Genomic DNA, 57,671 nt, shown 5'->3' on the forward strand with positions numbered 1-57,671 from the left:
AGCCCGGAGGACAGGCCCTGATGGACATGCTGCGCCAGCTACTGGGCATGGACAACGATTCCCAGTCTGCGGAACAGCAGGACGGGGAGGGAGAAGGCGAAGGAGAAGGACAGAACGGCTCCCAGAAAGGCAAGGGAAACAATCCCGGACACGGAGCGGACGGAAAATCCAACATGGCCTCCACCCAGGAGAAGGGTGTTTCCAATCCGGACATGGCTACGGAAACGCGCTCCGTTCCCAAATCCACCGGCATGTCCGCGGACGACATGCCCTCCGAATTCCGCAAGGCGCTGGACGCCTACAACAAAACCCTTCAGAAGTAAACATGCACGCCCGCCGGGCGGCTCCCGCCCGTGAATGAACAATAACTCCCTTTCCCCCATGAAAAAGGCCCCCATCCTCCTTACCGTTCTTCTCGCCTGCTGCATGGCGGCCGCGCCGCAGAACGCCGCTGCCCAATCCTCCATGAGAACGTCTTCCCCCGTGCCGCCCCAGGTGGAGCTGATGTACGTGAAGGGACTCCGTTACCTCCAGAACGCCCAGAAGACGGACGGCACCTATGATGGCACCTACGGGCAGGAGCCCGGCATCATCGGCTTCTGCCTCATGTCCGTGCTGGCCCACGGGGACGACCCGAACACGGGGCCGTACGCCACCATGGTGCGCCGCTGCGTGAATTACATCCTTTCCAAGCAGAACAGGGGATCCGGCTACATTGGGGATTCCATGTACAACCACGGTTTCGCCACGCTGGCGCTGGCGGAGGCCTACGGCATGGTGAGGGACGACCGCATAGGCCCCGCCCTCCGGAAGGCCGTGGCCCTGACGCTGACCGCCCAGAAGAAGAACAAGACAGGAGGCTGGCGCTATTCCCCGGAGTCCACGGATGCGGACAGCACGGTGACCGGCTGCCAGATCGTCTCCCTGTTCGCGGCGCGCAACGCGGGCATTCCCGTGCCGGACGAGGCCTTTGAACGCGGCCTCAAGTATATGGCTTCCTGCCGTGACAAGAAGGGCGCCTACGGCTATACCGGCCCGGCGGGTCCCCGCGTCACCCTCACCGCCATCGGCTCCCTGACGCTGTCCCTAGCACGCCTCAAGACGGACCCGTCCTTCAAGGATTCCCTGGCCTACCTGAAAAAGAACCTGAATTACCGGGATTCCTCCTACCCGTTTTATTTTGAGTATTACATGTCCCAGGCCCTGTTCCATGCGGACCAGGAGGTATGGAAGGAATGGAATTACAAGAACATGCGCTACCTGGGCGCCTCCCAGGCACCCAACGGTTCCTGGCTCTCAGACCATTCCGCAGCGTATTCCACCTCCGCGGCCCTGCTTTCCCTGGCGCTCAATTACAGATTTTTACCCATCTATGAACAATAGAATCCGCCTTTCCCTTCTGCTGGCTCCGGCCTGCCTGCTGACCGCCTGGGCCAATTCCGTCGTAGACGTGGTCACGGACAGCAATTACCGCCTCCGCGGGGAAATCGTCTCCTACGGCAAACAGGGCATCGTCATCAAGCACCCGGCCATGCGCCAGAACGCGGTCATCCTCCCGTCGGAAATCCGCGCGCTTTATTTCACAGGCACCTCCTCCCCGGACCTGCGAGCCAGGGACAAGATTTTCATGGCCACGGGGCATCGGGACATCATCCCGTGCAACATCATCTCCATCACGCAGGACAAGGTGCAGTACCGGGACATGCTGGGCAACGAGCGTTCCATCCCCCGCGACCAGGTGGCCGGCTTCCGGCTGGATACGCTCCAGGAAAAGGGCTTCTGGCAGGAACCCCTGATTTTCGACAACAGCTGGGTTTATTCCGGCAACCGGGAGGACGATTACCGCACCCAGTCCGGAAGAAAACTGATGAACGCCCTGAAACCGAAAATCCAGGGAGACAAGTACCAGTACCGGCTGGGCAACAGCGACTACCCCACCTGGATTCCCCTGTACAAGAACATCGGCCTGGATCCTTCCTCCTTCACCTTCCGCACCACCATGACGATGGACGGCAACAACGATCGCGCCGGCATTGTCTTCTGCTTCGGAGGGAACGAGAACATTCCCTTCCGGTCCAATTCCGGCAGCAGCCTGAACAGGCTCATGCTCAGCATCGCTCCCGGCAAATGCATCCTTCTCCGGGAACAGAAGTCCGGCATCATCGTGCTGGGGGAAGTGGACATCCCCACCCCTACCCTGACGGAAGGCGTGGATATCAGGCTGACGGCCTCCCGGCAGGGAGAGAACGAGCAGGTTTACGAGCTACTGGTGGGAGACCTGCCGCCCAAGCTGATGACGGACCCCAGCCCCCCGGAACAACCGTTGCAGGGGGACGCCTTCGGCCTCCAGATGGAAGGGCACGTCTCCCTGACCATCAGCAGGCTGGCCCTTTCCTCCATTACCCTGAGCGCCAAATCCGTGACCAAGAATGGAAATGCCGCAACGGACCTTGTCCTGACGAAGGAGGAGGACGCCATTCCCGGTTCCATCAGCAGCTACAACAGCAGGAATAAGACGCTGACTCTTTCCACGGACAAGGAATATCCGGGCATTCCCCGGGAGCTTTCCATCCCCGCCAAGTATCTGGATACCGTCTTTTTCGCGGAGCAGAACAAGAAGGACGATTCCCGCTCTGCGGCATGCCACAGCATTCTGATGAAGGACGGCTCCCGCCTGCACGGCAACATCCTGAGCATGGATTCCCTGAGAATCATCCTGCGGCATCCGCAGCTCGGGCAGATTTCCCTGCCCCTGAAAAACATCACCCGCGTGGAGTTTCTGAATTCCGCACAGCCATCCCGCTCCACCCCCTGATATATCCGCCATGAAACAAGCAATAACGCTTTTCCTGGGCGCCTGCGCCCTGCTGGCCGCCGTCCTTCCGCCCGGCTCACGGGCGGAAGGGGTCATTACGCTTAAATCCGGGGAAAAACTGCCGGGCAGCCTGGACACGCTGGACAGCCCGTACCTGAAAGTCCGCTCCAGCATTCTTTCCAAACCCGTGGATGTCAACCTAGAGGAGCTGGACGAGCTGGTTTCTTCCCGTCCGCTGGAGATACCGGAGCAGTTTTCCGTCATCAGGCTCGCCAACGGGGACGAGTTTTACGGCACCCTGAAGGCGCTGGATACGGAGAGCCTTCAACTGCAAACCGCGTGGGGCGGCCTGCTTCCCGTCAACAGGAAGTACGTGCGGCACATCGGGTTCGACTCCCAGAAAGCCTACCTGCGCAACGCGACGGAATCCCTCCAGGGCTGGAAGTCCTCCGCCAACAGCATGCTCCCGGAATGCCGCAACGGGTACTGGATCATGCGCGGCTCCAACAATACGGAACTGCAAACCTCCTTCCCCATGCCGTCCCGCCTCCATGTACAGTTTTCCCTTTACCATACCAATACGTTCCGGATCAATCTCTCCCTCTGGCAGGACTCCAACTCCGGAAGCAGCATTGACCTGGGCCTCTCCCTGGAAAAGGCGGAGCTCTCCAAGAATAGTTCTGGCCAGTACCGGACGCTGGGGAGGGTCAAAAGGAACACGGAGCGGAACTGGTATGCCGACAAGAGCGTCAAGCGTTCCGACGTTCATTTTTACGCCGACCCGGAAAAAGGCAATTACTACCTATACGTCAACGGAGAACAGGTTGGCCGGTGGGAGGAGGTCAAGGACATGGACAATATCTTTGAGAATGAAAGCGGGGACGATGAGGAAGAAGACGGGGAAGCCTCCAAAAAGCATGAATTCAAACCGGGCAATACTCTTGCCGTGAGCGGTTACGACGGCTTGAACATGGCCGTGTTCAACCTGAACGTGTTTGACTGGAACGGCGCCCTCCCCTACCTGGCGGAGGAACAGGACATCATTTCCAAGTACGACACGGACGCCTCCAGGGACAAGGCCCTGCTGGTGAACGGAGACGTGCTCCGGGGAGCCATTTCCCTCCAGGAAAACGGCTCCATCCGCATCAAGTCGGACCACTATGACGTAACCATCCCCACCGCCAAGGTGCGCGCCTTGGACCAGAAAAGCCAGGAGGAGAAGAAACTGCCGGAGGACGGCGCGGACACCCGCGTTTTCCTGACGGACCAGAGCATCCTTTCACTGAACCTGGAGACCCTCAGGAACGGCTTCATGGAAGGGCGTTCCGCAGCGCTGGGAAAAGTCAGAATCCCGCTGAAATCCATCCGGAAAGTCCAGTTCAACCTGCAAAGCCCGGAGCTCCGGAAGCAGAGGGAAACGCCGTTCCGGAACAGGTAAAGGCGCGCCGCACGCGTTTTAGCCAATCCGGTTCCCGGGAGCGTTTAAGAGCGCATGCGTCAATGCTCCTCCATTTCCTCCGCCCGCCGCACGGCGCTTTCCACCGCCTGAATCCAGGCATTGCGGAATCCGCATTCGTCCAACGCGTTCAGGGCGGCAATCGTGGTGCCTCCGGGGGAAGTCACCTCATCCCGGAGCGCCATGGGATGCTTCCCGGTCTGTTCCAGCATGAGGGCGGAGCCCCGCATGGTTTCCACGGCCATTTCCAGGGCGGTTTTCCTGGGCAGTCCCATGGCTACGCCGGCGTCCGAAAGAGCGTCCAGCACCGTAAACATGTAGGCGGGCCCGCTGCCGGAAATGGCGGAAACAGCGTTCATCCTGGCTTCCTCCACCTTGTAGACGGAGCCGCAGCCGGAGAGCAGCCGCCGGGCCGCCTCCTCATCTTCATCCGTCACGGCGGCTCCCGTGCTGTAGGCGATGACCCCGGCCAGCACCATGCACGGGGTATTGGGCATGGCGCGCACGATGCGCGTTCCGTCGCTGGCGCAGGCTTCCATGTCATCCAGGGAGATGGCGGCAGCGATGGAGATCAACAGCGGCAGCTCCTCCCCCCGTTCGGAAAGGGAGGAAATGAGGGAAAGTACGCCGTGCGGCTTAACGGCCAGAATCAGGGCCTCCACAGCGTCCGCCGCATCCGCCTCCGTGGCCGCTTCATGCACGCCGGGGTATTCCTGCTGAAGGGCCTGCACGTTTTCATGGTGGTGGTCGTACACCCAGACTTCCTCCGGGGACACCGCTCCGGCTTTCAGCATGCCGCGCAGGAGGGCGCCGCCCATTTTTCCCAGTCCAATGATACCTGTTTTCATGGTTGATGATTTTCTTGCGGTCAAAAATATAAACGGTTTATAGAAAATAAAGATATTAATTACAACCTGTGAAAGTGAAAGATAAACTTTTGCACCTGTTTCCTCCAGCTTTCAGTGGCAAATTATTCGTAAAAATTGTAAACGGTTACGCTCCAGTCTATTCCGCCTGATTTACTTTGCAGAAGCAGCCTTCCACATGGTCGTTCACAAAGCCGGCCGCCTGGAAAAAAGCGTAGCACATCGTTGAACCGAAGAATTTGAAGCCTCTCTTTTTCATGTCTTTGCTCATGGCGTCAGATTCGGGAGATGTGGCGGGGATTTGGCTTAGGGTCTTGAAATTGTTAACAACAGGCTGACGGCCGGGGAAGAATGAAAGGGCATACTGGTAGAAACTGCCGAATTCTTTCTGAACAACCATAAACAGTTTCGCGTTATTGACTGTGCTATTGATTTTCAAACGGTTTTTGACGATTCCATCAAATTGCATCAACCGGTCGATGTCTTCCGGCGTCATTTGCGCTACTTTCTCCACATCAAAGCCATGGAAGGCTTCCCGGTATCCTTCGCGTTTCCGGAGGATAGTAATCCAGGCTAAGCCTGCCTGGGCGCTTTCAAGCACCAGAAATTCAAACAAGGTTTTGTCGTCGGTAACGGGTTTGCCCCATTCTTCGTCATGGTATTTTATATATAGTTCGTCTGTTCCGGCCCAACCGCAACGTGCATTGATGATGTCTTCCATACTTTTCCAGGTTAAAATTCCTTTTTCCTGAACAGCCATGCGGCCAGCGTCATGTGAAAGACGAAGTACCCCAGCGTAATCAGGGCCAGACTGCCGAACAGGGAAAGGGGAATGGTCTGCCCGTTCAGGGCGGAATCCGTTACGGAATAAATCTGGAAATTCGGAAAGATGAGGGCAAACAGCCTGCTGCCCGCCATTTCCCACCAGGAGATGCCTCCCGTTCCGGAGCCCACCCACAGGGAGAGCGCCTGCGTCTGGAACAGCCCCGCCAGATAGACCATGAACGTCAGCAGCGCGCTGATGATGGTTCCGTTCGTCATGCAGGACATCAGCAGCGTGAGGGAGGAGAGGACCACGAATTCGCACATCATGACGCCCAGGCCCGTCTGCACGTTCCAGGTAGCGCCCTGGAGGCGGATTCTGTCCAGGTACGGCTGCATTTCCTCCACCGTATAGCGGCCTTTCAGGGAGGCGATCTGCTCCGCCACCACCGTATCCGTCCGCAGCCACAGCACCAGCGTCATCACGGCGTCCATCAGCAGCACGGCGATCAGGGTGAGGGCCAGCACCCCCAGCACCTTCCCCATCAGGTAGTCGATGCGAGGAACCGGCTTGCACAGGATGGTGTACAGGATGCGGTCTTCCGCGTCCTTGGGGATAATCAGGGCCGTGGCCGCCACGCAGAAAAAGAGGCCGAACACCCGCATGGCGCCGTAAGCGGAGTTTTTCAGCAGAACGAGTTCATTGATTCCCCCGGTTTCCGGCCCCAGCACCGCGCTCAGGCGGAAGGAGCTCAGGGCCAGCAGAGCCACGGCAAAGAGGCCCAGAAAGAGAAACACCTTCATCCGCACGAGCTGCGTGAAGGTGGTACCGGCGATTACGGCCATGCGCCTGGGCGAAGGTATATAACCGGAGGTAATCCATGCCATGCGGACCATCTTGCCGTATTCCGGAACAAATAAAAGAGCTTTTTATTTCATGTGCTGAACTCCTTCCGCCTTGAAGAAGCTTCCCTCCCGTGTTCTCATGGGGCGCGTATGAGTCTACGATCCCAGTTGGAAGAATTGCTTCCGGAACTTTTGCCTTCCGACCCGGCCCAGGCCATCAAGGGGACCGAACTCATCCGCCTGGTGCGCCTGAGGCTGGGTGAGGAGTATTCAGACGCCTCCCTGCGCTACCATTTCTCCTTCATGGCCTCCGAGCCGGACTCGGAAATCGCCAAGGTGGAGCGCGGCCAGGGCTATTACAGGCGCGTTCGGGACCGGGACGGCAAACCGGCGGCCAGGGGGCTGCTGCCCCTGTTTCTGGGGGAAAACGAACCGGACGCGCTGAACTGCCGCGCCAAGGCGCTGGCCCTGGCCGTGCGCCAGTATGATACCACGGGCCGCGGGGTTTTCGTGTTCAGCACCAGTGAAACGGGAACCTCATGGGTGAAGCCGGACCTGGCCGTCGTGGAATGGCCGGATGGGGAATGGGAGGGGAACGCGCTGGTCTTCGACCAAAGCGCGCTCCAGCGCCGCCGCATGATCGGAGCGCCCATGATGGGCATCCGCAGCGTCTGCGTGGCCCGCATGCCCGGAGGAGAAGACGGCAGGAGGGAGTTTTTCAGGACCCTGGCCACGTCCCGCTGGGCGCAGTGCGGGGAACTGGTCATCGTGGGGGAACTTCCGGATGATTCCGAATGCGCCGCCCTGCGCGGACTGGCCGCCGAATTCGGCGTAGGCGTCGTGTGCCTGGAAATTGCAGACGAACGCCTGTGCGAACTGCCGGGGGCGGAAGAGATTTTCAAGGCAGGGGACGAGGAATGCGCCGCCCTGCTGGCGGAGCTGACGCCCGTGCGCCTGGCTTCCAGCCGCCTGAAGGCGCTGGAGGCCGATACCGGGGAAACCCTGGGCGGGGAATTCGGCGCCCTGTTCGACTGGCTGGCCGCCTGCCTGGAACGCGGCAGCGTGGAGGAATACGAATTCCGGGTTTCCTGTTATTGAATACGGCAGAGAGATTCTTGACAGAACTTGCGTATTGAATTAAAGATTTTCCCGGCCCCAACCCGCCCTCCCCCCTGACATGGAACAAGAAACCCTGGTTTACCCGCTTGCGAACAATACCGTTCTGCAAGACAAGTATACGATATTGAATGTGCTGAACGCCGGAGGCTTCGGCATTACGTACCTGGCGCTGGACAATCCCCATTCCCGGTACGTCGTCATCAAGGAATGCATGCCGGACGCCTACGCCTTCCGGGACATGGAAACCGGCTTCGTCCACCCGCGGGACGAACAGGCCGCCGTCAACTTCGCCCAGAGCATTTCCAACTCCCGGCAGGAGGCTTCCGTCCTGGCCCAGCTCAACCACCCCGGCATCGTGCAGGTGTTCGACATGTTTGATGCCAACGGCACCTGCTATTACGTTATGGAAAACATCCAGGGGCAGACCCTGTTCGACCTGATGACCACCATGCACGCCACCGGACAGAGCATGGAGCCGGCACGGGCCACGGACCTTCTGTTCCGCCTGCTGGACATCCTGCACTACCTTCACGCCATGGGAGTTTACCATTGCGACATCAAGCCGGGAAACATCTTCATCCAGCCGGACGGCACGCCCAAGCTGATCGACTTCGGCGCCGTGCGCACCAAGACCCTCCAGCACCAGGGCCTCGTCCAGATCACTCCCGGCTACACGCCGCCGGAATTCTACCCCGGACGCCGGAGCGAAATCGGCCCCTGGTGCGACATGTACGAGCTGGGCGCCACGTTCTACGAATTGCTTACGGGCCAGGTTCCCCACCCGGCGGACCAGCGTTCCGTGGTGGACCGCAACCCGAAGGTGACCAGTTACGCGGCCCTGCGGAAGACATACCCCATGAACTTCCTTTCCGGGATTGACAAGGCCCTGTCTCCGGATGAACGCAGCCGCTTCCATTCCGCCAAAGCATGGAACGATTACATCAACGCCATGGCGGCCGCAGGAACCCTGCAAGCCGGAGGAGTGGCGCGGAAAGCCCTGCCCAAGGCCAGAAAGAAATCTTCCGCAGGCACCGCCTTCGTCATCATCCTTCTCATCGCGGCGGCGGCCGTCTGGATATGCTGGAAGCAGGGCCTGCTTCAATTTTAAATCCTATCCTGACTTTTTATTGTCAAAAACAATAAAAATCGCCTCTGTTATTACAGAAAAAGGGTGATTCCTTCGCCGGGGCAAATGTTATACATTCACTATTGATGAAATTTTATATTGATCAATGCATCATTTTTTCTTAGCCTTTGCCTTCTCATAATGACTATGTTTTCTCGTCCAATATGTTACACCAATAGTAATCGAATTACTATACAATATGTCTGCAAGATTCTCATTCTATTTGTTCTATGGTCGACAGCTGGGGCAGAAGATGCTGAAAACGAAGAAATAGAAGGTCTTAAAATTGTATCGAAGACGGAACTTCATTCCGCAAAATTCAATATGGGAATCAGCAAGGATTCCAAAGAAGATGACCTAAAACGCCAAACCATTGGAGTAGGAGAAACAATCACCATTAGTTTGGAAGCGAAACCAGCCTTGATGGGAGACCCTAAAAAACTGGAATGGATCGTCACGGATGAAGAAGGTGTATTGATTCTTCCTGAAAAAATGAAAGGAATCACATCTTTTGATGCTCAAGCTAAACCAACAGCAGAAAAAAACGGACAGGTTACGGTTACAGTAAAAACAGAAGGGGGATTAGTATCCAAACCATATTCTCTTAAGATTGTCATCCCTGAGGGAGCAAAGGTACAAAAACTCAAGGAAGGCCAGGATACTCCTCCTCAAATTCAGGAACAAATGCCGGGAGTTCCCTTTGCTTCAGCCTGGATGATTATCCAATTAACCATTCATCCTCTTGACGTAAATTTCTCAAAAATGAAAATCAAGGAAATAGACGAAGGATATGTCAATCCCCAGCATAATAAAAACAATCGTCCACCACATAACCCCAATCCCAAGCCCGTGGAAATTCAGCAGACTAACCAGTTTAAGGACGAAATAGCTCTTGATTTGCCGATCACCAAAGATCAATTAAACATTCTGGATAAGGAAAACCCGATGACATGGGGACACAAATGCTGGTTCAGGTTAGTGTCGGCACAATCAAACGGTAATGATCCAGAGTTATGTGCGGGCGTCGCACGTGGTATTATGAATTGCAGTATTTCCAAAACAAATAAGGATATTACAATAGAAATTGATAAATTCCACTCTGAGAAAAATCCGGTTAAGGTACAAAAAACAACCCCTATTCCGAATAATTTAAATAACTGATCATGAAAAGTATTTTTTTCATTTTGCTTGCTCTGGGTATGACCGAACCGATAAACGCCAATCTCGTCAAGATCAAGACCGTTCATCCTGTTCCCGTTAATCCAGAGCCTGCCAAGCTCAATCCTGTCAAGCTTGATCCATCCCTGAAGCCACCGTCATCCTTAAAAAATCTTCCTCCGCGCCCTGAAGAATTCAAAGAATTTGAAAAATTACTCAGCCAGGGCGATATGAAGAGTTTCTATAATACGGCTGAGAAATTATACAGAAAAATCGGTTGTATAAATGAGACTTCCGCCAGTAAAGAAATGATTTCATATCAATTATGGCTCTTCTACTATTTGGGAGCAGCTCCTATTGGTTATCAAGACCTGAGCCATCCTTCTAAGGAAAATATTTCTCCTTTCATCGGTTCCAAAAACGATATTCTACTAAAGCATTGGGTATTTGATTCTATGCTTTTCCTAGATCATTCAAAGATCGCATCAAAACTTGATATTCGAGAAAGGGAGATAAATCTTCTTACTGCATCCTATGCTTCAGCTTATATTAAGCAGTTCCGTTCCGTAGCCAATAACGGATTCAGCGATACATTCCCAACGGAAGACGAGATATTCGGGAAAGAATATATCCGAGGACAGTTTGAAGCACGCAGACGTTACAGTGACATGTATGTCACTGCCCAAAACCGCCAGTTAAGTGCAAAATCTAATCTGGAACGCATGGAAAAACTCTGGATGACAATTCTTATAAAGCATTTTTCCAACAGCAAAGCGGATATTCTTAAATTCATCCGCATGGCAGGGTACCGGGACGGGGAAATGGTAGATCTGTTTGACAGGACGGTGGGCCGCGGCCCAAAGACAGACTTCATCTACAAGGGATTCCGTAAAAACGACTTGCGCTAACACTTCTTTTATCAAAAAACGGAAAATATTTTTTAAATTATTTTTCTTTAGAAAAACAAGGCCGGACGCGTGGATCCGGCCTTGTTTTTTATTCCAGTAGATCGTGAGATTTTTTTACAGGCTTTCCCCGAAGTCCTGGCGGTACTTGGCCGCCAGTTTTTCAGGCCAGTCGCTCTTGGCGCGGAGCTTGCCCATGAAGAAGCGCAGCACGGGCGGTTCCTCCACGAATTCCAGGCCGCCGATCAGGTCGCGGTTGTCGTAGAGCCATTTCATGCGGTCCGCCACGTATTTGACCTGGGACAGCGTGAAGACGCGGCGCGGGAAGGCCAGGCGGAGCAGTTCCACATCCGCCAGAATGTCGTCGCCGTTTTCGTCACGGACGCTGGAGAGCGTGCCGCGTTCCATCCCGCGCACGCCGGAGGCGATGAAGAAGGCCGCCGCCAGGGCCCCGGCAGGATAGTCCTCCTGCGGAATATGGGGCAGGAAGCGCCCGGCGTCAATATGGGCGCCCAGGCCGCCCGCGGGGGTCACGCAGGGAATGCCCATGTCCACCATCTGGCCGATGAAGTATTCAATGAAGGAGGGGCTCTGGGAAATCACGGTCAGGTCCGTGGTTTCATACAGGCCCACGGCCATGGCTTCAATTTCACGCACGGAGATGCCGCCGTAGGTCAGGAAGCCTTCAAACAGGGGAACCAGGTGCTCCATTTTCTTGGCGATGGAGCGGTCGTTCGTGCAGATGCCGCCGCCGCGGGAGGAGGAAACCTTGCGGGCGGAGAAGTATACCAAGTCCGCCAGGCCGCACATGGTTTTCAGGATGTCAGCGCAGGAGGAGTCCTTGAACTCGTCTTCACGCATCTTGATGAAGTAGGCGTTTTCCCCGATCAGGGAGGCGTCCAGCACCAGCATGATGCCGAATTCGTCGCAAATGCCGCGGATTTCACGCATGTTGGCAATGGAGAAAGGCTGGCCGCCGATTAAATTGGTGGAGGCTTCCATGCGCACGAAGGGAATTTTGTCCGCCCCGTGACGGGCGATGCAGTCCCGCAGCTTGCCGGGGTCCAGATTGCCCTTGAAGGGATTGGTGCTGACCGGATTGACGGCTTCATCAGCCACCAGTTCCTCAATCTTGCCGCCGTTCAGGTCAATATGGGCGTGCGTGGTGGTGAAATGGTAGTTCATGGGAACCACGTCCCCGGGCTTCACGAAGGTGCGGGCGATGATGTTTTCACAGGCGCGGCCCTGGTGGGCGGGAAGCAGGTATTCCTTGCCGAAGACGTCCCATACGGCCTGCTTCAGGCGGTCAAAGCTCTGGGAACCGGCATAGGCGTCGTCCGCACGGAACATGGCGGCGATCTGGTTGTCGCTCATGGCGTTGACGCCGGAATCCGTCAGCATGTCCAGGTAAACGTCGTTCGTGCTGAGCTGGAAGGTATTGAACCCGGCTTCCTGCGCGGCTTCCAGACGGCGTTCCACGGGGACAAGATGCAGCTTCTGCACCACGCGGACTTTATGCAGTTCCAGGGGAATTTGTTCCCCATTGTAAAATTTGACAACGTTGGATGGTTCTGAATTCATAAAATAAAAGGTGAATAAAAGTGTAGCAGAATGAGTCCTTTCCGCAACATAAAAGACACCCCGCTTCTTTTTCTCCCCTTCCGGAAAGGCAGGAATGCCGCTGGCAGGAAAAATGTGGAACTTACGGGAGGAAACCCCTAGCGTGAACTCCTATGAAAGAACACTGGAAATTGATTCAACAGCATCTGGGACTAGATGCGGACGGCATCCCCGGTCCCCGGACGGCGCAGGCCCTGATGGAAAAACTGGGCATCCGCCAGCCGGAACATTCCTGGCCCAGCCAGGAGGAAGTGCGCTCCGGGAAGTCCGTCTTCGGCCGCGCGGGGGATGAAAGCAACATGACCAGCATCCGGCTGCCATATATCATGCGGCTGGCATGGGAGAGGAACACGACCGTTTCCACCATGCGCTGCCACAAGCTGGTGGCGGAACCGCTCCTCCGCATTTTCCGGGCCACCCTGGACCATTACGGCATGGAGAAGATACGGGAACTGGGGCTGGACCTGTACGGAGGCTGCTTCAACAACCGCTCCATCATCGGCGGGAAGGCCACGTCCATGCATGCCTGGGGCATCGCCGTGGACATGGACCCGGACAGGAACGGCCTGAACATCCCTGCACCGAAAGCGGTACTGTCCGGACCGGAGTACGCGGCCTTCTGGCAGTTCGTGGAGGCGGAGGGGGCCGTATCCCTGGGACGCGCACGCGATTACGACTGGATGCACTTCCAGTTCGCTACTCTTTGACCGGAGCGGACGGGTCCGTGCGCCAGCCCTCCTCCCAGCGGCGGCGGAGGGCTGCCCAGTCCAGCCCTTCCCCGCCATGCCCCAGGAAGGAGCGTTTTTTCAGTTCACGGAAGTTTTCTCCGGGCAGATGGAGCAGCTCCCCCCGGTCATAGGCGTCCTGGTCGCACATGCCGTTGAAGAGGGGCGTCCACTGCCAGCGGCGCACGCCCAGGTAGTTCTTGAACGTATCCACCAGCTCCGTCGTGCAGTTGGCGGTGACGGTGTTGTAGTAACGCGGGCGTTCGTGGAGGCTATTGATTTTTTCCGCAAAGCCCAGGAAGGCTTTTTTCAGGTTTTCCCTGCCGATGTTGATGCGGTACAGGTACATGTCCTCCTTCCGGTAGCTGGTGCGCAGGCCGAACAGGTCTTCCTCGTCCGCCAGAATGTAAATCACGTTAAATTGCTTGTAGAGGCCCGGAATGGTCCCCTGCTCCACCCCTTCCGGCAGGCGCGTTTCCACGGAGAGGGCCAGATGCCTTCCGTCCTCAAAGCCGAAGGAGAGCATGGTATGGGCCACAAATCCCATGCCGTCCCAGTGGCTCACGGCGAAGTCCAGCGTGGACAGCTTGTCCAGGTCAAAGCGGCGCGTCACGTAGCGCGCGTCGAAGTCCCGCTCCGTCCGGTAGACGAAGCTGCGCACGTCTTTCACCACGATTTCATTCCCGTTGATTTCCACGGCGGGCAGGCGGCTCCAGGACGGCTGCCACTCCTTACCGTTCGTCGCAGGAATGCACAGGTAGTACGCCAGCAGCAGGGCCAGCACACCCCAGGAGGCGCGCCAGAATACGGGCCGCTTCCTGCGGAAAACAAAAGCGCAGGCCATGGCGGCTACGTAAAGCCATACCAGAACGGCGCCGCCCCATACATTGTAAAATACCACGCCCGCCGCCCATACGGAGAGGCCGAACCACGCCGCAAACATCAGGACGCGGGCGGCTATCAGGCCCGCATGGCGCAGGGAAGGCAGGTGCATGGAAGATGAAAAAAGAGGCCGCGCGCTCCGGTTCATGAAACGCGCGGCCCGTGATGGGGGTTATCTGAAGGAAAGGCCCTTTACCTTGTCCGTCAGGGCTTTCAGCACGCGCTGGTGCGCGGCGTCCACTTCCGCAGCCGTGAGGGTCTTGGCCGGATCCCTGTACAGGAAGGTGTAGGCAATGGATTTGCGGTCCGCCGGGAGCTTTTCACCGGAGGGGTCCGTGAATACGTCAAAGCAGGAGTAGCTGACAAGCAGTTTTTCCCGTGCGGCTTCAATGGCCTTCACGATGTCCGCATTGGACGTAGAAAGGGGCAGTTCCATGGCCGCATCACGGGAGGAGCCGGGGAACTGGGGCAGTTCCGCGGCCTTCACGGAAGCGGTGAGAATTTCCTGCATCTTGCGGAGGTCCAGTTCCGCCACGTACACGGGCTGGTCCAGGCCCAGCTCCCGGCAACGCGCCAGGGACAGGCGGGCGAAGTAGCCGCAGGCCTTCCCGTCAAGCTGCACGTCCGCCCCTAGGGCGGCCTGTTCGCGCGGTTTGGCGGGGGTCAGCGTAAAGCGGTGGCCCGGAGCCAGCGCTTCCATGACGGCCAGCAGGTCTTCAAAGGAGGCCTGTTCCGGCCTGGGGTCCGCCCAGGAGCGCGCCGTGCGGTCCCCGGAAAGCAGGATGCCCAGCGTATCCGTTTCAATGTCCCTGCCCTTGCCGCCGCCCGTATTGCGGAAGACGCGGCCAAGTTCAAAGAAGCGCAGGCCGGAGACGCCCTGGTTGCTGTTGCGCACGGCGGCGGCAATCAGGCCGGGCGTGTGCGCGGGGCGCAGCACGGAGTGGTCCTCGCTGAGCGGCAGGGACACGCGGATGAGGTCGCCGTCCTGCAGGGGGCGCAGGGGCAGCGCGTCCTTCACCTGGGCGACGGCGCCGTCAGCGGCTTCAGAGGCGATGAGCTTGATGGTCTGGGTTTCATAGAACCCCAGGGCCGCCAGCTTGCGGCGCAGGCCCATCTGGAAGTTGTAGGCCACGTCTACGGGGGATTCCGTGACGAAGGGGCCGGAGAAGCGGGACGGGATGCCGTCCAGCCCGAAGACGCGGACAATTTCCTCCAGCAAGTCGCAGGGGCGCGTAAGGTCCAGGCGGTGGGGGGGGATCAGCCAGCATTCCGGGGCGTCCGGAACCTGCATCAGGCCCAGCGCCGCCAGGATGCGCGCGCCTTCCTCGTGGGAAATGGAACCGCCGGACATCTGGTCCAGAGCCTTCCAGGGAAGCTTCACGAAGCCCAGTTCATTGGTCACCGTGGCGCCCTTCCCCTGCTTCAGGGAAGCGAACGCGGAAACGGGGCCGTCCGGCTCCCCGCAGGAAGGCATGCAGGCATGGGCCGGATTGGGAACGGGAGCCCCCGCCACATACGTTTGGGAGGCCGTGCCGCCCGCCAGCTGGAGAATCAGTTCCACGGCCCGCACGGAACCGCGCAACACGTTCCAGGCGGAGGTGCCGCGTTCAAAGCGGTAGGAGGAGTCGGAAGACAGGGCCAGCCTGCGGGACGTGGCGCGCACGGAGGAGGGCTTGAACCAGGCGGATTCCAGAATAATGTCCGTAGTGGCTTCCGTCACGCCGCTTTCCTCCCCGCCCATCACGCCGCCGATGGCGAGCGCCTTGCCGGACTGGTCCGCAACGACCAGGTCCGTGCAGTTGAGGGTATATTCCTGCCCGTCCAGGGCCTTGAAGGTTTCCCCTTCGTAGGCGGTGCGGGTGACGATGCCGCCCTGCACCTTCGCCGCGTCAAACGCGTGGAGGGGCGTGCCCAGTTCATGCAGGACGTAGTTGGTGACGTCCACGATGTTGTTGATGGGGCGCAGACCGATGGCCACCAGGCGTTCCTTCAGCCATTCTGGGCTTTCCTGCACCTTCACGCCGCTGATTTTCACGGCGGTGTAGTACGGGTTCAGGTCCGGCTGGTCCAGCCGCACGAAGTCCCCGGCGGGTTCCAGCTCCACCCCGGCGTCATCAATGGAAACGGGCCTGTACTCCCGGCCGGAGATGGCGGCCAGTTCATACGCCATGCCGTTGTGGGAAAGCAGGTCCGGACGGTTGGGCGTCACTTCCACTTCCACCATCGTATCCGCCTTGACGACCTGGGAGATCGGCGTGCCGGTTTCCAGCTCCTGCGGAAGAATCCAGAGGCCGTGCTCCTTGTCGGGCAGCCCCAGTTCGGAAGCGGAGCAGAGCATGCCGCGGGATTCCACCCCGCGCAGCTTGCCCACCTTGATTTCAAAGTTGCCGGGCAGCACCGCTCCCGGCAGGGCGCAGGGAACCTTGTCCCCCACCTTGTAGTTCTGCGCGCCGCACACAATCTGGTGCAGCGTGCCGTCGCCCACGTCCACCTGGCAGACTTTCAGGCGGTCCGCCTGGGGATGCTGTTCCGCGGCAGCCACGCGGGCCACCACCACGTACGGGGAGTCCACGCCCTGCTGGCGGATGTCTTCCACTTCAATGCCGGCAAAGGTCAGCATGTCCGACATTTCGTCCACGCTCAGGCCGGCCAGGTCGATATACTGGGAAAGCCAGTTAAGGGAAATTTTCATATCTGGGTAAGGTAAAAATTATTGGAATTGGGCAAGGAAGCGCACGTCGTTCTCAATCAGGGCGCGGATGTCCCGGATGCCCCAGCGGATCATGGCCAGGCGGTCCAGGCCGATGCCGAAGGCAAATCCGGTCAGCCCCGTGTAGCGGGCCTGCACGCCGGGTTCCAGCCCCAGTTCGCGGTCCACGGCTTCAAAGACGTTCGGGTCCACCATGCCGCAGCCGGCGATCTCCACCCAGCGCGGTTCCTGGCCGTCCACCTTCAGCTTCACGTCAATTTCAAAGCTGGGTTCCGTGAACGGGAAGAAATGGGGGCGGAAGCGCACTTCCGTATCGGAGCCGAAGAGGGCGCGCAGGAAGTATTCCAGCGTCCCTTTCAGGTCGCCCACGGAAACGTCCGTGTCCACATACAGGCCTTCCAGCTGGTTGAAGGCGGAAAGGTGCGTGGCGTCAATCTCGTCACGGCGGTAGGCGGAGCCGGGGGAAATCACGCGCACGGGGGGCGTCTGCTTCTCCATGGAGCGTATTTGCACGGTGGAGGTGTGCGTACGCAGCAGCTTGCCGGAATCAAAGTAAAACGTATCCTTCTCATTGCGGGCCGGATGGTCCTCCGGCGTATTCAGCGCGTCAAAGCAGTGGAACTCGTCCTCAATCTCCGGGCCGTCCGCCAGGGCAAAACCCATGTGGCGCAGAATGCGGATGGCTTCATCCCGCACGATCGTGAGGGGATGCAGGCCGCCCTGCGGCAGGGAGCGGGCCGGAAGCGTCAGGTCAACGCCGGCCACGGCGGCCTTGTCCGCCTGGGCTTGCACTTCCTCCAGCTTGGCGTCCAGCGCTTCCGTAATAGCCTTGCGGGCCTCGTTAAGCAACTGGCCGACGGCGGGCTTTTCCTCCCTGGGAACGTCCTTCATGCCCGTCTGGGCCATGGTCAGTTCCCCTTTTTTGCCGAGGATGGCTACGCGCGCGTCTTCCACGCCGCGCCTGTCAGACACCTGGGCGATGCGCGCCAGGGCATCCCGTTGAATGCGTACAATCTCTTCCTTCATAAAATTTGACGGGCAAGAGCTTACCCGTCCCCCCCGCCAGCGTCAAGCCCTTCGGGCGGCGGCCCTTCTCCAAAAAACAAAAGGCAGGAAGCGGAAAGAAGAAGGGGAAAACCACCGTTTCCCTCCATCTAACCGCTAATTCTTAACATCTAACATCTCCCTGAACATATCAAACATACCCCGGCTGGGCGGACATGCGGCCGGAAATCATGCCGAGCACGCAGAAAAAGGTATAAACCAGGCAGAACGGCAGGAAGGAACCGCCCTGGTGGAGGAAGGAGGTGAACAGCAGGCTCAGGGCGGCGCCCATGGTGAAGCCGATGCCCTGGGACATGCCGGAAAGCCTGATCGCCTCCGACGGGGTTCTGGCCCGTTCCACCATCAGCGCCATTCCGCGGCTGAAAACGGTTCCCGTCGCCAGGCCGAACAGAATGGCCATCCAGACAGCCCAGTCCAGCGGAAGATACAGGATGCCCCAGCAGGAAAGAGCCGCCAGGGCCATGGCCATCACGATGAGAAGGCCCCGGCCCCCCGTGGCTTTTTCCAGAGCGTGCGCGGAGAGCGTGGCGGGAAGCTGGGCAAACATGGCTACGGAAAGGATGAACCCTGCGTCCACGTAGCTCATGCCGCGCTGCCTCAGGAAGATGGGAATCCAGGTGTAAAAGAAATAGGCTGCCCCCACCCGGCTCAAATAAAAGATGGTGACCTGCCATGCCTTGCTGCTGCGCAGCAGGTTGCGGCCGGAAGAATCCGGATCGCGCTGGAACACTCCTACCGGATGCTTGAGGAAGTACGCGCCCCACACCAGCATTCCCAGCAGGATGGGAATAATCCATATTCCCAGCCCAAAGCGCCAGCCGCCCAGCATGTTGGAGATGGGAACGGACAGGCCGGAGGCCACCGCGCTCCCCACGCCGATCATGGCGCTGTAAATGCCCATCATGGCGGAGGCGTGGTCCGGGAACTGGTGCTTGATCAGTCCGGGAATGGCCGCTCCGGCAATCCCCATGCCCAGCCCCATCAGGACCATGCCGCCGTACAGGCCCGCCACGCCGTCCCAGCTGCGCCAGAAAATACCGGCCACGGCCAGAAGCTGGAACCAGAAAATGATCTTCCACGGCGTCAGCCAGCGCGCCACGCGCGGAGAAATGGGCGCGGCCACGCCCAGCACAAACACGGGCAGCAGGGCAAACAGCCCTGAATTTTCAAGGGAAAGGCCCATATCCTTTTCAATCGTTCCCAACAGCGGGTCCGGAGAGTCAAATCCGGTCCGCAGATTGAAACAAATGATCAAAAAGGCCACAAGCAGCAGCATCTTTCCCTTCATGCTTCCGGAAGTTCCTGCCTTATCCATCCCATGTTATACAGCCGTTCCCCCGCCCCCGTTCAAAAGTAAAAAACTTTTCCGGCTGTACGCGGCAGGGGGCCCGGGAAACGGTTTGCGCGGCTGGACGGAATGCGAAGCATGAACCCCGCAGAATGAGGGAAGCCGAACGTGGAACAAATCACCCTCTTGACCCCGGAACCGCAGCCATCAAGAAAGGCAGAAGAAGACATGTTCCCGCAGCTTGAACGAAACAGGCCGCCTGGGAATGAAGGCCTCCCGGCCTTCGGGAATCCATCCTGGGAGCGCAGCAAGCCAAGCTCTGGAAAGGCAGCCATTTATATCTCTCCTTTTCCAGTTTTTCCACTCACATCTAAAAAAACACCATCATATTAAAAAAGAATGTCTTACGGCTTGTCTGCATTTTATATTCCTATAGGAATATTTGGAATTAAACTAAATTCCCTTGACGATGAATATTTTCAGTATTACAAGCGGATATGCCTACTACATGCCCGTCCCCTGAAAAATGCCTCCGATACGCCGAGACCGTCCAACGGTTCGGCATCAATTTTCTGAGAGTGGCCGTCTTCATCGTCTTTGCCTGGATTGGCGGCCTCAAGGCCTTCCAGTATGAAGCGGACGGCATTGTTCCCTTCGTAGCCAACAGCCCGATGATGAGTTTCTTCTACGACAAGAAGGCTCCCGAATACAAGCAGCACATGAATAAGGAGGGAGCCGTGGTGCCGCCCAATATCGCATGGCACAAGGAAAACAACACCTACGGCTTTGCCTACGGGCTGGGAATCCTGATCGTCTCCATCGGCACGCTCGTACTGCTGGGCCTCTTTTTCCCGAAGGTGGGCCTCATCGGCGACTGCCTGCTCATCATCATGACCGCCGGAACCTTGTCCTTCCTGATAACCACCCCGGAAACGTGGGTGCCCGACCTGGGCGGCCCCAACCACGGCTTCCCCTATCTGTCCGGGGCGGGACGCCTCGTCATCAAGGATATCGCCATGATGGCCGGAGGCTTCATCCTGCTGGGCACGGATTTCAAGCGCATCCTGAAGGCGCGCCTCGGTTGCCCAAGGAGCGGGGAATCCTGCTGCAAGAACTGATTCTTTCCGTCACCGCCTCTGCCGAACGGCAGAGGCTTTTTTATGCGTTAATGTTCCATATGCAGCCGTCTGGAGCGGCTTAACCTCTTGCGTCAATTGAAAGAAAATCAAGCGTCAGCGAAGGAATAATAAAAAAGGGCGCAGTCCCTGGCCGCATTCCGTTCAGAAACCGCAGAGGCCTGCGGCGCCCCGGGAACCGTTCCTCCTGCATTCAGAGCGGGAGCACGGAACAGCCGCCTGTTCCGCTAAATTTCTCCCGGCAGGGAATGGAGGTACATGTACAGGGCGTCCGTGCTGTTTTCCAGCACGTCCATGGTGAGCTGCAAGGGTTCCGCGTAAATTTCAGGATAATCCGCTTCCCCTATTTCCGGCCTCACGCGGAACGCGAGCCGTTCCTTCTCCAAATCCATCTCCGCCCGGATGCCCTCTTTATTGCCCCTGGCGTCAAGTCTGATCCACCTGCCCGGATCTTGCAGAAAAACCGCATTCAGGGCATGGATGCAGTACCCGCTTCCCGGCGTATCTTCCAGCGTCAGCCGCTGGTAGCATATCCCCGCCGGGATGCCGCAGGCTCTGAGCAGGGCCGCAAGCAGATTCGCCTTAGCCCAGCAGATGCCCGTTTTCTCCCGCAGCACGTCTGACGCCGAAACCGTCACTCTTTTATCCTGCGCATCCCATGAATGGCTTATTTCATCCCTCACGAAGCGGTAGGCGCCTGCTATCCATTCCAGCTCTCCTTTACCTGCGGCGCGGAGCCGGGCGGCCCTGTCCAGCACCAGCTCATGCTTCCAGTCAATATAAGGACTGGTTTTCAAATATTCACTGAGGTCGTTGACGATGGCGGCCATGCTTGCTTCTTCACCTCTTACTGGAAAACCGGAAGGAAGTACAGGCGGAAAAGGCCACGCAGGTTCCGGGGGCAAGATGGAGCTTCACGATGAAGAAATCAGCCACGGTGTCCTGGGCATGCAGCAGGCCTGATAAGAGCGAAAGCATTCCGGTTTTCGTACCTGAACTTATCCCAAGCGCGGCAAAGGGAAATTTCTGCGTTTGCCGTTCATGGTTTTGCAAGGGGCGGGAGCCCTTGTTCCCGGGACGCGGCCATAAAAATACACCGGAGAAGACGTATGGGGCGATTATTCACCTGGCCGCTTTCCTGTGGCCGGAGGGCCGTCATGGAGCGAGAACACCCCCATGAAAAAGCGCCGCCGTTCCGGAGAACGGCGGCGCCCGAACACGCTAACCTCTTAAGCTTTTATTTGGCGGGACGCTTGCCGTACGCCAGCGTACGCTTGCCATCCCAGGAAACGGCCTCAATCCGGGTGGAGCCCTCCGGATAGGGAACCGTGGTGGAGGAGTTGTCCTTGGAATCCGTCCCCACCATGGTGATGCGGACCATTTCCTTATCCTTGTAGGTTTCAAAGACGGCGGCGTTTTTCCACACGTCATGGGAGATGATGCGCCGGTTGCCCTGTTCCGTGATGCCCTGGTTGCAGGCGCCCCGGACGGGCAGGCGGTTCTTGTACGCCTCCACGCTGTTGACGGAAAGGTAGTAAATGACGGGGCTTTCCGGCTTCTTGTACTTTCTGGCGTACGCAATCAGGTTTTTGCAATCGGACTCCGTGATGGTCATGCGGGCGCAGGTGTAGTCGTCCAGTTCCTGGTCAATGGGCTTGAGCATGCCGGTCTTCTGGAAGAAATCCGTCAGGTCCTGTTTGGAGACGTCGCAGGCGTTCTTCATGAACGCAAGCTGAAGCTCGCCGTCCTTCTTCCCCTTGGTGTCCATCTTGATGGCCTTGTAGAAGATGTCCGGATAGAAGTCGGGATTGCCCTTCCCGGCCACCTTGAAATACAGCTCCAACTGCCACAGGGGAGCCAGCTTGACAAAGTGGTCGTGCACCATCGGGCGGTTGTCCCCTCCGGAACGCTTGTCCGGGCCAGTCTGGATGAGCCAGTTTTCCCCCTTCAGGATGCCGTTGTTCAGGTAGGCGTTAAAGCGGCCGCCGATCATGTTGCCGTCCCCGCCGTTGATGCGTTCATGCTCCAGGCGCATGCTGGAGGGATTCAGCATGTAGTTCACGTAGGCGGAGTAAATGTTGTTGGTCACTTCCCCGGTGGATACCCATTTCATGGCGGGGCGCACCTGGTTGACATGGCCGAATTCATGGGCGATGCCCCAGGCGCTGCCGGGAATCTTGTCCGGATTGCCCACTTCCCCCATCGTGCCGTTGTGGAAGGCGGCGCCCGTGCCGTCCGCGTGCATGAAGCCATTCCAGATCACGCGGCCGAACATCCGGTTTTTAGGCAGCATCTTGTACTTGTACAGGCCCATGATCTGCTGCTCCATGCCGATGATCTTGTCATACAGGGCGATCAGTTCCTCCCCCTTGTCCGGGCAGAATTTCTTGAGTTCCTCCACCGGATAAACCAGGTGCACGCGGCTGCCAACGATGTCCACCACCTCCGTGGGGGAATTTTCCAGCATCTTCTTCCAGTCGCTGTTCTTGCTCACGCCTCCCACGAACACGCCGTTCACCTTGCCGGACGGGATGGAGAGCCGTACCTTGGGAGCTTTCTTGTAGTTGGGCGTGAAGTATTCAATGTAGCCCAGCCCCTTGTTTTTCGCCTTGATGATGTTGATTCCCGCCTTGAGGGGGTAGGAGCTGCGGCCTCCGTCACGCCCGAAGTTGTGGATGACCAGGTTCAGTTTTTCCCCTTTGGGGTCTTCCATGACCAGCAGCACGTCCTCCCCTTCCTCAAAAAAGATGCCGGTGGGGTTTTCAAACTTGCTGTACTGGCTGGTGCGCAGGCGGTCCGCCAGGTCCTTGACCGGTTCGTACGGTTCCGCCGTGATGGCGCGCGCCTTGCGGTCATATTTTTTCTCCGCCATCTGGCGGGCGAGCCCGCGCACGAAGGGATCCTTGATTTTGGCGATGCGGTCACGCGTGACATTGGGTTTCAGCGCCAGCATAAAGTCATTGGTGAAGACGTTGGAATCCAGCGCCTTCAGGCCCGCTTCCGTAATCGGAACGGACCCGGTCTCCTGGGCGGAAAGCACGCCGCCGCCCAGCATGCCGCAGAGAGCGAGCAAAATGGCTCCCTTTTTCAAGAATGGTAAGAGGATCATGTTTATAAAACTATACTGATCAGTTTCCTGAATTGTTTCAAGGAAAAATCCTCCGGCAGGAACATGGACGGAAAAAGGCCGTTTTTGTGACATGGGGCGTTCCTGCCACCGCTTAAAAACTGTCCATCCCCTTGACGAGGTCCCTATAATGGCACCCGTAACACATTTTTCCATATGAATACAGAAACGCATCAATTCCAGGCGGAAGTCCGGCAGCTGCTGGACATTGTCATCAACGCCCTTTACAGCGACCGGGAAATCTTTGTGCGGGAGCTCGTTTCCAACGCCTCCGACGCCCTGGAGAAGCTGCGCTTGAAACAACTGACGGATTCCAACATCTACCAGCCGGAAAAGCCTCTGGAAATCAGCATCACCACGGACAAGGAGAACAAGACCATCACCATCGCGGACACCGGCATAGGGATGACGGAAGCGGACCTGGTGGAAAACCTGGGGACCATCGCCCATTCCGGCACCAAGAAGTTCATGGAGGCCCTCAAGCAGAAGCAGGAAGGCGGCGCGGACCTGATCGGCCAGTTCGGCGTGGGCTTTTACAGCTCCTTCATGGTGGCGGACCAGGTGGAGGTCTTTACCCATTCCTGGGAGCCGGAGGCGGCCTCCCTGCGCTGGACTTCCAACGGACGGGAGGGCTACAGCATTGAAACCCTTGACGAACCGCTGGACCGCGGCACCCGCATCGTCATCCACCTGAAGGATGAGTATGAGGAGTTTTCCCAGGAATACCGCGTGAAGGAGCTCCTGCGCCGTTATTCCAACTTCGTGGGCTTCCCCATCAACTTCAACGGAGAGCACATCAACACCGTCCAGGCCATCTGGTCCAAGTCCAAATCAGACGTGAAGCCGGAGGAATACGACGAGTTTTACCAGTTTATCTCCCACACGGATGAAAAGCCCCTGTCCTACATGCATTTCAGCGCGGACGCCCCCATCATGCTGAATGCCCTGCTTTTCATCCCCAAGCGTAATCCGGAAATGTTCGGCTTCGGCCGCGTGGACGCCAACGTCTCCCTGTACTGCAAGCGCGTGCTGATTGACGCCAAGCCGGAAGGCCTGCTTCCGGAATGGCTGCGCTTCCTGAACGGCGTGGTGGACAGCGAGGACCTGCCCCTGAACATTTCCCGCGAAATGCTCCAGGACAATTCCCTGGTGCGCAAGATCAGCGACATTATCACCAAGCGCTTCATCAAGCACCTGGACAAACTTGCCAGGGACGAAAAAGAAACCTATAAGGAATTCTACGGACAGTTTTCCCGCTACCTGAAAGAAGGGGTGGTCACCTCCTGGCCGAACAAGGAATCCCTGGGCAAGCTGCTCCGTTTTGAATCCACGGCCACGGAGCCGGGGGAAACGACCTCTTTCGAGGAATACATCACCCGCATGAAGGAAGGGCAGACGGCTATTTACGCGCTCACCGGCCCCTCCCGCTCCCACCTGGAAAACAGCCCGTACCTGGAAGCCTTCAAGGCCCGCGGATACGAAGTTGCCTTCTTCACGGACCACGGGGACGAGTTCGTGCTGGACTCCCTGTCCAGCGTGGACGGCAAGCCCGTCACGATGATCGACCGCGCCGACGTGGAGCTTCCCGAGCTGGAAGAGGAACAGAAGGACGCCCTGCCCCAGGAGGAAGCCACCGCCCTGGAAGAATGGCTGAAAGAACTGTACCCGGACAAATTCTCCAAGGTCACCCTGGGCAAGCGCCTAGTCAGCGGAGCCGCCGTGGCCCTGCAAAGCGGCAATGACATGGGCCCGGAAATGAGGGCGTATATGAAAGCCATGGGGCAGGAAATCCCCGAAAGCCATCCCCAGCTGGAGCTGAACCCCTCCAACCCGCTGGTGAAGAAGCTCTCCGCCCTGAGGACGGAAAATCCGGAACTGGCCCAGATGGTAGCGGACCAGATTGCGAATACCGCCCTGCTCCGCGCCGGCATGCTGGACGATCCCGCCGTGCTGGCCCAGTCCTCCCAGGCCCTGATGGAGCAGCTCCTGCTTAAATAAAGCCTCCGGCGGAAACGGCCTCTTTCACAAGCCGCTCCCTGCCCCGGGGAGCGGCTTTTTCCTTTCATTCCCCGTCATGAACGCGTTCCACCACATGCCCCGGCACTTCCTGTTCCTGAAGCTGGCCTATCAAACGGGCATGTGCCTGCTGGCCCTGGTCGCCGTGACGCTGGCGGCCATTGACCTGACTTCCGAGGCGGCGGAATGGGAAGTGACGGCGGACCGAATCATTTACTGGATTTTCGTGCTGGATTACGTGGTCCGCTTCTCCATCAGCAGGTCCAAATGGCTCTTCGTCAAGGACCATGTCTGGGACCTGCTGGCCATCATTCCCTTTGACGTGCTGTTCCGTCTGTTCAGGTTCGCCTCCCTCGGCGAGATTCTGCGGCTCGCCAGGTACCTGGACCTGTTCTCCTACGCCATGAGGTTCACCACGCGCATCAGGCGTTTCTTCAACACGAACGGATTCAAGTACATCTGCATTGCCGCCCTGGTCATCATCCTGCTGGGGGCCGTGGGCATCCATCTGGCGGAAGGCATGAGCCTTCCCAACGGCATCTGGTGGTCCTTTGTCACCGCCACTACCGTGGGCTACGGGGACACCTACCCGGTCACCACTCCCGGAAAGTTCCTGGCCGTTTTCCTGATGCTCACGGGCATCGGCTTCGTGGGAACGCTGACCAGCACCATCACCTCCTTCTTCCTGCATCCCCATGCGGGAGAACCCATGCCGTACCGGGAGGAGGAAATTGAAGCCATCAAGAAGAAGCTGGACGGTCTCTCCTCCATGACGGACGAGGACATAGACACCATGGCGGCCCTGCTGAAAACCCTGCGGGACGCCCCGCACGCATCTTCCCCTTCAGAGCTGGAAACTCCTGCCTCCGGCCCCGGCACTTTACCGCAAAAGCCGGAATGACCCGAATGCCGGATGCGTCTCTGCACCCCTCCTGCCGTCCTCCCTTCTTTTTGCACCAAGACTGACAAAAATCCGTCTGGCATTGCACGGGCAAAGGCGGACAATCCCTCCGTACCGGGGCAGCGTGCCGCCTCTCTCCTTTTTCCAACCTCTCCGCCTTTCTCCATCATGCCAGTGACCAGCCCCCCCCGCGCCTGGGCCGAAATCGACCTCGGGGCCATCCGCCATAACCTGAACGTCGTCAAGCAGGCGGCCAAGGGTGAATATTACATGCCCGTGGTAAAGGCGGCAGCCTACGGTCACGGGCTGGAACAGGTCTGCCGCACCCTGGATTCGGAAGGCATCGCCTTCTTCGGAGTCGCCAACGTGGGGGAAGCGCGGCGCATCAGCCAGGCGGGGTGCCGCACCCGGCCCTATATCCTCGGTCCCGCCTTTCCGGAGGAACGGGAGGAAATCGTGCTGAACGGCTGGCGTTCCTTCATCTCCACCATGGAGGAAGCCGTGCACTACAATTCCCTGGCGCGTCTGTACGGGAAGACGCTTCCCATCCATATCTCCGTGGATACGGGCATGGGCCGCGGCGGATTCCTGCCGGACCAGCTTGAAGAATTGCTCTCCCGCCTGGGGGAACTGGACAGCCTGTACATGGAAGGGCTGGGCGCACACCTGCCCTGTGCGGATGAGTACCGGGCGCTGACGCTGAAGCAGATTGCCCGCTTTGAGCAGATGGCCGCCCGCATCCGGGAAAAACTGCCCCTGAAGTACTGCCACCTGGCCAACAGCGCCGCTTCCCTGGATTATGAGATTCCCTCCAACAACATGTGCCGTCCCGGCCTGGTGCTGTACGGCTTTTCCCCCATTCCCTCCCCATGGGCCGCGCAGTTGAAGCCGGCCATGGCCCTGTTCTCCCGCCTGACGGTGGCGCGCACGCTGCCGGAAGGGCACGGCATTTCCTACGGAGGCACCTTTGTAACGGACCATCCCACCCGGGTGGCAACCGTGGGCATAGGCTATGCGGACGGCTACCTGCGCTCCCTGGCCCACAAGGGCGCCCGCGTGATGGTGGACGGCGTCTCCTGCCCGCTGCTGGGGCGCGTGACGATGGACCAGATCATGGTGGACGTGAGCGGCGTTCCCCATCCGGAACCGGGCATGGCCGTGGAGATCATGGGACCAAACATTCCCGTGACGGAACTGGCGGAAAAAGCCGGCACCATTTCCTGGGAAATCTTTACCGGAATAGGCCCCCGCGTGCCACGCCATTACAGCTACTGAGGCCCCTGACGGAGAACCGGTCCGCCCGTGTTCCCTTATTCCGCGCGGTGCCTTCATTCCCGATTGACGGGCAGCCTGAAATATCGTTTATTGATCCGGTATGATGAAGGTTTCCACCAGAGGACGCTATGCACTGCGCCTGATGATTGATCTTGCCCAGCACAATGACGACGGCTACATCTCCCTGAAGGAGATTTCCGCCAGGCAGGACATCACCGTACGGTATCTGGAACAAATTATCGCCATCCTGCTGAAAGCGGGCTTCGTTCAGAGTTTCCGGGGGAAGTCCGGCGGCTACCGCCTGTCCCGGCATCCCCGGGAATACACCACGGAAGACATCCTGAAACTGACGGAAGGCTCCCTGCTGCCCCTTTCCTGCACGGCCTCCCAGAACAGCCCGTGCCCGCGGGCGTCAAGCTGCGCCACGCTGCCTTTCTGGCGGGGGCTGCAAAAGGTCATTGAGGATTACCTGGGCCGCGTCACGCTGGAGGACCTGTCCGAGCAGCAGAAGGAAATCGGCTGCGACTACGGAGCAGGCATTTAACCGGAGCACCCGGCCTGAACATTTTTTCGCCCCTTTTTTGTTTTGGCCTTATGTCCCACTTTTTTTACCCGGCACTTGACATCCCGTCCCGCTTTAACTATCTATTCCCTACTTTTCCGATAGGAATATAAAAAATATGAATAAGAACCATCGTTTTGAAACGCGCCAGATCCACGTGGGCCAGGAAAATCCGGACCCGGCCACGGATGCCCGCGCCGTGCCGATTTACGCCACCACTTCCTATGTCTTCAAGGACTCCGAACAGGCGGCCGCCCGTTTTGCCCTGGCGGAGCCGGGCAACATCTACAACCGCCTGATGAACCCCACGGCAGACGTTTTCGAAAAGCGCATCGCCGCCCTGGAAGGGGGAGCGGGCGCGCTGGCGGTAGCCACCGGAGCGGCGGCCATCGCCTATGCCGTCCAGAATATTGCGCGCGCTGGGGACCACATCGTTTCCGCCGCCAACGTGTACGGCGGCACTTACAACCTGTTTGCCCATACATTTGCCGAATCCGGCATTGAAACCACCTTCGTGGACGGCAGCAATCCGGACAATTTCGCCAAGGCCATCCGGGAAAATACGAAGGCCCTGTACGTGGAAAGCCTGGACAACCCGAACTGCAACGTTGCGGACATAGACGCGCTGGCGGAGGTGGCGCACGCCCGCGGAATTCCGCTCATTGTGGACAATACCTTCGCCTCCCCCTTTCTGTTCCGCCCTCTGGAGCACGGCGCGGACGTGGTGGTGCATTCCGCCACCAAATTCATCGGCGGCCACGGAACGGCGATGGGCGGCGTGATTGTGGACGGCGGCAAGTTCGACTGGACGCAGAATGATAAATTCCCCGGCATCAGCCAGCCCAACCCGAACTGCCACGGCGCCGTGCTGGCGGAAATCTGCGGCCCTCTGGCCTACATCATGAAGATCCGGACCACCCTGCTGCGGGATACGGGAGCCACCATCAGCCCGTTCAATTCCTTCCTGCTGCTCCAGGGGCTGGAAACCCTTTCCCTGCGGGTGGAGCGCCATGTGCAGAACGCCCTGCGCGTGGTGGATTACCTGGCGGCTCATCCCCAGGTGCAGAAGGTGAACCATCCCTCCCTGCTGGACCATCCGGACCACGAACTTTACCGGAAATATTATCCGAACGGCGGCGGCTCCATCTTCACCTTTGAAATCAAGGGTGGCGCGGAAAAAGCTCGCAAGTTCTGCGAAAGCCTGGAACTATTTTCCCTGCTCGCGAATGTGGCCGACGTCAAGTCCCTGGTGATTCATCCGGCCTCCACCACCCACTCCCAGATGACGGAGGAGGAACTGAAGGCGGCAGGCATCTCGCCCTCCACGGTGCGGCTTTCCATAGGCACGGAACATATCGACGACATTCTCGAAGACCTGGAACAGGGCTTCCGCGCCATTCTCTAACGATTTAACGGCTACAACGCTCTTTTCCTACAAGCCATGAGAATTTACAGAAACATTACAGAACTGATCGGCGGCACTCCTTTGCTGGAGCTGACCAATTACGAACGCAAAAACGGCCTGAACGCCGCCATCCTGGCCAAGCTGGAATACCTCAACCCCGCCGGCAGCGTGAAGGACCGCATCGCCCGGGCCATGATTGACGCCGCGGAAGCCTCCGGAGAGCTGAATCCGGATTCCGTCATCATTGAACCCACCAGCGGGAACACGGGCATCGGCCTGGCGGCGGTGGCCGCCTCCCGCGGGTACAGGATCATCCTGACCATGCCTGAAACGATGAGCGTGGAACGCCGCAACCTGCTGAAGGCCTACGGCGCGGAACTGGTGCTGACGGACGGCGCGCTGGGCATGAAGGGAGCCATTGCCAAGGCGGAGGAACTGGCCGCAGGACTCCCCAACAGCTTCATTCCCGGCCAGTTCGTCAACCCGGCCAACCCGGAAGTCCATTTCCGGACCACCGGACCGGAAATCTGGAACGACACGGACGGCAAGGTGGACATCTTCGTAGCAGGCATCGGCACCGGAGGCACGATTACGGGCGTAGGCAAGTACCTCAAATCACGCAATCCGGAAATCCGGATCGTGGCCGTGGAGCCGTCCGCTTCCCCTGTGCTGACCCAGGGGACCGCCGGCCCCCACAAGATTCAGGGCATTGGCGCGGGTTTCGTGCCGGAAACGCTGGATACCTCCGTGTATGACGAAGTCATCACCGTCACCAATGAAGACGCCTTCGCCACCGGCAAGGAGCTGGCGCGCACGGACGGCGTGCTGACGGGCATTTCCTCCGGCGCAGCGCTCTGGGCCGCCACGCAGGTGGCACAGCGCCCGGAAAACGCAGGCAAGACCATCGTGGTCCTGCTGCCGGACACAGGGGACCGCTACCTCTCCACCCCCCTGTTCACGGACTAATCCTTCCCATCCTCCAGCCATGAAAGAATTCAGCCTCCATCTCTACCTGGTCACTGATGAAGCGGCCAAATGCCGCCACAGCCTTCTGGAAACCGTCCAGAGGGCGGTGGACGGCGGCGTCACCATCGTGCAGTACCGCTCCACCAATCCGGACGCGGGCACCTGCTACCGGGAAGCGCTGCCCATCCGGGACTTCCTGGCGGCCCGCGGCGTTCCCTTCATCGTCAACAACCGCATTGACCTGGCCCTGGCGCTGGACGCGGACGGCGTCCACATCGGCCAGCGTGACCTGCCGGTTCCTGCCGTCAGGGCCATGATCGGCCCGGACAGGATTCTGGGGCTTTCCGTCTCCAACGCGGACCAGCTCCGCGCCGTAGACGCCGCCCTGGTGGACTACCTTGGGATGGGGCCTGTCTTTCCCACCATCTCCAAGCTGAACGCCCCGCCCGTGCTGGGCGTGGACGGCTTCGCCGCCCTGGCCTCACAGTCTCCCCTGCCCGTCGTCGCCATCGGCGGGCTGGATGCGGAGCGCGCCCGGCTGGTGCGCGCTACGGGAGCGGCCAGCGGCATTGCCGTCGTCTCCGCCATTTGCGGAGCGGAGGATCCGGAAGCCGCCGCACGGGCGCTGGCCTGACCGGCTGCATTCCGGAAACAAGCGGGCAGCAAAACATTCTTTCAAACGCCATGCCTTCATCAACTGACCTCGTCCATGCCGTCTCCGCCGATCTGGAAAAAATCCGGGAGACGGCTCCGTTGATTCTCTCTCTGACCAACTCCGTCGTCCAGCCCCTGACGGCCAACCTGCTGCTGGCCGCAGGAGCCGTTCCCGCCATGCTCAACGATGCGGAGGAAGCCGTGGAAATGCTCCGCGGCGGAACAGACGCCCTGCTGGTCAACCTGGGCACCGTGACGCGCGAACAGGGAGCCGTCATGCAGACGGCGGTGCAGGAAGCCAACCGGCTGGACATCCCCTGGGTTCTGGACCCGGTGGCCGTTGGAGCTCTCTCCCTGCGTACGCGGCTGGCGGAACAGTTGAAGGAACGGAAGCCCCGCATCATCCGCGGGAACGCCTCTGAAATCATGGCTCTGGCCGGGTACTCCTCCGTCACGAAGGGACCGGAAAGCACCAGCTCCAGCGCAGACGCCCTGCAGGCGGCCAGGGAACTGGCTCTGCACACGGGAGCGGCTGTCCTCGTCACGGGCCGCACGGACTATTCCACGGACGGCCGCCAGGTGATTTCCACGGAAAACGGACATGCCATGATGTCCCGCGTCACGGGCGTGGGCTGTTCCATGGGCGCGCTGGCCGCCGCCTGCGCCTCCGTCTCTTCCTTCCCCTTGCAAGCGGCCGTCTCCACGGCCGTATTAATGGGCATCGCGGGGGAAATGGCCTTTGAACAGAGTCCCGTTCCGGGTTCCTTTGCCGTCTCCCTGCTGGACAGCCTGTACTCCCTTTCTCCGGAAGAAGTAGCGCGGAGAGCGCGCATTCTTCCTCTTTAAAGCATCCCGTATCCTTCCCGGAACCGCGGAAAAGCAGCGCGCCGCACTCCCTCCGGAATGCGGCGCGTTGAATTTACAGGCCTTTTTTATTCGTTCCGCGGAACGGAACGGCGCAGGAACACCGCTCCCAGCGCAGCCATCAGCAGCATGCATGAGGACGGTTCAGGAACAGGAGCAGGCGCCGTAGCCGTAAACGCCGATGCCATGGCTGAAGAAGCTTCCGGAGCCGCATTCGGCGTCCACACCATGCTCACTTCCTTGGAATCCTCGTTCTTCTGGAGGCTCCACTGGCCGTACGCCGCGTAATCTCCGGCGGAAGACGCATCCAGCGTGAAATTACCCGTCAGGGTCGCGTTCGCTCCCCCCTCAATGAAGTTCAGGATGTGGGAGGTTCCCCAGAAGTCGGTGGAATAGTCGAGGCTCAACGCCGCCAGCTTCAGCTTGGCCCCCGCGTCAATCTGGAAGACGCCGGACTGGAGCATCAGGCTGTTGCACGCCAGCTCGCCCCCTGCGGAACCGCCCATGGTCAAGGTCAGTTCAAACACAGCCCCGGCTTCCATGACCGTGTTTCCGGACAAGGTGGCGGAACCGGAAAGGATGCCTCCGTTCTTCACCAGAATATTATTCCCCAGGCTGACCGTGCCCGCATCCGTCCCCAAGCCTCCCAGTACCAGGCAACCACCGGAATTGACCGTCGCCATCCCCGTCCCGAGAGCCTGGTTGGAGGCCGCTGCCAGCGTTCCCCCATTGACGGACGTTCCGCCGGAATAGGTATTCTTTCCGGATAAAACCATGATCCCCTCTCCTGTCTTGGCAACGGAGCCCTTTGCTCCGGAGTAATTGACGATGTTGGCTGATACTTTTAAATCCGCCTCCGCCGTGCCGCGCTCCACCGCAAAGACAGCAGGACTGCCTCCCCTCAGCTTGACATTAACCGTCCTGATTTCCGAGGCCCTGTCCGCCGCCCTTACCTGGAAAACGGTATCCGTCCAGACCTCCATGCTTCCCTTCGCCACGCCGTCCAGCGTCCCTCCTGCCAGGGTGACGGTCATGTTCCGGAAGGTCTGGTTCCTGGTATCATTCTGGAACAGGGTTCCTCCGTTAATTTCCACATGGCTGACGCAGGCCTCATTTCCCGAATTGCCGAAACAGTCCACCCCGCGCAGGGAAACCGTTGCGCCCCGGTTGATAACCAGCCCTCCGCGGATGATACCTTCCTCACCTCCTGAAATAAGCATCAGCGTTCCTTCATTGACCGTAGTTCCTCCGGTATAAGCCTGGTGTTTCTGTACGGCGAGCATTCCGGAACCGTTTTTCACGAGGCGGCCCGTCCCGGATATTTGCAAATTAACGGAGCCGGCGTGGAGCGAATTGAAAGCGAGAGTTCCATTGTTGACAATCGTTCCCGTACCCAGGGAACCGTCTTTTTCCCCGTCACCCACGGCGAGCGTCCCCGCATCAATGACGGTACCGCCGGAATAGGAATTGGCCCCGGTCAGCACCAGCGTTCCTTCTCCGGTTTTCACAAGAGAGCCGGTTCCTGAAATAACGCCGGATTCCGTCGCGGAACCGGAGTCCACTTCCGCCCTCATGACGGCCCCGGAACCGGATAGAGCCACGTTCCCGCTGTGACTGCCGCCGGAAAGAATGGCATACGTCCCTCCGTCCGCCACGTTCACGGAAGAGCCAACTTCCGCATGGCCTCCCGCCGTGAACCGCGCACCGCTCTCCACATTCACCGTTCCGGTGGCAAAGAGGGCCGTCTCCCAGTCGTTCTCATCCACATAGCCGCCCGCGTGCAGGGCATGCACCCCGGCTACCTTCACCTCACCTCCCTGCACCGTCCACGTCCCGGTATTGAAAATATGCCCGGACAGGTTCCAGACGGAACCTTCTCCCGTGCCGGGCGCGTACACCACATGAAGCTGGCCGTCCTTCAAGGCCCCTCCGTCCATGAAGCTTCCAAGATAGTCCTGCGCCCCGTGCCCCGTAAACGTGAATGTCACGGCGGTATTCGCACGGAAATTGCCGAAGCAGGCTCCGGAATCCAGATGCGTGATGGCATTCAGCGTCAAATTATGCCCGTACATGTCCACCACGCCCCCGCGGTGGCCGAAGATGAACTCCCCGGACACTTGGTTTTCCCCGGCAAGGCGCACCATTACTCCGCCCCCGTTCAGCTTCACGTTACGGGCCGCGTAGCCGTCCCTGTCCAAAATCAGATTTCCGCCGCCGCCCACGTTGATGTCCGCCGCATTGTTCCCGTGGCCGCTGACGATCAAATCGCCTTCCCCAATCTTCCTCCACTCGTCTCCGGAGGCTCCGGTCAGCAAGGTGGTGACCGCAGCTCCCTTGTTCACCACAAAGCCCGCCGTATTCAGGCGGCGGGAAGAATAGCCTCCGTCGCTCAGCACATAATCGCGGTTGAAGGTGAGGGACCCCGCTCCGGTATCCACGGACCCCTGGAGCACGATTGTGCCGCCGGAGCCGTCAAAAATCAGATTATTGCAGGCGTTCAACTGCTCATTTGTAGCTTGTGTACCTTTCGTGGAGGTGTCCCCGCGTAATCCGGCCGCCAATCCGGTGTAATCCGTAGTCACACCTCCCTGCACAAAGGTCCCGTTGCCGTCCGCATCCGTCACGTTCCACAGTACGTCACCGCTCGCCGCAACGCTTATGGTACGGTTGAAGCTGTCCACGTAATCGCTGGCCCACTGGTTGCCGGAACGCATCTGGGTAAACTGTCCATACCCGCTTCCACTGGCAGACTGTGCCGCACCTACCCACTCCCACTTGCCGGAATTCTCATTGTACACATAGCACGGGCTTCCACTATCCCCTGACAATCCACCGGAAGGCAATGGATTGGACTCCGAAGGCTTCTTGAAATTGTACCAGAACCGGTAAGCCGGATAGGTCTTGGCATTTTCCGGATCCGGCTCTCCTGTTCCCGGAGCGCTGGCCTGCCCCTCAAAAACAAGGGTTCCTCCGGTCAAATAGCCATAAGAGGCATCAATCTTTTCCTGTTTGCCGTTTCCTGTGGCGACAGCCTGAACTCCGGAACCAGCTCTCATGACCAGCCTCCCTTTCATGTTGTCCAGGTATTCCGGGTCAGTCAGGTAAGGTGCGTATTCCGCCTCCGTCACGATCTTGCTCAATCGCTGCACACGGTAGTCGTATGTCAAATCGGACTTATCACCCCATGCATCCTTTCTCGTAACGCTGCGGTAGGAATCGTAAAAAGGAGTTCCTTGCTTGGCACCGAAACGAACCGTAAAGGAAACGAAATGGTTATAATAATCATGTGATACGGTGGCGATGAAGCCGGGACCGCCCACCAGCGCGGCCTCCCCGATATGGGCATCCGCCACGCCGTCAAAATTCATCATTTTGGGGATAGTCCCCACGTAATTGCCATTCTTGTCGTAGATAGCGACGTCTTTGGCATTCACATCAAAAATGCCCCGGTTTTCCGCGAAATCACGGTAGGTCTGAACATCAAACGAGTCAGACATCAACCCGCCATAGGCGGGAGTGAGGAGGCAGGCCGCCCCCAGCAGCCCGGAATAATGATGAACATTCATAAGAAATTGAAATTAAGTTATGATTAAACAAGGAACAGGCAAGTCTGCCGCACTTCCCATCTTCCAGTCCAGACCGTTTTCACGAACATCCGGCAGGGCTTCGGGAAGTGCGGCGGGGTTCTTCATCAGGCTCACCGCACACGGCGGCGGAAAATACACGTCCCCAGGCCTGCCAGCACCAGCAGCGCGGAGGAAGGTTCCGGAACCGGCGCAGGAGACGGAGCCGCGAGCAACGCCGCAGTTTCCGAATGGTCCAAAACGGCCTCGGCATTGGGAGTCCAGACCATGTTCACGGTTTTGGAATCCTCATCGCCCTGGAGGGACCAGGACCCATAGGAGCCATAATTTCCGGCTCCGGACAGGTCCAGCGTAAACGCCCCCTTCAAACTGGCGTTCGCGCCGCCTTCTATCAGGTTCAGGATATGGGAGGTCCCCCAGAAGTCGGAGGAATAATCCAGAGACACCGCCGCCAGCTTCAGCTTGGCTCCCGCGTCAATCTGGAAAACACCGGACTGGAGCATCAGGCTGTTGTACGCCAGTTCATTCCCGGCGGAACCGCCCATGGACAGGGTGAATTCCAGCATGGACCCGGCATTCAAGGTAGTATTCCCGGACAGGGTGGCGGAACCGGAAAGAATGCCGCCGCTCTTCACCAGAATATCATTTCCAAGAGAAACGGAAGCCAAATCCGTTCCCAGGCCCCCAAGCGCCAAACGTGCGCCGGAGTTGACCGCCGCCAAACCGGTTCCCAGAGCCTGGTTGGAGGCCGCTACCAGCGTTCCCCAGTTAACCGTGGTTCCTCCTGAATAGGTATTTCTGCCGGAAAGCACCATGATCCCGGCCCCTTTCTTAATGAAGGAGCCCTTCACCCCGGAAGAGTTGATGATGTTGGACGAGACATTCAGGTCAGACGCAGACTTGCCGCGTTCCACCATGAACACCGTCGGATTGGCGTCCCGCAACAGCACGTTGATGTTCCTGATTTCCGAGGCTTTGTTCGCGGCTTTCACATTAACCACAGCCTTCGTCCAGATATCCATGCGGCCTCCCGTGATGCCATCCACTACAGCGCCCTTCAGGTTAAACACCGTATTCTGGAACGTCTGGTTGGCTTTGTCTCCAAAATACAGGGTGCCTCCTGTGATATTCACGTTCTTCACGGAAGCGTTCCCTCCGGAATAACCGAAGCTGTCGCCGCCCTTCAACGTCACCTGCGCCCCCTCCTGAATGGCAAGGTTCCCGCGGATCATTCCGTTGGCACCGCCGTAGCCCAGCACAAGCGCGCCTTCATTCACGGTGGTTCCTCCCGTATAGGAAAGCATCTTCTGGATGGTAAGCGTGCCGGAGCCGTTCTTCACCAGAGCTCCGCTGCCGGATACATTGACGTTCACGGCAACGGCATCAGAGCGGTTGAAGGCCAGCACCCCGTTGTTGACCACAGCCCCGGTTCCCAGGGAACCGCTGGTTCCGCCATCGCCCACAGTGAGCGTTCCTGCGGCAATTGTCGTTACTCCGCTGTAGGAATTATTACCCGTCAGCACCAGTTCCCCGGCGCCTTTCTGGATCAATGCCCCTGTTCCGGAAATGGCGTTTCCCGCCGTCATCTTGTCCGTCCTGTTGAACGCCAGCGTGCCGTCATTCACAACGGCGCCCGTTCCCAGGGAGCCGGCTGTTCCTCCATTGCCTACCGTCAGGAAAACTCCGGACAAAATGCGCGTTTCACCGGAATAAGTATTATCCGCCGCCAGGATGACTCCGCCTGAGGTCTCCATTCCCTGCGTATCCACCGTCATGGCATGGGCCCCTCCCAGGGAGCTGGCTACCGTCAGCGTTCCGCCGCCGCCGAACAGGTAACCCTGCGTTCCGGCCGTCACGGAACCGGACAGGACGGCCTGGCCGTCCGCCCCGATGTAAACGGAATCCAATCCCATTCCGCCCAGGTCCAAACCCGACGTGCGGTCACCGGACAGCAGCAGTACGCCACCGGACGCATTGGACACGTGCGCCAGGGCTGCATCCACTTCCGCTCCAAGGGAAAACGAGGTTCCGTATTTGACGAGCACGTTCTTGTTCTCCAGGCCAAGGGAACGCACGTCCGTATAGGCAAGCCGTACTCCCCCATTCAACTCAATGGCTCCGGAAAAGGCGGCTCCGCCTTCCGAATCACTGTTATGCGCATTGGCAAGCACCACGGCGCCCGTATTGGATCCGTTGCCGATGGACAAGGTGCCGGAACCGCTGAGCTTCAAGTTCACCGTCAGCGTTCCTCCTCCCCCGCCCAGGGACCAGCCACCGTCCGCGGTCCAGCCGGATAGAACTTCCGTGGTTCCGGACGTTCCCAAATTCACCTCTCCCAATGCGCCGACGGACAAGTTTCTGAAGCCGTTCAGGCCGGAAATCGCCGCCTGGTCTTCCAGCAGCACGAACGTTCCGGAGGACGCCTGGTCCAGCTTTCCGGCAATAGCGGAAAAACCAGCGCCTTCCACAGCCAGGGCTCCGGCGGCATCCAGCGACCAGACAGCCTGCCCGAGAGCCCCGGCGGAAGAGGCGCGCACCAGGCCTTCTTCAACCGTGGCAGTTCCGGAAAAACTGTTGTTCCCGTTTTTCAGAAGCAGGGTTCCTTCCCCGATTTTCACGAGGGAACCAGCACCTGAAATCACGCCGGACTCCGTCGCAGAGCCGGAATCCACTTCCGCACGCAGCATGGACGCGGCACCGGACAACACAACGTTTCCGCTGTGGTCTCCCCCGGCCAGCACGCCATACGTGCCACCGTCATCCACCTGCACGGCGGAAACTACCAGGGAATGGCCGCCGGTGGTAAACCGGGCGCCGCTGTTCACCTGCACTGTTCCGGTGGAAAAGGAGGCCATCTGCCAGTCGTTCTCATCCACATAGCCGCCCGCGTGCAGGGTGTGCACTCCGGCCACCTTCACCTCTCCTCCCTGCACCGTCCACGTTCCGGTATTGAGAATATGGCCGGCCAGATTCCAGACGGACCCTTCCGCCGTGCCGGGTGCGTACACCACATTCATCAGTCCACGGGAAGCGGCCTCCCCGTCCCGCAAAGCCCCCAGGAACGTCTGTTCCCCGGAGCCCGTGAACGTAAGCGTTACGGTGGAATTGCCAAGGTAATTGGCAAAAACGGCTCCGGAATCCAGGTGAGTGATGGCGTTCAGCGTCAAATTGTGCCCATACATGTCCACCACACCCCCGCGGTGGCCGAAGATGAACTCCCCGGATACTTGGTTTTCCCCCGCCAGGCGCACCATTACTCCGCCGCCGTTCAGCTTCACGTTGTGCGCCGCGTAGCCGTCCCGGTCCAGAATCAGCATCCCGCTTCCTCCCACGTTGATGTCCGCCGCATTGTTCCCGTGGCCGCTGACGATCAAATCACCTTCCCCGATCTTCCGCCACTCGTCCCCGGAGGTTCCGGTCAGCAGCGTCGTCACGGTTGCCCCCTTGTTCACAACGAAACCCGCCGTATTCAGACGGTAGGAGGCATTTCCTCCGTCGCTCAATACGTAATCCCGGTTGAACGTGAGGGAACCCGCCCCCGTATCCACCGAGCCCTGGAGAACAATGGTGCCGCCGGAGCCGTCAAAAATAAGATTGCTGCACACGCCTATCTGCGTGTCCGAGGCCCGCGTTCCCTGTGTGGAGGTATCTCCTCGCAGGCCGGAGGCCAGCCCGGTGTAATCCGTACTGATATCTCCCTGAACGAAGGTTCCGTTTCCGTCGCCATCCGTCACATTCCACAGAAGATCCCCACCCCCTTCCGACACGCTGACGGTGCGGTTGAAACTGTCCACGTAATCGCTGGCCCACTGGTTGCCAGAGCGCATCTGGCTGAACTCGCCGTAGCCGCTACCGCCCTGGGATTGACCGGCCCCCACCCATTCCCATCTGCCGGACTTCTCATTAAATACATAGCTGGGACTTCCGCTGTCCCCTGCCAATATGCCGGAAGGCAGGGGATTGGATTCCGAAGGTTTCTTGAAATTGTACCAGAAACGGTAGGCCGGATAGGTCTTGGCATTCTCAGGGTCCGGCTCTCCTGTTCCCGGAACGCTGGCCTGTCCCTCAAAAACCAGGGTTCCCCCGGTCAAATAGGAATAACCTCCGCTGACCGTGTCCTGTTTACCGTTCCCCGTGGCAATAGCCTGGGTTCCGGACCCGGCACGCAGAACCAGCCGTCCCTTCATGTTGTCCAGGTATTCCGGATCCGTCAGGTAGGGGGCGTATTCCGCTTCCGTCACGATCTTGCTCAACCGCTGCACGCGGTAGTCATACGTGTAATTCGTCTGGTCGCCCCAGGCATTCTTGATTACCACGCTCCGGTAGGCGTCATAAAACGGCGTTCCTTCCGTGGCTCCAAAACGCTTGGTAAACGTAATGGTCTGGTTATTGTAATCATGGGACACGGTGGCGATGAAGCCCGGGCCGCCTACCAAAGCGGCTTCCCCGGCATGGGCGTCCGCCAATCCGTCAAAATTCATCATTTTGGGGATGGAGCCCACGTAATTGCCTTCCTTGTCGTAAATGGCGACGTCTTTGGCATTGATTCCAAAGATGCCCCGGTTTTCCGCAAAATCACGGTAAGTCTGAACGTCGAAGGAATCAGACATCAATCCCCCATAAACGGGAGAGAGGAGACAGGCCGCCCCCAACAAGCCGGAATGATAGAAATAATGTAAATTCATGGCAGAACGAGCTTTAGGTTAAAATAATTCAAATCATAAAAAGTACTGCTATTCAAAATGTTTTTTAAAGGACGCTCCAGGAATCTGGAACTTTATTTCATTCCCAATAATTTTAATTATTCTTCATTTTGTTAGAGTTTGAAAACACCATTTGTTTTCAACAAACGACTTTACATTCCCCCCACAACAAGAACTGGCGCGAATACCAAGCTTTGCATGACACAAATTATTTCTTCTTTTTCCTTGCTTCAAATAAATTTACCTGAAAGTTCGCCTTTTCCGGCACTCCGCCTCATCTCTTCTCCATGCCGCGCAAGAATGAAACCTGTTTAGTATTGTGAAATATCCCCTGCCTTTTATAATGAAGGGCAACCCATTTCAGCATGGCAAACCACACTACCACGCAAAAGCTCTGCAACTGGTTCATTCAGCAGGCGAATGCAAAAAACCTTCCTCTCACGCCCGTCAAACTGAACCACCTGGTCATTCTGGCGGACTGGTGGCACCTGCACCATCACGGCGATTTCCTGATCAACGAACGGGCGGAAGCATGGACCTGCGGGCCGGTGCTCCCCTCCATTCATCACGAATACAAGGACCAGCCGCCCTGCTCCATCATTGAACACCCCAGCCGCCGCCAGCCCCCCCTGGAAGAGGAAACGGACATCATCCCTTTTCTGGAACACATCTGGAACGTCTATGGCAAATACACGGCCCAGCAGCTTGGCCGCATCAACACAGCGCCGGTCTCCCCCTGGCAGCAGGCGCAGGGCAGGCACGGAGAAGCGGAATACCAGCAAATTGCCCGGGAACACGTGAAAGCCTACTTCCAAACCCTGGCTGAATGACCCCGGGAGAAAAGCTGGACCGCCCTTTTTTCTCCGCATTCATTTTTTCTATTCAAAACACACATTTGAGTGAAAAAAAACTTGCAAAGAACAACCGGTTCCGCTTTAATTCGCCCGCACCGCAAAGGTGCCCGTTACATAGCCCTATAGTGTAATCGGTAACACAGCGGATTCTGGTTCCGTATTTTGGGGTTCGAGTCCTCATAGGGCTACCACCTTTAAGAAAAAGGCCGTCTCTCCGGAGGCGGCCTTTTTTACTTTTAACGTTCCTCTGGGCCAGGAAAAAGTCCGGAACTTTCCAGCAACTGCGGAGCCCTTCAAAGCGTGGACGGCACCTTTCCAAATAATTCCTCTGTTGATCTGAGGACACGGACAGTAAGAACGCAAATGCACATTTTTTCCACCGTCAACCGTAAGGGAATATTCCCGGACCTGGAAAAACGGTCAAATAGCCGCTAACAGCGCCAGACGGACCATGGGAAAAAGACAAAAGGCCTTCCCTCTTTCCGGCCCTTCCTCTTTCCCTGAAAGGAACTTCTGTCCGGACTGCCGGGATGCCAGCCCCGGTAATTCCTGAGAAACATTTTGTCAAAGGGTCCACCATATCCTTTCAGCGGGCATGAAGCATATTCCGCCGCGTGCTCATGAAGGAGCAAATTTTTGAAAGATTCTCTCCCGGCACGGCTTATACTGAAAACATGACAAGGCTTTTTCCACTCCTGGCCGGATTGCTGCTGTTCCCGGTATTTCAAACTGAAGCAGCAGAAAAATACAGCATTATTCCGGAGCCGGAGAAAACGGAGCTGAAGCGGAACGCCACCAGGACCTTGAAGCTCCTCTCCGACAAAACCTCTCCTGCCCTGGGCAAGGACGCCTACCGCCTCGCCGTCACCCCGCAGGGCGTCCACCTTGCCTCCGGCGGCAGGGAGGGCAGGATGTACGGCCTGGTCACCCTCCAGCAGCTCCAGGACCAGCTGGCGGCACAGCCGGAGGGCATCCCCTGCGGCGTCATCACGGACAAGCCCCGCTACCCCTGGCGCGGCATGATGGTGGACCCCGCCCGCCACTTCATCCCCATCAAGGACCTGAAGAAATTCGTGGACCTGATGGCCTACTACAAATTCAACAAGCTCCATGTGCACCTGACGGACAACCAGGGCTGGCGCCTGCCCGTGCCGGGCTATCCCAGACTGAAAAGCGTCGCCTCCAAGCGGGAGGAAAGCTTCGGAGACGGCATTCCCCATGAAGGCATGTACACCAGACAGGAGCTGAAAGACCTAGTGGCCTACTGTGCGGCGCGCGGCATTGAAGTCATCCCGGAGATAGACGTGCCGGGCCACAACCAGGCCCTGCATGCCGCCTACTCCGAATTCTTCTGCTTCCCCAAACCGGACATGAAGGTACGGACAGTGGCCGGCAACAGCAAGGAACTGGTATGCCCCCAGAAGCCGGAGGTCTGGAAATTCTACGCCGCCGTCTTCAAGGAACTCAAGGACATCTTCCCGTCCAATACCGTTCACCTGGGCGGCGACGAAGCCCCCACGGAACTCTGGAAAAAATGCCCCCTGTGCCGAGAAGCCCGGACCAAGGCAGGCATGAAAGACGAACAGGAACAAATGAGGGCTTTCTTCGCCAAAATGACAGCCCTGCTCGACAAAAACGGGCAAACGCCGCAATTCTGGTATGAAGGGAACGCCGGCATCTACCACCCGGGCGAAACAGTTTACGCGTGGCGGCAGGACCAGGCGCGCCAGGCCATTGAGAAAACAAAAAAGGCCGGGCTGAACCTGATTATGGCGTCCAATGAATATTGTTATCTGGATTTCCCTCAATTCCCGGGACAATACAACTGGGGATGGATGCAAACCACGACCTTGCAGAAATGTTATGAACTGGATCCGGCCTTCGGCAAATCCACCGCGGAAGCAGGCCACATCCGGGGCGTGCACGCTCCCGTGTGGGCGGAACACCTTCCGGACCTGAACCACCTGCTTTACCGCGTCTATCCCCGCGCCATGGCCCTGGCGGAAGCGGGGTGGTCTCCCATGGAGGTGCGTTCCTGGGAAAACTTCCAGAGGAAAGTGGCCGACCACCGCCCCTTTGTCCTCAAGCGCTTTAATTACGACTTGAAACGCACGAAGGACAATGAGCCGCCCTTCCGGTGGGAAAACAAAAAGTAATTCCGCCGTTTTTCCTTATCACTCCTGATTCTCCATGATAGAATCTCTTCTGAAAAAGCCCTCCGTCATGTTTAAACTGATCTACCTCCTGGCCTGCACAGCTTTCTCTGCATCCATGGCGTGTGCCGCACCAGCAGAAAAATACAGTATTATTCCGGAGCCGGAGAAAACGGAGCTGAAGCGGAACGCCACCAGGACCGTGAAGCTTCTCTCCGACAAAACTTCTCCTTCCCTGGGCAAGGACTCCTACCAGCTCACCGTCACCCCGCAGGGAGTGCACCTCTCTTCCGGCGGGAAAGAGGGCCGTATCTACGGACTGGTCACCCTCCAGCAGCTCCAGGACCAGCTGGCGGCGCATCCGGAAGGCATTCCCTGCGGAGTCATCAAGGACAAGCCGCGCTACCCGTGGCGCGGCATGATGGTGGACCCTGCGCGCCACTTCATCCCCATCAAGGACCTGAAGAAATTCGTGGACCTGATGGCCTACTATAAATTCAACAAGCTCCAGCTCCACCTGACGGACGACCAGGGCTGGCGCCTGCCCGTGCCGGGCTATCCCAAACTGAAAAGCATCTCTTCCAAACGGGCGGAAAGCTTCGGCAACGGCACTCCCCACGAAGGAATGTACACCAGGCAGGAACTGAAAGACCTGGTGGCGTACTGCGCCGCGCGCGGCATTGAGGTCATCCCGGAAATAGACATGCCGGGCCACAACCAGGCGTTGGCCGCCGCCTATCCGGAATTCTTCTGCTTTCCAGACCACAACACGAAAGTCAGCACGACCGGCGGTGTGGGCTTGTACCTGGTATGCCCCCACAAGCCGGAAATATGGAAATTCTATGCCGCCGTCTTTGACGAGCTCAGGGACATCTTTCCGTCCACCATGGTTCACCTGGGCGGCGACGAAGCCCCGCTGGAAAAAACCTGGGAAAAATGCCCTCTCAGCGTCAAATACCGCCAGCAGAAGGGAATGAAGGACGTCCACGAGGAACTGAAGGAATTTGAAGCGAAAATGGCCTCCATGCTCGCCGCGCGCGGCAAAAAGCCCATCTTCTGGTATGAAAAGCCGTGGGCCCAGGCCAGCGTTTACCGCAAGGGAGACACCGTCTTCACCTGGCGCATGGGCTTGACGCCCTCCACCATCACGGAAACGAAAAAGCAGGGCCTTCCCCTCATCATCGCCGCCGGGGAACACTGCTATCTGGACTACCCCCAGATTCCCGGCCAGGACAACCGGGGCTGGATGCCCACCACCACGCTGGAGCAAAGCTACAAGCTGAACCCCGCCTACGGCAGGCCGGAGCAGGAAACAGACCATATCATCGGCGTTCAGGCCACCATGTGGGCGGAACAGCTCCCCACCCTGAACCACCTGCTTTACCGCACCTACCCCCGCGCCTGCGCCATTGCGGAAGCGGGCTGGTCACCAATGAACGTGCGTTCCTGGGAAAACTTCCAGCGCAAGCTGGCCGATCAGCGCCAATTTGTCCTCAAGCGTTTCAACTACGATATGGAGCGCACCAAGGAAAACGAACCCCCTTTCAAATAATCCGCATTCTCTATCCATGAGCAGCACTAAATTTGTACGTCCGCACCGCCCCTCCGTAGAAGAACTGGCCCAGGGAGTCCTGGCCGGGAACCGCGCCCTGCTGGGAAGGGCCATCACCCTGGTAGAAAGCAACGCCGCTAAAGACCAGGAAGCCTCACGGGCGCTCATCTCCAAGCTCCTGCCCCATTCGGGCAACGCCGTCCGCATCGGCATCACGGGCGTTCCCGGCGCGGGCAAATCCTCCTTCATTGAAGCCTTCGGCACCTACCTGTGCAAAAAAGGCTTCAAGGTGGCCGTGCTGGCCATTGACCCGTCCTCTTCCGTTTCCCGCGGTTCCATCATGGGGGACAAAACCCGCATGGAAGAACTCTCCGGGGAGGAAAACGCCTTCATCCGCCCTTCCCCCTCCGGCGGCTCCCTGGGCGGCGTAGCCAGAAAAACGCGTGAAACCATGATCGCGTGCGAAGCCGCGGGCTTTGACATCATCCTCATTGAAACCGTCGGCGTCGGCCAGTCGGAAACCACCGTCCGTTCCATGGTGGACATCTTCATGCTCCTGCTCATCACCGGCGCCGGAGACGACCTCCAGGGCATCAAGCGCGGCATCATGGAGCTGGCGGACATCCTGGTAGTCACCAAGGACGACGGCGACAACCGCCAGCGGGCGGCGGCCCACTGCCAGGAACTGAAAATGGTGCTCCACTACCTGCAAAGCCCCACCCCCGGCTGGACGCCCTCCGTCCTCACCTGCTCCTCCCTGGAAGGGCGCGGACTGGACACCATTGAAGAAACGCTCTTCCGCTTCCGGGATAGCATGAAGGAATCCGGCTTCTGGTACAACCGCCGCCGGAACCAGTCCCTCTCATGGGTTCAGGCCCTGGTGCATGAAGCCCTGCTCACCGCCTTTGAACAGCATCCCGCCGTGGCGTCCCGCATGCCCGTCCTGGAAAACATGGTGGCGGGGGACAAGATGGATCCCGTCTCCGCCGCGCACGACCTGCTGAGCCACTTCACTTATCCCGTGCCCGGACATTGAAGAAATCCGCCAGCACCCTGGCGTACACCTCCTTCTTGAACTCCGGCAGCCACTCCAGCCTGAACCCGGCCGGGGCTATCCACCTGTAGGCGCAGAACTCCCGGTGGTCCAGGCTGGGCTCCGGAGCGTCCGCACGCAGCCGGCACAGGAAATACTCCTGCTCCTGCCCCACAAAAGGCTGCTGCCGCTTTTCGCGGACATACTCCAGCACCTCCGGCGGATAATCGTAACGGTACCCGCCCCGGGACTCCACAAGATCATACTGGAACGGCAGGAACCCCACTTCCTCCCGGACTTCCCGCTTCACTGCCTCCGTGGCAGTTTCTCCCGGATCAATCCCCCCCTGAGGGAACTGCCAGGCCCCTTTCTGCCTGGAACGTTCGCAAACCAGCAGCTTTCCGTCCTCCCGGACCAACAGCCCCGCCACATTGGGACGATACAATCTTTCCATGCCTTCTTACCTAGCACAACATTCCCTGCATTTCCAGCCATGTTCTTCCACAAATTTGTTGCAGTCATGTAAAAATGACTCGGATACAGACACTTTATTCTCCCCGCCAAACAACTCCGGATATAAATCACAACCCATCAGCAGGATAAGTAATATAAAAAAACAAAAGACCCCCTCCCTGGTTGTGGAATTTCCTGTTAAATATCCAGAAAACTCTGGTAGTCAAACATTAACATACTGCCATTTTCCGAACATTGTTCTTTAACGGCAAGTCTATTTTCCTGCAAGGTGAAAACTGGCTGACTGGCCGCTCTTTTACTTTTCACGTCCCGTTAATAAAAACTGATATGAAAATAAAAATCAATTATTTCGCTGCCATGTTGCTGGCAATGTTCGCAGGGGGAGGCATAGGCGCCCAGGGCGCAGAGCAGCCTAAAAAGGCGACAAGCCATACTATTGAATACAACCAAAAATTTCTCGGCGCTCATGGCCTGGACGAGAACGACAAACAAGACTTTCAGGATGCTGAAAAGGGATTTATGGCAACCCTCAAGGACCCGAACATTAAAAACAAGGAGGGGAGGACGGTCTTTGACATCTCTGCCTTTGACTTTACCAAGGACAAACCGGCCCCTGATACGGTGAACCCGAGTTTATGGCGCGTTTCCCAGCTCAATGCCAAAAGCGGGCTGTTCAAGGTCATGGACGGCATCTACCAGATTCGCGGGTTTGATCTTTCTAACATGACCATCATCGAAGGAAAGGAAGGCCTCATCATCATTGACCCCCTCATCTCGGAAGAAACCGCAAAAGCGGGGCTTGACCTCTACTATCGGGAAGTGGAACAGCCGGAGACAGGGAAACGTCCGGTCAAGGCAGTTGTATACACGCACTCCCATGTCGACCACTTTGGAGGGGTCAAGGGAGTAGCATCGGAGCAAGACGTCAAATCCGGTAAAACGCAGATACTGGCGCCGGAGGGATTCCTGAAAGAAGCCGTTTCCGAAAACGTCTATGCCGGCAATGCCATGGGGAGGCGCTCCACGTACATGTATGCGGCGCCCTTTAACAAGGGGCCGGAGGGTACCGTAGGCTCCGGCCTGGGAACCGCCAGCTCCAGCGGAACCATTACAGTCATTCCGCCTACCGATACAATCACCAAAACGGGTGAAACAAGAACGATAGACGGAGTGGAGATGGAATTCATGATGGCCCCCGGAACGGAAGCCCCTTCTGAAATGCTGATGTATCTCCCTCAATTCAAGGCGCTTTGCAGTGCGGAGGACGCGACCCACACCATGCATAACCTTTATACCCTGAGAGGAGCCAAGGTTCGGGACGCAAGCAACTGGTGGAAGGCTCTTGATGAAGCCATTCAGCGTTATGGAGACAAAACGGAAGTCTTATTCGCACAGCACCACTGGCCGAGATGGGGGAAAGAACGCATCAGCCGGTTCCTGGCCAAGGAACGCAACGGCTACAAATACATGCACGACCGGACGTTGAACCTGATTAACAAAGGGTATACTCCTGTAGAAATTGCGGAAATGATCAAGCTGCCGCCGGAAATCGATAAGGAATGGTACTTCCGGGGCTATTACGGCACGCTGAACCACAACGCCAAAGCCATCTATCAACGGTACATGGGCTGGTATGACGGCAACCCGGCAAACCTGTATGCCCTGCCGCCCGTGGAAGCGGCCAAGCGCTATGTGGAACTGGCGGGAGGTGCCGACAAGATGATAGACAACGCCCAAAAAGCCTTTGACAAAGGAGACTACCGCTGGACCGCCGAAGTATTAAAGCACGTGGTTTTTGCCGATCCGCAAAACAGCAAGGCAAGAAATCTGGCGGCGGACGCGCTTGAACAGCTCGGCTACCAGGCGGAATCCGGCCCCTGGCGCAATGAATTTCTCGTCGGCGCCTACGAACTGAGAAACGGCCTGCTTCAGAACCCTCTGGATCTTGTATCCAAGGATATTCTGTCCAACCTCACGCCGGAAATGCTGTTTGACTACATGGGCATCAGTCTCAATGCCGAGAAATCCAAAGGGAAAAAGCTCGCTTTCAACTGGATAGACCAAAACGGAAAACCATACGGCTTCTGGGTTGAGGATGAAGTACTGATGTACCGAGAAGGAAAACCGGTCGATCATCCTGATGCAGTAATTACCGGAGACAAGCTCAACTTCACCCTTATTGCCATGCAGGCCATGCCCTTGAAGGAAGCCCTGGACAAAGGCATGATCAAGATCGAAGGCAATGCAGACAAGTTCCAGGAGCTGATCGGATGCATGGACAAGTTCAATGGAAACTTCAACATCATAGAACCCTGACCTTTCATTGTTATTTTTAACGAAACCGCTTTTCCCGGCACTTGGGGAAAGCGGTTTTTTCATATGTTCCCACGCAGAGTGAGGCTCTCCCCCTCTATGTTAGCATCATTTCGCCATAGCCTGCAATTTTAGTGAATATACCAAAATCCTTATCTCTTTGTATCGTTATTATTAAAATTTAGTATATCAATCGACCCATTACCGTATCCTTATCCAAATAATTCATCAAGAGTTACTATCTTTTTTCAACTGCGACATTAAGAAACGGTACCATATCTTTGTATACATTTTCTTCCTAGGTTTCGGCATGAACTCGTTCAAAGTTCTCCATAATAAATCTTCCTGTCGTCCAGCCCACCAAGCCATTTCTCTCGTATTAATTTCTTTCTACGAAAACACTAATATTATTTCTTTCTAAAAATTTGAAAATCAACAATTTTTGTTAGATGATATCATCTCTACATATCTTTTTCTATAAAGCAACTTCCTAGAAATCACCATCAATGTTTCATATTAAATAATAAAAATCATTTTATTTTTTAACAAATTTTTAAAATGGCATAATAATATCTTAATAATTTATTAAAAATAAAAAATATAATTATAAATATAAATTTATAATAAATTTCCCTTATACAAAAGACATCCATAAAAATCATTCAAATTATGATTGACAATCGACTAAGAAAACTGTAAGGAAAATCTAGTCGGGGCAGAAAAATAACTAATAAAAATAGGATCATAGTTTTTCCTATAAAAATAAAAATAATATAAAAATAGATTTTATAATGATAAAAAACAAATTAGTTACCCCGTTTGTAAAGTGGGTTGGCGGCAAGAGGCAACTTATAAATTCTATAATAGAATTCATACCGAAAAATATAAAAAATCATACTTATGTAGAACCATTTATTGGAGGAGGAGCTGTATTTTTTCATCTCCAACCTAAAAAAGCAATTATTAATGACTTCAACTCTGAATTAATAAATGTCTATAATGTAATTAAAAATAATTTAAATGAACTTATTATAGATTTAAAAACTCATAAAAACGAATCCAAATATTTTTATGAAATACGAAGTCTAGATCGATCATCTGATTTTAAAAAAATAGGAGAGGTGCGGCGAGCTTCCAGGCTGATATATTTAAATAAGACTTGTTATAATGGATTATATCGTGTAAACAATTCTGGAGAATTTAATTCTCCATTTGGCAAATATAAAAATCCAAATATCGTCAACGAACCAGTTTTAAGAGCAGTTTCTCTATATCTAAATTCCAACAATATAAAAATTTATAATAGAGATTATAATGATATTTTGAAAAATTTGGAAAAGAACTCATTTGTATATCTGGATCCTCCCTATCATCCTATTTCAGATAGTTCTAATTTCACTGGTTACGTTCAGGGTGGATGGAATATTCTTGATCAAATAAAATTGCGTGAGGCTTGTGACGACTTGACAAAAAGAGGCATAAAATTTTTATTATCTAATTCCTCGTCTAATTTCATTAAAGAACAGTATAAGGAATATCACATTAGCACTGTCAGGGCGATCCGTTCAATTAACGCGAATGCGGAAAAACGGGGAGAAGTAGATGAAGTTTTAATACGCAATTATGAATAGATATAAAAACGATATAGCGTGGGAACAAATTTTTGAAAAACACCGTATCTTAGATGCAATAAAATCGAAAGGACGGGTAACAATATCCTCCACAGATATTAATGAGTTCAGAGAAGCACGCTTGATGACAAAATTTGATCATCGTTCCCAGCTCCCCCATTTATTCTCTGAAAATAACTTATCAATTCTACCTACATCCAGAGGCACTTATGAAATCAGTACTTTTGAAACTTTTTGTACTTTTAAAAAAGAAGAAATAGATATAACATTCATTGATTTTCCTACTTTTCTAGAAAGTATGGATTATAAAGATATAACAAGCGAAGCAACTTCAATTAATTGTATTTTTGTTTCAAAAATATTGCATGACTTTACAGGTGAAGACAATTTGTTTCCGACAATAAGCGGACGAATGAGTTCCTCTTTATTTGATTTCAAAATTAATTCTTCCGAAGACCAAAAACAATTTGAAGTAAAAGTAAATAATTCTCAAATAGAAATAGATGGAGGTTATGAAGGAAATGATTCATTAATATTGATAGAAGCCAAAAATTATATTTCTGATGACTTTTTAATCCGTCAGCTATATTATCCTTACCGTTTATGGAAAGAGAAGGTGAATAAACAAATACGTCCGATATTTTTAACATATTCAAATGGTATTTTTCATATTCGTGAATATGAATTTACAGATGCTAAATTTTATAACTCTATTCGTTTGATTAAGCATAAAAAATATGCAATTCAAGAAGGATCTATTAATATTGAAGCTATACAAAATATTTTAGAAAACACAAAAACTGTATCAGAACCATCGATTCCCTTTCCTCAAGCTGACAGCTTTGAACGCATAATCAATCTGTGTGAATTATTAAAACAAAAATTATTCCTTAGCAAGGAAGAAATTACGCAGAATTATGATTTTGATGCCCGACAAACAGAATATTATTTTAATGCTGCAAAATATTTAGGTTTGGTCGATAAAAAATATGATAATAATAATATAAAATATGTTCTCACTGAAACAGGCTTGGGCATGTTTAATAAATCTATTACAGACAGACAACTTGAATTTGTAAAGCTCATATTATCGCATAAAATTTTTAAAGAATCATTAAAATTATATTTAAAAAAAGGGAATACTCCATCAAAAAACGAAATTGTCGAAATCATGAAAAAATCTAATTTATATAATATTAGTTCAAATGAAACTTACAAACGCAGAGCATCCACTATTATTTCATGGTCAAATTGGATACTTGGTTTAATTGAAGAATAATTTAGATACTATTAATTTTATGACTTGTAAAAAAGAACATCGTTACGATCTTCAATTTAACAATTTACCAGACGATCAAGGAGGAGCTGGGAGGCACCGTTGCGCTGGATGTGCTTATGACAGAGGCTACAAAGATGGATTACGCCGTAAAGAAAAATTAAATATAGATTTGAATTCGTTACCTGAAAGCCAAGCAGGTGCAGTAAGGCATAAAAGTCCTCATGCTGCCTATGCACTTGGTTATCAAAAAGGAGTGGAGGATTCTTACCATTAATTTTATTTCTCCTGTTTGATTGCAGTACTTAATAATAAGTGTTTTTAATAATTTCTCTTCATCTCACCTAAATGCGAATGTTTGTATAAGAATATGAAAAATCTCTTCTTTTTTACTTTAGCGGTTTGTATTTTCACAGCTGTACCCCTTTCCGCCCAGTCCAAAACGGGGGCTCCTACCCAGTCTACGGATGATTACAACCAGAGCCAGTTCTGGATCGGCAATTTTCCGGAGGGGCAGTATGTGGTGCATCTCAGCCGGATTGTAGCTGTGGCGCAGCACAAGTATATTCTGGACAACGCGTGCATGGTGTATGAAGTGACGTTGGTCACCATGGGGAATACGCCCACCAAGTTTTATTATCTGGAGACGCTGGGGCAGAATTCCGGCATCAATGCCATCAAGAATGTGACCGACCGGGCGAAGGAACTCGGTTCCGGCGCCGTCAACCGGGCGACGGGAGGAAGCATTGATCCGGATACCACCGTCGCCAAGGCTTACCCGAATACAAATACCGTCGAGTTCCGCGTAGCCACTCTGGAACAGCTCAACAAGATGTACGCTTCCCTGCTCAAGGCGTGGCAGGACGGGAAAGGGAGGACGTTCAAGCCTTGAAGGTAGTGATGAGAGTTTAGAGAGTAGTGATTAGATTTTAAATTCGTGGACTGCAAGTCCGGATATTTTACACTAATCTCTCATCTCTAAACTCTCATCACTGTTAAATGTATTTCCTCTCCATCATGTGGGCCTTCAAGGGGTCCGCGGCGAAGAGGTGCGTGAGGCCGATCGCCAGGGCGTCCGCGGCATCGGATTCCGGCGTTTCCCGGAGTTCCAGCAGGGCGCGCACCATGAAGGCGACCTGCGCTTTTTGAGCGGCCCCCCGCCCTACAACGGAGAGTTTCACGCTTTTGGGAGAGTATTCCATGATCCGCAGTCCGGCTTCCGCCGCGGCAATGACCACGGCCGCCTTGGCCGCGCCCATCGTGATGGCCGTCTGATGGGACTGGACGTAGATGATGCGTTCCACCGCCATTTCATCCGGTTCCCATTTGTCAATGAGGTTGCCCAGGTGCTGCTTGATGGCAAGCAGGCAGCCGGACTGGGACACACTCCGGGGAATGGAGAGCGTTCCGTAGTCCAGGGCGCACGCCCGGCGGTGGTCGCCCTCCACCACGGCATAGCCCGTGTTGCGGATGGCCGGGTCTATGGCAAGGATGCGCATGGGATGATATTCATTCCCGCAGAGAGAACCTTGTCAGCTCCCCCTTAGCGTCTGCGGCGCTTGGGACCGGCGGGTTTGACCTTGCGGACGGATTTGACGGGCTTGTCTTCCAGCAGGGCGGTGTACGTGTAGTCGAAGCCGTCCAGCTTTTTGCGTTCAATGGGCTTTCCGATGAAGTTTTCCACAGCCGTGGCAAAGTCCACTTCATCCGCCGTCATGATCGTGAAGGCGTCTCCGGAGGCTTCGGCACGGCCGGTACGGCCGATGCGGTGCACGTAGTCTTCCGCATTTTCCGGCACCCGGTAGTTGATGACGTGGGTCACGCCGCTGATGTCAATGCCGCGCGCCGCCACGTCCGTAGCCACCAGAATATCATATTTGCCGCTCTTGAAGCCCTTGAGCGCTTCCATGCGTTCCTTCTGGGGAATGTCGGAGTGCATGACGGCCACTTCCCCGCGGTAGCCATGCTGCTTGAGCATGCCGCACACGGCGTCCGCCTCCTTGCGGGTACGGGTGAAGATCATGACGGAATGGAAGTCCGTCCCCTTGAGCAGGGCCAGCAGCAGTTCGTCCCGCTGGTCCAGCGCCACCGGGTAAAAGGCATGGCTGATGGTGGCGGCCACTTCGCGCCGGGCGATGGTGACTTCCGCCGGATCCGTCAGGCACCATTTGGCAAATCCGGCGATGACCGGGGGCATGGTGGCGGAGAAGAAGAGGGTCTGCCTGCCTTCCCACGGGCAGAGGTTGACGATTTTACGGACGATGGGGAGAAAGCCCATGTCCAGCATGCGGTCCACCTCATCCAGCACCAGGGCCTTGACTTCTCCGAAGCGCATGGTGCCGCGGTAGAAGTGGTCCACCAGGCGGCCGGGCGTTGCCACCACGATGTCCGCTCCGTTTTTCAGGTCTTCCGTCTGCTTCCCGTAGCCCACGCCGCCGTACAGCAGGGCCACTTTCAGCCCGGTGAATTCTCCGTATTCGGCAAAGGCTTCCGCCACCTGGTCCGCCAGTTCGCGGGTGGGTTCCAGCACCAGTATCTGGGGCTTGCCGATGGGTTGAAGCTTTGTCAGCAGGGGGAGAGCAAAAGCGGCGGTTTTTCCCGTTCCCGTCTGGGAGGCCCCAATGAGGTCCCGGCCCTCCAGAATGATGGGAATGGCCTGCTCCTGAATGGGGGTGGGATGTTCATAACCGCATTTTTCCACCGCCTTCAAGACGGGTTCCGATAAACCTAATTCTGAAAATAACATTGATCTTGTATGCTTGCTAGAGAGTGGAGCACGTCCCCGCGCAGCGGCGCGGGAAGCGTGGTCAGGAGATGAACGGATTGGTCAGCAGTTCATTCTTCACGGTGGTGTACGGTCCGTGTCCCGGGAAAATCATGGTCGTGGCGGGCTGGTTGAGCACTTTCTTTTCTATGCCCTGTTTCAGCAGGCGCAGGTTCCCTCCCGGAAGGTCCGTCCGTCCGATGGAACCGGCAAAGATAACGTCTCCCGTGAACATGATTCCCTCGTCCGGCAGGTCGTAAACGATGCTGTCCGGAGAGTGTCCCGGCACCTGGTGCAGATGCCACAGCAGGCCGCCCCAGTTTGCCGTGTGGATGTCCGGCGTGAGTATTTCATCCACCACAAACGGCTGTACGTTGAGGGGAAGCCCCCAGGCGTCGCGCGCCATTTTTTCCAGCGTCAAGTCTTCAGTGTAAGGCTGTCCGGCGTGAATGCGGCAGCCGAAGATCTGGCGCATGCGGCAGGCGTCCTCCACATGGTCAAAGTGCTGGTGCGTGATGAGAAGGTCCGTGATGATAATATCGGGCTTTTTGGAGTATATCCAGTCCGCGAAGCCGGACGGAGCGTCCACCGCCACGTAAGAGTTATCCTTCGTCTTGAAGAGATAACCATTACAGGAAGCTACTCCACCCGTATAAACGCGAATCCGATCCATGAGCAGGGATTGTAGTGAGATCGTCCGGAATATCCAGTATAAAGACGGTTTCCTTCAATTGCTTTCTGTCATCTTCCCGCGGGGGTGGCCGTCACACCAGGCTCCAGGGAATGACGCTTCCGGCCTCCATCGGCACCACTTTCTGTCCATGCCCCTCGTAGGCGTCCGGCACCAGCATTTCCCGCCGCTGCAGGCGCACCGTCCTGGCAGGAGGCTTCAGTCCGTACAGGGAACAGGCATGGCCGGAAACGAAGCCCTGCAACCGGTCCAGGGCGCCGTGTCCGTCAAACAGGGCCGCCAGGCGCGGCAGGGCGATGGGAGCGGTGAACACGCCGGCGGCGCAGCCGCACGCTTCCTTGGCGTGGACGGGATGGGGGGCGGAGTCACTGCCGAACATGAGGCGCGGATGTCCGGATAGGGCAGCTTTCAACAGCGCTTCCCGGTCTTCCGGCCTTTTGGCGATCGGCTTGCAGAAGAGGTGGGGGCGCAGCATGCCCCCGGCCACGTCGTCCAGCGTGATAAGAAGGTGCTGGAGGGTTACGGTAGCCGCCAGGTTTTCAAATTCATCCAGCAGCCGCACGGCGGAGGCCGTGGTGATGTGTTCCATGCAGATGGTCAGCCGGGGGAAGCGGGTGGCCAGATCACGGTAAACGTCCAGGAATTCGGCTTCCCGGTCCATCACGAATCCGTGGCTTTCACCGTGCACCAGCAGCGGAATGCCCATTTCCTGCATGAGGGACATGGTGCCCTCCGCATCCTTCATGGCCCTTACGCCTCCTTCGCTGTTCGTGGTTGCTCCCGCCGGGTACAGCTTGATGCCGAATACCAGTTCCTTGAGCGTAGCCAGTTCCTTTTCGGAATAGGAGCGGAAGAACGCCGTCATGTACGGCTGGAAGACGTCTCCCCCGCAAGCGTCCAGCACCCGCTGCCGGTAGGCCTGCACCGCATCCGCATCCGCCACAGGGGGCACCAGGTTGGGCATGATGACCGCCCCGGCAAAGGAGGCGGAGCTCAGGGGTGCGACCAGTTTCAGCATGTCGCCGTCCCTCAGGTGAAGATGCATGTCCAGCGGGGAGTGCAGTTCCAGAATCATGCGGGTATCATGGGGGAAGATTGTGGCGAAATCAAGCATGGTCCCCTGCTCCGCGGAAAGGAGGGGTTTGGCGGAGAGAAGGAGAAGGGGGAATAAGAGCCTCCGCTCCCGGCTGGATGCCTTTCATTCAAACCGTGGGGATTTATGCAAAGGCACCACCCTTGCCGGGATGCGTCTTGGGAAAAAACAGGCAAACGAACAGGTGCCGGAGAACCGGACAATCCCAGGGCACAAAAAAGCCGCCCGGAGGCGGCCGTTTCTTCTTTGAAACAAGGTGGCGAAGCGGACGGGGCTCGAACCCGCGACCTCCAGCGTGACAGGCTGGCGCTCTAACCGAACTGAGCTACCGCTCCCTGACCTTGAATGTTGTTCCTGCCTTGCGGCGAGGACGTGGAGGCTTATACACGCCTTTATACCCCAGTGACAAGAAAAAAAGACTTTTTTTGAAACTTCCGCAACCTCCGGCGGTTTGTATGGTGAAGGAGCCGTGATTTTTCATTTTTCCGATTTATTTCGACACGGCAACAAATTCTCAACTTTATTTGTTTTAGTTTGACAACAATTAACCGGTTTTGACATAACAGCCCCATGCTTCAACCTGCCGTGGATATCACTACCTCCGTTCACAAGTTCGAGACTATCCTTTACCAGTTTAAAAGAGATAACTTGAATGAAGTGGACCAGAGCCACTATCAGAAGATCATGGGGCTCTCCGTCCGGCAGATGAATGCCCTGGGCGCCCTGAACCGGTTGATGACCAACCGCCATGAAGGCATTCCCCTGAAGACGCTCGCCCACCATCTCCGCATGAGCATTCCCTCCACGTCCCTGCTGGTGGACAGCATGGTGAAGAAGGGCCTGTTTGACCGCAAGGAGAACCCGCGCGACAGGCGTTCCCTGTGCATCCGCCTTTCCGAGGAAGGGGAGTCCAGGTTCCAGCTGCTTTACAACGGCATGAAGCAACGGCTGGACACCCTGTTCAGCACCCTGGCGGAGGAGGACAAGGAGAATTTCTGCCGCATTGTGGATACCCTTTACAACCACGTTTACAGTAAATAATACCATATGAAAAAACATACGCACCAACGGAAGGTTCCCCTCCGCCTGCTGGCCGGATCCGGCCTGCTTTTCTCTCTGCTTGTTCCGGGTTATTCCCAGGGAGCGCCGGGAGGGGCCGCCAAGCCCAGTACCGTACTCGTCGAGAAAGCGACCGCCATCGACAGCGCGGTGAACAAGAAATACATCGGCCAGGTGGAAGCCATTGACCGGGTAACCGTACAGCCCCGCGTTTCCGGCAACATCGTGGCCACCCGCTTCCG

General features: G+C 56.6%; 47 protein-coding genes and 2 tRNA genes (2 of these 49 only partly in view). 31 read left to right on the forward strand and 18 right to left on the reverse strand.

The features are described 5' to 3' along the window. The 4 genes in view from P8A25_RS06655 to P8A25_RS06670 are tightly spaced (at most 34 nt apart) and all read left to right on the forward strand, a layout consistent with a single transcriptional unit that may run on beyond the window. Positions 1–323, forward strand: partial view of a hypothetical protein gene (locus P8A25_RS06655; RefSeq protein ID WP_022396073.1) — the end only. The gene continues 343 nt to the left of window position 1, outside the view; 323 of the gene's 666 nt are visible here — the last part of the coding sequence; the start codon falls outside the window, past its left edge; the stop codon is at positions 321–323. 34 nt (positions 324–357) lie between these two features. Then, on the forward strand, positions 358–1,383 hold the full coding sequence (locus P8A25_RS06660; protein WP_022396072.1) for a prenyltransferase/squalene oxidase repeat-containing protein: 1,026 nt from the start codon (positions 358–360) through the stop codon (positions 1,381–1,383). Next, on the forward strand, positions 1,373–2,815 hold the full coding sequence (locus P8A25_RS06665) for a hypothetical protein (protein ID WP_102728812.1): 1,443 nt from the start codon (positions 1,373–1,375) through the stop codon (positions 2,813–2,815). Before P8A25_RS06660 ends, P8A25_RS06665 begins: the two co-directional genes overlap by 11 nt. Positions 2,816–2,825: 10 nt before the next feature. Continuing rightward, entirely contained in the window at positions 2,826–4,253 is a 1,428-nt protein-coding gene (locus P8A25_RS06670; RefSeq protein ID WP_102728811.1) for a hypothetical protein, read from the forward strand. A gap of 59 nt (positions 4,254–4,312) precedes the next feature. On the opposite strand, the gene proC is transcribed toward P8A25_RS06670, so the two are convergent. The 3 genes from proC to P8A25_RS06685 all read right to left on the reverse strand — a co-directional run bounded on the left by proC (position 4,313) and on the right by P8A25_RS06685 (position 6,745). Further along, positions 4,313–5,119 carry a pyrroline-5-carboxylate reductase gene (gene proC / locus P8A25_RS06675; protein WP_404838610.1) on the reverse strand — a complete coding sequence of 269 codons (807 nt, stop codon included), beginning with the start codon at positions 5,117–5,119 and terminating at the stop codon, positions 4,313–4,315. Between the two features lie 157 nt (positions 5,120–5,276). Then, complete coding sequence (locus tag P8A25_RS06680; RefSeq protein ID WP_102728810.1) at positions 5,277–5,858, reverse strand: DNA-3-methyladenine glycosylase I; 582 nt, start codon at positions 5,856–5,858, stop codon at positions 5,277–5,279. A gap of 11 nt (positions 5,859–5,869) precedes the next feature. Continuing rightward, complete coding sequence (locus P8A25_RS06685; RefSeq protein WP_146017775.1) at positions 5,870–6,745, reverse strand: ABC transporter permease; 876 nt, start codon at positions 6,743–6,745, stop codon at positions 5,870–5,872. 150 nt (positions 6,746–6,895) lie between these two features. On the opposite strand from P8A25_RS06685, the gene P8A25_RS06690 reads away from it, so the two are divergent. The 4 genes from P8A25_RS06690 (at position 6,896) to P8A25_RS06705 (ending at position 11,056) form a co-directional block, all read left to right on the forward strand. Next, positions 6,896–7,843, forward strand: a complete 948-nt coding sequence (locus tag P8A25_RS06690; protein WP_022396066.1) for a hypothetical protein — start codon at positions 6,896–6,898, stop codon at positions 7,841–7,843. A 79-nt stretch (positions 7,844–7,922) separates the two neighbouring features. Then, positions 7,923–8,972, forward strand: a complete 1,050-nt coding sequence (locus P8A25_RS06695; protein ID WP_102728808.1) for a serine/threonine-protein kinase — start codon at positions 7,923–7,925, stop codon at positions 8,970–8,972. Between the two features lie 159 nt (positions 8,973–9,131). Continuing rightward, a complete protein-coding gene (locus P8A25_RS06700; protein WP_102733160.1) occupies positions 9,132–10,151 on the forward strand; it encodes a hypothetical protein in 1,020 nt (339 codons plus the stop codon). Positions 10,152–10,153: 2 nt separating this feature from the next. Continuing rightward, positions 10,154–11,056 (forward strand): hypothetical protein, encoded by a 903-nt coding sequence (locus tag P8A25_RS06705; RefSeq protein ID WP_215442594.1) that lies wholly within the window; start codon positions 10,154–10,156, stop codon positions 11,054–11,056. Positions 11,057–11,170: 114 nt separating this feature from the next. On the opposite strand, the gene P8A25_RS06710 is transcribed toward P8A25_RS06705, so the two are convergent. Then, positions 11,171–12,634 carry a tryptophanase gene (locus P8A25_RS06710; protein WP_215442593.1) on the reverse strand — a complete coding sequence of 488 codons (1,464 nt, stop codon included), beginning with the start codon at positions 12,632–12,634 and terminating at the stop codon, positions 11,171–11,173. A gap of 152 nt (positions 12,635–12,786) precedes the next feature. Between P8A25_RS06710 and P8A25_RS06715 the strand changes: the two genes are divergently transcribed. Further along, entirely contained in the window at positions 12,787–13,380 is a 594-nt protein-coding gene (locus tag P8A25_RS06715) for a M15 family metallopeptidase (protein ID WP_102722315.1), read from the forward strand. On the opposite strand, the gene P8A25_RS06720 is transcribed toward P8A25_RS06715, so the two are convergent. The 4 genes from P8A25_RS06720 to P8A25_RS06735 all read right to left on the reverse strand — a co-directional run bounded on the left by P8A25_RS06720 (position 13,370) and on the right by P8A25_RS06735 (position 19,370). After that, complete coding sequence (locus tag P8A25_RS06720; RefSeq protein WP_404838611.1) at positions 13,370–14,392, reverse strand: DUF4105 domain-containing protein; 1,023 nt, start codon at positions 14,390–14,392, stop codon at positions 13,370–13,372. The genes P8A25_RS06715 and P8A25_RS06720 overlap by 11 nt on opposite strands. Before the next feature lie 60 nt (positions 14,393–14,452). Beyond that, on the reverse strand, positions 14,453–16,972 hold the full coding sequence (pheT, locus tag P8A25_RS06725; protein WP_215442591.1) for a phenylalanine--tRNA ligase subunit beta: 2,520 nt from the start codon (positions 16,970–16,972) through the stop codon (positions 14,453–14,455). Between the two features lie 18 nt (positions 16,973–16,990). Next, the gene (locus tag P8A25_RS06730; protein WP_022396059.1) at positions 16,991–18,016 is read right to left on the reverse strand and encodes a phenylalanine--tRNA ligase subunit alpha; all 1,026 of its coding nucleotides are present in this window, start codon (positions 18,014–18,016) and stop codon (positions 16,991–16,993) included. Positions 18,017–18,185: 169 nt separating this feature from the next. Then, positions 18,186–19,370 carry a CynX/NimT family MFS transporter gene (locus tag P8A25_RS06735; RefSeq protein WP_102722319.1) on the reverse strand — a complete coding sequence of 395 codons (1,185 nt, stop codon included), beginning with the start codon at positions 19,368–19,370 and terminating at the stop codon, positions 18,186–18,188. A 470-nt stretch (positions 19,371–19,840) separates the two neighbouring features. On the opposite strand from P8A25_RS06735, the gene P8A25_RS06740 reads away from it, so the two are divergent. Next, the gene (locus P8A25_RS06740) at positions 19,841–20,461 is read left to right on the forward strand and encodes a DUF417 family protein (RefSeq protein ID WP_215442590.1); all 621 of its coding nucleotides are present in this window, start codon (positions 19,841–19,843) and stop codon (positions 20,459–20,461) included. 245 nt (positions 20,462–20,706) lie between these two features. On the opposite strand, the gene P8A25_RS06745 is transcribed toward P8A25_RS06740, so the two are convergent. Next, positions 20,707–21,309 (reverse strand): transglutaminase family protein, encoded by a 603-nt coding sequence (locus P8A25_RS06745; RefSeq protein WP_102730673.1) that lies wholly within the window; start codon positions 21,307–21,309, stop codon positions 20,707–20,709. Here P8A25_RS06745 and P8A25_RS06750 point away from each other — a divergent pair. Further along, positions 21,299–21,442, forward strand: coding sequence for a hypothetical protein (locus P8A25_RS06750; RefSeq protein WP_215442588.1), 144 nt, complete (start codon positions 21,299–21,301; stop codon positions 21,440–21,442). The two genes, P8A25_RS06745 and P8A25_RS06750, sit on opposite strands and share 11 nt — an antisense overlap. Positions 21,443–21,716: 274 nt before the next feature. Here P8A25_RS06750 and P8A25_RS06755 read toward each other — a convergent pair whose 3' ends face one another. After that, positions 21,717–23,588 carry a M60 family metallopeptidase gene (locus P8A25_RS06755; protein WP_022396054.1) on the reverse strand — a complete coding sequence of 624 codons (1,872 nt, stop codon included), beginning with the start codon at positions 23,586–23,588 and terminating at the stop codon, positions 21,717–21,719. A gap of 174 nt (positions 23,589–23,762) precedes the next feature. Between P8A25_RS06755 and htpG the strand changes: the two genes are divergently transcribed. The 8 genes from htpG to thiM all read left to right on the forward strand — a co-directional run bounded on the left by htpG (position 23,763) and on the right by thiM (position 32,231). Further along, on the forward strand, positions 23,763–25,604 hold the full coding sequence (gene htpG / locus P8A25_RS06760; protein WP_102731014.1) for a molecular chaperone HtpG: 1,842 nt from the start codon (positions 23,763–23,765) through the stop codon (positions 25,602–25,604). Positions 25,605–25,680: 76 nt separating this feature from the next. After that, entirely contained in the window at positions 25,681–26,523 is an 843-nt protein-coding gene (locus P8A25_RS06765) for a potassium channel family protein (protein WP_215442586.1), read from the forward strand. A gap of 168 nt (positions 26,524–26,691) precedes the next feature. Beyond that, the gene (gene alr, locus P8A25_RS06770; protein ID WP_215442585.1) at positions 26,692–27,798 is read left to right on the forward strand and encodes an alanine racemase; all 1,107 of its coding nucleotides are present in this window, start codon (positions 26,692–26,694) and stop codon (positions 27,796–27,798) included. Between the two features lie 103 nt (positions 27,799–27,901). Continuing rightward, positions 27,902–28,342 (forward strand): Rrf2 family transcriptional regulator, encoded by a 441-nt coding sequence (locus P8A25_RS06775; protein WP_102722359.1) that lies wholly within the window; start codon positions 27,902–27,904, stop codon positions 28,340–28,342. Positions 28,343–28,478: 136 nt separating this feature from the next. After that, entirely contained in the window at positions 28,479–29,765 is a 1,287-nt protein-coding gene (locus tag P8A25_RS06780) for an O-acetylhomoserine aminocarboxypropyltransferase/cysteine synthase family protein (RefSeq protein ID WP_102722326.1), read from the forward strand. 36 nt (positions 29,766–29,801) lie between these two features. Then, positions 29,802–30,731 carry a cysteine synthase A gene (gene cysK, locus P8A25_RS06785; RefSeq protein ID WP_215442584.1) on the forward strand — a complete coding sequence of 310 codons (930 nt, stop codon included), beginning with the start codon at positions 29,802–29,804 and terminating at the stop codon, positions 30,729–30,731. Positions 30,732–30,750: 19 nt separating this feature from the next. Further along, on the forward strand, positions 30,751–31,365 hold the full coding sequence (gene thiE / locus P8A25_RS06790) for a thiamine phosphate synthase (protein ID WP_215442582.1): 615 nt from the start codon (positions 30,751–30,753) through the stop codon (positions 31,363–31,365). Between the two features lie 50 nt (positions 31,366–31,415). Next, on the forward strand, positions 31,416–32,231 hold the full coding sequence (gene thiM, locus P8A25_RS06795; protein WP_215442580.1) for a hydroxyethylthiazole kinase: 816 nt from the start codon (positions 31,416–31,418) through the stop codon (positions 32,229–32,231). Positions 32,232–32,317: 86 nt separating this feature from the next. Here thiM and P8A25_RS06800 read toward each other — a convergent pair whose 3' ends face one another. Then, positions 32,318–35,815, reverse strand: a complete 3,498-nt coding sequence (locus P8A25_RS06800) for a S6 family peptidase (RefSeq protein ID WP_215442578.1) — start codon at positions 35,813–35,815, stop codon at positions 32,318–32,320. A 131-nt stretch (positions 35,816–35,946) separates the two neighbouring features. Beyond that, entirely contained in the window at positions 35,947–40,518 is a 4,572-nt protein-coding gene (locus P8A25_RS06805; RefSeq protein WP_215442572.1) for a S6 family peptidase, read from the reverse strand. Between the two features lie 383 nt (positions 40,519–40,901). Here P8A25_RS06805 and P8A25_RS06810 point away from each other — a divergent pair, with 383 nt between their 5' ends. The 5 genes from P8A25_RS06810 to meaB all read left to right on the forward strand — a co-directional run bounded on the left by P8A25_RS06810 (position 40,902) and on the right by meaB (position 46,131). Then, complete coding sequence (locus P8A25_RS06810; protein WP_215442560.1) at positions 40,902–41,366, forward strand: Panacea domain-containing protein; 465 nt, start codon at positions 40,902–40,904, stop codon at positions 41,364–41,366. 140 nt (positions 41,367–41,506) lie between these two features. Continuing rightward, positions 41,507–41,581, forward strand: a tRNA-Gln gene (locus P8A25_RS06815). Positions 41,582–42,064: 483 nt separating this feature from the next. After that, the gene (locus P8A25_RS06820) at positions 42,065–43,546 is read left to right on the forward strand and encodes a beta-N-acetylhexosaminidase (RefSeq protein ID WP_102726401.1); all 1,482 of its coding nucleotides are present in this window, start codon (positions 42,065–42,067) and stop codon (positions 43,544–43,546) included. Positions 43,547–43,580: 34 nt separating this feature from the next. Continuing rightward, positions 43,581–45,095 (forward strand): beta-N-acetylhexosaminidase, encoded by a 1,515-nt coding sequence (locus P8A25_RS06825; RefSeq protein ID WP_102726236.1) that lies wholly within the window; start codon positions 43,581–43,583, stop codon positions 45,093–45,095. 16 nt (positions 45,096–45,111) lie between these two features. Continuing rightward, positions 45,112–46,131: a methylmalonyl Co-A mutase-associated GTPase MeaB gene (meaB, locus tag P8A25_RS06830; protein ID WP_102726235.1), complete on the forward strand. Its 1,020-nt coding sequence runs from the start codon at positions 45,112–45,114 to the stop codon at positions 46,129–46,131. Here meaB and P8A25_RS06835 read toward each other — a convergent pair. Continuing rightward, positions 46,106–46,582, reverse strand: a complete 477-nt coding sequence (locus P8A25_RS06835; RefSeq protein WP_215442558.1) for an NUDIX domain-containing protein — start codon at positions 46,580–46,582, stop codon at positions 46,106–46,108. The two genes, meaB and P8A25_RS06835, sit on opposite strands and share 26 nt — an antisense overlap. A gap of 539 nt (positions 46,583–47,121) precedes the next feature. Between P8A25_RS06835 and P8A25_RS06840 the strand changes: the two genes are divergently transcribed. The 5 genes from P8A25_RS06840 (at position 47,122) to P8A25_RS06860 (ending at position 52,714) form a co-directional block, all read left to right on the forward strand. Then, complete coding sequence (locus P8A25_RS06840) at positions 47,122–48,918, forward strand: alkyl sulfatase dimerization domain-containing protein (RefSeq protein ID WP_215442556.1); 1,797 nt, start codon at positions 47,122–47,124, stop codon at positions 48,916–48,918. Positions 48,919–49,706: 788 nt separating this feature from the next. Continuing rightward, on the forward strand, positions 49,707–50,546 hold the full coding sequence (locus tag P8A25_RS06845) for a DNA adenine methylase (protein ID WP_102722333.1): 840 nt from the start codon (positions 49,707–49,709) through the stop codon (positions 50,544–50,546). After that, positions 50,539–51,825, forward strand: coding sequence for a type II restriction enzyme (locus tag P8A25_RS06850; RefSeq protein ID WP_102722334.1), 1,287 nt, complete (start codon positions 50,539–50,541; stop codon positions 51,823–51,825). Before P8A25_RS06845 ends, P8A25_RS06850 begins: the two co-directional genes overlap by 8 nt. Positions 51,826–51,844: 19 nt before the next feature. After that, the gene (locus P8A25_RS06855; RefSeq protein WP_102722335.1) at positions 51,845–52,099 is read left to right on the forward strand and encodes a hypothetical protein; all 255 of its coding nucleotides are present in this window, start codon (positions 51,845–51,847) and stop codon (positions 52,097–52,099) included. A 93-nt stretch (positions 52,100–52,192) separates the two neighbouring features. Then, positions 52,193–52,714, forward strand: coding sequence for a hypothetical protein (locus tag P8A25_RS06860; RefSeq protein WP_102728774.1), 522 nt, complete (start codon positions 52,193–52,195; stop codon positions 52,712–52,714). Between the two features lie 103 nt (positions 52,715–52,817). Here P8A25_RS06860 and ruvC read toward each other — a convergent pair whose 3' ends face one another. The 5 genes from ruvC to P8A25_RS06885 form a co-directional block, all read right to left on the reverse strand. Continuing rightward, positions 52,818–53,321 (reverse strand): crossover junction endodeoxyribonuclease RuvC, encoded by a 504-nt coding sequence (gene ruvC / locus P8A25_RS06865; protein WP_022397966.1) that lies wholly within the window; start codon positions 53,319–53,321, stop codon positions 52,818–52,820. A gap of 44 nt (positions 53,322–53,365) precedes the next feature. After that, positions 53,366–54,568 carry a DEAD/DEAH box helicase gene (locus tag P8A25_RS06870; protein WP_022397967.1) on the reverse strand — a complete coding sequence of 401 codons (1,203 nt, stop codon included), beginning with the start codon at positions 54,566–54,568 and terminating at the stop codon, positions 53,366–53,368. 61 nt (positions 54,569–54,629) lie between these two features. Beyond that, on the reverse strand, positions 54,630–55,259 hold the full coding sequence (locus tag P8A25_RS06875) for an MBL fold metallo-hydrolase (RefSeq protein WP_022397968.1): 630 nt from the start codon (positions 55,257–55,259) through the stop codon (positions 54,630–54,632). 91 nt (positions 55,260–55,350) lie between these two features. Further along, positions 55,351–56,352 (reverse strand): dihydroorotase, encoded by a 1,002-nt coding sequence (gene pyrC / locus P8A25_RS06880; RefSeq protein ID WP_215442688.1) that lies wholly within the window; start codon positions 56,350–56,352, stop codon positions 55,351–55,353. Between the two features lie 275 nt (positions 56,353–56,627). Continuing rightward, a tRNA-Asp gene (locus P8A25_RS06885) sits at positions 56,628–56,705 on the reverse strand. A gap of 235 nt (positions 56,706–56,940) precedes the next feature. On the opposite strand from P8A25_RS06885, the gene P8A25_RS06890 reads away from it, so the two are divergent. Both P8A25_RS06890 and P8A25_RS06895 read left to right on the forward strand, forming a co-directional pair. Further along, positions 56,941–57,411 carry a MarR family winged helix-turn-helix transcriptional regulator gene (locus P8A25_RS06890; protein WP_022397970.1) on the forward strand — a complete coding sequence of 157 codons (471 nt, stop codon included), beginning with the start codon at positions 56,941–56,943 and terminating at the stop codon, positions 57,409–57,411. A gap of 6 nt (positions 57,412–57,417) precedes the next feature. Continuing rightward, positions 57,418–57,671: the start of an efflux RND transporter periplasmic adaptor subunit gene (locus P8A25_RS06895; RefSeq protein ID WP_022397971.1), read on the forward strand. The gene runs 880 nt beyond the window's last position; 254 of the gene's 1,134 nt are visible here — the first part of the coding sequence; it begins with the start codon at positions 57,418–57,420; the stop codon falls past the right edge of the window.

The sequence above is a fragment of the Akkermansia sp. BCRC 18949 genome (assembly GCF_045011645.1).
In the GTDB taxonomy this organism is placed as follows: Bacteria; Verrucomicrobiota; Verrucomicrobiia; order Verrucomicrobiales; family Akkermansiaceae; genus Akkermansia; species Akkermansia massiliensis.

What these genes read in the sequence shown, in the direction of transcription:
- P8A25_RS06685 (WP_146017775.1), bottom strand. Translation starts at nt 6,745, where the DNA reads ATGGCCGTAATCGCCGGTACCACCTTCACGCAGCTCGTGCGGATGAAG.
- alr (WP_215442585.1), top strand. Translation starts at nt 26,692, where the DNA reads ATGCCAGTGACCAGCCCCCCCCGCGCCTGGGCCGAAATCGACCTCGGG.
- P8A25_RS06720 (WP_404838611.1), bottom strand. Translation starts at nt 14,392, where the DNA reads ATGCACCTGCCTTCCCTGCGCCATGCGGGCCTGATAGCCGCCCGCGTC.
- P8A25_RS06810 (WP_215442560.1), top strand. Translation starts at nt 40,902, where the DNA reads ATGGCAAACCACACTACCACGCAAAAGCTCTGCAACTGGTTCATTCAG.
- htpG (WP_102731014.1), top strand. Translation starts at nt 23,763, where the DNA reads ATGAATACAGAAACGCATCAATTCCAGGCGGAAGTCCGGCAGCTGCTG.
- thiM (WP_215442580.1), top strand. Translation starts at nt 31,416, where the DNA reads ATGCCTTCATCAACTGACCTCGTCCATGCCGTCTCCGCCGATCTGGAA.
- P8A25_RS06825 (WP_102726236.1), top strand. Translation starts at nt 43,581, where the DNA reads ATGATAGAATCTCTTCTGAAAAAGCCCTCCGTCATGTTTAAACTGATC.
- P8A25_RS06690 (WP_022396066.1), top strand. Translation starts at nt 6,896, where the DNA reads ATGAGTCTACGATCCCAGTTGGAAGAATTGCTTCCGGAACTTTTGCCT.
- P8A25_RS06750 (WP_215442588.1), top strand. Translation starts at nt 21,299, where the DNA reads ATGGCGGCCATGCTTGCTTCTTCACCTCTTACTGGAAAACCGGAAGGA.
- P8A25_RS06735 (WP_102722319.1), bottom strand. Translation starts at nt 19,370, where the DNA reads ATGGATAAGGCAGGAACTTCCGGAAGCATGAAGGGAAAGATGCTGCTG.
- P8A25_RS06695 (WP_102728808.1), top strand. Translation starts at nt 7,923, where the DNA reads ATGGAACAAGAAACCCTGGTTTACCCGCTTGCGAACAATACCGTTCTG.
- P8A25_RS06700 (WP_102733160.1), top strand. Translation starts at nt 9,132, where the DNA reads ATGACTATGTTTTCTCGTCCAATATGTTACACCAATAGTAATCGAATT.
- P8A25_RS06780 (WP_102722326.1), top strand. Translation starts at nt 28,479, where the DNA reads ATGAATAAGAACCATCGTTTTGAAACGCGCCAGATCCACGTGGGCCAG.
- P8A25_RS06875 (WP_022397968.1), bottom strand. Translation starts at nt 55,259, where the DNA reads ATGGATCGGATTCGCGTTTATACGGGTGGAGTAGCTTCCTGTAATGGT.
- pheT (WP_215442591.1), bottom strand. Translation starts at nt 16,972, where the DNA reads ATGAAAATTTCCCTTAACTGGCTTTCCCAGTATATCGACCTGGCCGGC.
- meaB (WP_102726235.1), top strand. Translation starts at nt 45,112, where the DNA reads ATGAGCAGCACTAAATTTGTACGTCCGCACCGCCCCTCCGTAGAAGAA.
- P8A25_RS06850 (WP_102722334.1), top strand. Translation starts at nt 50,539, where the DNA reads ATGAATAGATATAAAAACGATATAGCGTGGGAACAAATTTTTGAAAAA.
- P8A25_RS06680 (WP_102728810.1), bottom strand. Translation starts at nt 5,858, where the DNA reads ATGGAAGACATCATCAATGCACGTTGCGGTTGGGCCGGAACAGACGAA.
- P8A25_RS06670 (WP_102728811.1), top strand. Translation starts at nt 2,826, where the DNA reads ATGAAACAAGCAATAACGCTTTTCCTGGGCGCCTGCGCCCTGCTGGCC.
- P8A25_RS06710 (WP_215442593.1), bottom strand. Translation starts at nt 12,634, where the DNA reads ATGAATTCAGAACCATCCAACGTTGTCAAATTTTACAATGGGGAACAA.
- thiE (WP_215442582.1), top strand. Translation starts at nt 30,751, where the DNA reads ATGAAAGAATTCAGCCTCCATCTCTACCTGGTCACTGATGAAGCGGCC.
- pyrC (WP_215442688.1), bottom strand. Translation starts at nt 56,352, where the DNA reads ATGATTCTGGAACTGCACTCCCCGCTGGACATGCATCTTCACCTGAGG.
- P8A25_RS06805 (WP_215442572.1), bottom strand. Translation starts at nt 40,518, where the DNA reads ATGAATTTACATTATTTCTATCATTCCGGCTTGTTGGGGGCGGCCTGT.
- cysK (WP_215442584.1), top strand. Translation starts at nt 29,802, where the DNA reads ATGAGAATTTACAGAAACATTACAGAACTGATCGGCGGCACTCCTTTG.
- P8A25_RS06870 (WP_022397967.1), bottom strand. Translation starts at nt 54,568, where the DNA reads ATGTTATTTTCAGAATTAGGTTTATCGGAACCCGTCTTGAAGGCGGTG.
- P8A25_RS06835 (WP_215442558.1), bottom strand. Translation starts at nt 46,582, where the DNA reads ATGGAAAGATTGTATCGTCCCAATGTGGCGGGGCTGTTGGTCCGGGAG.
- P8A25_RS06715 (WP_102722315.1), top strand. Translation starts at nt 12,787, where the DNA reads ATGAAAGAACACTGGAAATTGATTCAACAGCATCTGGGACTAGATGCG.
- P8A25_RS06890 (WP_022397970.1), top strand. Translation starts at nt 56,941, where the DNA reads ATGCTTCAACCTGCCGTGGATATCACTACCTCCGTTCACAAGTTCGAG.
- P8A25_RS06775 (WP_102722359.1), top strand. Translation starts at nt 27,902, where the DNA reads ATGAAGGTTTCCACCAGAGGACGCTATGCACTGCGCCTGATGATTGAT.
- P8A25_RS06660 (WP_022396072.1), top strand. Translation starts at nt 358, where the DNA reads ATGAACAATAACTCCCTTTCCCCCATGAAAAAGGCCCCCATCCTCCTT.
- P8A25_RS06860 (WP_102728774.1), top strand. Translation starts at nt 52,193, where the DNA reads ATGAAAAATCTCTTCTTTTTTACTTTAGCGGTTTGTATTTTCACAGCT.
- ruvC (WP_022397966.1), bottom strand. Translation starts at nt 53,321, where the DNA reads ATGCGCATCCTTGCCATAGACCCGGCCATCCGCAACACGGGCTATGCC.
- P8A25_RS06745 (WP_102730673.1), bottom strand. Translation starts at nt 21,309, where the DNA reads ATGGCCGCCATCGTCAACGACCTCAGTGAATATTTGAAAACCAGTCCT.
- P8A25_RS06755 (WP_022396054.1), bottom strand. Translation starts at nt 23,588, where the DNA reads ATGATCCTCTTACCATTCTTGAAAAAGGGAGCCATTTTGCTCGCTCTC.
- P8A25_RS06800 (WP_215442578.1), bottom strand. Translation starts at nt 35,815, where the DNA reads ATGAATGTTCATCATTATTCCGGGCTGCTGGGGGCGGCCTGCCTCCTC.
- P8A25_RS06665 (WP_102728812.1), top strand. Translation starts at nt 1,373, where the DNA reads ATGAACAATAGAATCCGCCTTTCCCTTCTGCTGGCTCCGGCCTGCCTG.
- P8A25_RS06765 (WP_215442586.1), top strand. Translation starts at nt 25,681, where the DNA reads ATGAACGCGTTCCACCACATGCCCCGGCACTTCCTGTTCCTGAAGCTG.
- P8A25_RS06840 (WP_215442556.1), top strand. Translation starts at nt 47,122, where the DNA reads ATGGCAACCCTCAAGGACCCGAACATTAAAAACAAGGAGGGGAGGACG.
- P8A25_RS06820 (WP_102726401.1), top strand. Translation starts at nt 42,065, where the DNA reads ATGACAAGGCTTTTTCCACTCCTGGCCGGATTGCTGCTGTTCCCGGTA.
- P8A25_RS06740 (WP_215442590.1), top strand. Translation starts at nt 19,841, where the DNA reads ATGCCTACTACATGCCCGTCCCCTGAAAAATGCCTCCGATACGCCGAG.
- P8A25_RS06705 (WP_215442594.1), top strand. Translation starts at nt 10,154, where the DNA reads ATGAAAAGTATTTTTTTCATTTTGCTTGCTCTGGGTATGACCGAACCG.
- P8A25_RS06845 (WP_102722333.1), top strand. Translation starts at nt 49,707, where the DNA reads ATGATAAAAAACAAATTAGTTACCCCGTTTGTAAAGTGGGTTGGCGGC.
- P8A25_RS06855 (WP_102722335.1), top strand. Translation starts at nt 51,845, where the DNA reads ATGACTTGTAAAAAAGAACATCGTTACGATCTTCAATTTAACAATTTA.
- proC (WP_404838610.1), bottom strand. Translation starts at nt 5,119, where the DNA reads ATGAAAACAGGTATCATTGGACTGGGAAAAATGGGCGGCGCCCTCCTG.
- P8A25_RS06730 (WP_022396059.1), bottom strand. Translation starts at nt 18,016, where the DNA reads ATGAAGGAAGAGATTGTACGCATTCAACGGGATGCCCTGGCGCGCATC.